General features: G+C 70.2%; 46 protein-coding genes and 2 pseudogenes (1 of these 48 running past the window's edge). 25 read left to right on the top strand and 23 right to left on the bottom strand.

All coding sequences use genetic code 11. From position 1 onward, the window contains the following. The coding region (locus ACIGXO_RS04335) for an aldehyde dehydrogenase family protein (RefSeq protein WP_399779863.1) at positions 1 to 402 on the bottom strand (402 nt) is incomplete at its 3' end. A gap of 716 nt (positions 403 to 1,118) precedes the next feature. On the opposite strand from ACIGXO_RS04335, the gene ACIGXO_RS04330 reads away from it, so the two are divergent. The 5 genes from ACIGXO_RS04330 to ACIGXO_RS04310 all read left to right on the top strand — a co-directional run bounded on the left by ACIGXO_RS04330 (position 1,119) and on the right by ACIGXO_RS04310 (position 5,311). Continuing rightward, positions 1,119 to 1,598, top strand: coding sequence for a hypothetical protein (locus tag ACIGXO_RS04330; RefSeq protein ID WP_399779860.1), 480 nt, complete (start codon positions 1,119 to 1,121; stop codon positions 1,596 to 1,598). A 15-nt stretch (positions 1,599 to 1,613) separates the two neighbouring features. Then, on the top strand, positions 1,614 to 2,033 hold the full coding sequence (locus ACIGXO_RS04325) for a hypothetical protein (protein WP_399779856.1): 420 nt from the start codon (positions 1,614 to 1,616) through the stop codon (positions 2,031 to 2,033). Positions 2,034 to 2,734: 701 nt separating this feature from the next. Beyond that, complete coding sequence (locus ACIGXO_RS04320; RefSeq protein WP_399779854.1) at positions 2,735 to 3,322, top strand: LuxR C-terminal-related transcriptional regulator; 588 nt, start codon at positions 2,735 to 2,737, stop codon at positions 3,320 to 3,322. A 596-nt stretch (positions 3,323 to 3,918) separates the two neighbouring features. Further along, positions 3,919 to 5,001 carry a ParB N-terminal domain-containing protein gene (locus ACIGXO_RS04315; RefSeq protein WP_399779851.1) on the top strand — a complete coding sequence of 361 codons (1,083 nt, stop codon included), beginning with the start codon at positions 3,919 to 3,921 and terminating at the stop codon, positions 4,999 to 5,001. A 124-nt stretch (positions 5,002 to 5,125) separates the two neighbouring features. Further along, the gene (locus tag ACIGXO_RS04310) at positions 5,126 to 5,311 is read left to right on the top strand and encodes a 4-oxalocrotonate tautomerase family protein (RefSeq protein WP_399779848.1); all 186 of its coding nucleotides are present in this window, start codon (positions 5,126 to 5,128) and stop codon (positions 5,309 to 5,311) included. A gap of 207 nt (positions 5,312 to 5,518) precedes the next feature. Here the strand turns inward: ACIGXO_RS04310 and ACIGXO_RS04305 are convergent, their stop codons facing one another. The 3 genes from ACIGXO_RS04305 to ACIGXO_RS04295 form a co-directional block, all read right to left on the bottom strand. Beyond that, the gene (locus tag ACIGXO_RS04305) at positions 5,519 to 6,550 is read right to left on the bottom strand and encodes a methyltransferase (RefSeq protein WP_399779845.1); all 1,032 of its coding nucleotides are present in this window, start codon (positions 6,548 to 6,550) and stop codon (positions 5,519 to 5,521) included. A 179-nt stretch (positions 6,551 to 6,729) separates the two neighbouring features. Further along, complete coding sequence (locus ACIGXO_RS04300) at positions 6,730 to 7,950, bottom strand: MFS transporter (protein ID WP_399779842.1); 1,221 nt, start codon at positions 7,948 to 7,950, stop codon at positions 6,730 to 6,732. A gap of 314 nt (positions 7,951 to 8,264) precedes the next feature. Continuing rightward, positions 8,265 to 9,410, bottom strand: coding sequence for a cytochrome P450 (locus tag ACIGXO_RS04295; protein WP_399779839.1), 1,146 nt, complete (start codon positions 9,408 to 9,410; stop codon positions 8,265 to 8,267). Between the two features lie 209 nt (positions 9,411 to 9,619). Here ACIGXO_RS04295 and ACIGXO_RS04290 point away from each other — a divergent pair, with 209 nt between their 5' ends. Continuing rightward, the gene (locus tag ACIGXO_RS04290) at positions 9,620 to 9,805 is read left to right on the top strand and encodes a hypothetical protein (RefSeq protein WP_399779836.1); all 186 of its coding nucleotides are present in this window, start codon (positions 9,620 to 9,622) and stop codon (positions 9,803 to 9,805) included. A gap of 24 nt (positions 9,806 to 9,829) precedes the next feature. On the opposite strand, the gene ACIGXO_RS04285 is transcribed toward ACIGXO_RS04290, so the two are convergent. Then, positions 9,830 to 10,471, bottom strand: a complete 642-nt coding sequence (locus ACIGXO_RS04285; protein WP_399779833.1) for an RNA polymerase sigma factor — start codon at positions 10,469 to 10,471, stop codon at positions 9,830 to 9,832. A gap of 180 nt (positions 10,472 to 10,651) precedes the next feature. On the opposite strand from ACIGXO_RS04285, the gene ACIGXO_RS04280 reads away from it, so the two are divergent. The 7 genes from ACIGXO_RS04280 to ACIGXO_RS04250 all read left to right on the top strand — a co-directional run bounded on the left by ACIGXO_RS04280 (position 10,652) and on the right by ACIGXO_RS04250 (position 16,495). Next, on the top strand, positions 10,652 to 10,825 hold the full coding sequence (locus ACIGXO_RS04280; RefSeq protein ID WP_399779830.1) for a CopG family transcriptional regulator: 174 nt from the start codon (positions 10,652 to 10,654) through the stop codon (positions 10,823 to 10,825). A gap of 12 nt (positions 10,826 to 10,837) precedes the next feature. Next, on the top strand, positions 10,838 to 11,182 hold the full coding sequence (locus tag ACIGXO_RS04275; RefSeq protein WP_399779827.1) for a VOC family protein: 345 nt from the start codon (positions 10,838 to 10,840) through the stop codon (positions 11,180 to 11,182). Between the two features lie 339 nt (positions 11,183 to 11,521). After that, on the top strand, positions 11,522 to 12,901 hold the full coding sequence (locus ACIGXO_RS04270) for an MFS transporter (protein ID WP_399779824.1): 1,380 nt from the start codon (positions 11,522 to 11,524) through the stop codon (positions 12,899 to 12,901). A 129-nt stretch (positions 12,902 to 13,030) separates the two neighbouring features. Then, positions 13,031 to 13,630, top strand: coding sequence for a response regulator transcription factor (locus ACIGXO_RS04265; RefSeq protein WP_399779821.1), 600 nt, complete (start codon positions 13,031 to 13,033; stop codon positions 13,628 to 13,630). Between the two features lie 305 nt (positions 13,631 to 13,935). After that, positions 13,936 to 14,733, top strand: a complete 798-nt coding sequence (locus tag ACIGXO_RS04260) for an FAD-binding oxidoreductase (protein ID WP_399779819.1) — start codon at positions 13,936 to 13,938, stop codon at positions 14,731 to 14,733. A 108-nt stretch (positions 14,734 to 14,841) separates the two neighbouring features. After that, positions 14,842 to 15,582 (top strand): O-methyltransferase, encoded by a 741-nt coding sequence (locus ACIGXO_RS04255; RefSeq protein ID WP_399779816.1) that lies wholly within the window; start codon positions 14,842 to 14,844, stop codon positions 15,580 to 15,582. 67 nt (positions 15,583 to 15,649) lie between these two features. After that, a complete protein-coding gene (locus tag ACIGXO_RS04250) occupies positions 15,650 to 16,495 on the top strand; it encodes a class I SAM-dependent methyltransferase (protein ID WP_399779813.1) in 846 nt (281 codons plus the stop codon). Between the two features lie 100 nt (positions 16,496 to 16,595). On the opposite strand, the gene ACIGXO_RS04245 is transcribed toward ACIGXO_RS04250, so the two are convergent. The 8 genes from ACIGXO_RS04245 to ACIGXO_RS04210 all read right to left on the bottom strand — a co-directional run bounded on the left by ACIGXO_RS04245 (position 16,596) and on the right by ACIGXO_RS04210 (position 24,904). After that, a complete protein-coding gene (locus ACIGXO_RS04245) occupies positions 16,596 to 17,060 on the bottom strand; it encodes a VOC family protein (protein ID WP_399779810.1) in 465 nt (154 codons plus the stop codon). A 36-nt stretch (positions 17,061 to 17,096) separates the two neighbouring features. Beyond that, positions 17,097 to 18,164 carry a pyridoxal phosphate-dependent aminotransferase gene (locus tag ACIGXO_RS04240; RefSeq protein ID WP_399779808.1) on the bottom strand — a complete coding sequence of 356 codons (1,068 nt, stop codon included), beginning with the start codon at positions 18,162 to 18,164 and terminating at the stop codon, positions 17,097 to 17,099. After that, positions 18,161 to 18,556, bottom strand: coding sequence for a cupin domain-containing protein (locus ACIGXO_RS04235; protein WP_399779805.1), 396 nt, complete (start codon positions 18,554 to 18,556; stop codon positions 18,161 to 18,163). Before ACIGXO_RS04235 ends, ACIGXO_RS04240 begins: the two co-directional genes overlap by 4 nt. Further along, positions 18,553 to 19,596, bottom strand: coding sequence for a class I SAM-dependent methyltransferase (locus ACIGXO_RS04230; RefSeq protein WP_399779802.1), 1,044 nt, complete (start codon positions 19,594 to 19,596; stop codon positions 18,553 to 18,555). The genes ACIGXO_RS04235 and ACIGXO_RS04230 overlap by 4 nt, the downstream gene beginning before the upstream one ends. A gap of 63 nt (positions 19,597 to 19,659) precedes the next feature. After that, positions 19,660 to 20,778 carry an NAD(P)/FAD-dependent oxidoreductase gene (locus ACIGXO_RS04225; protein ID WP_399779799.1) on the bottom strand — a complete coding sequence of 373 codons (1,119 nt, stop codon included), beginning with the start codon at positions 20,776 to 20,778 and terminating at the stop codon, positions 19,660 to 19,662. Then, entirely contained in the window at positions 20,771 to 21,730 is a 960-nt protein-coding gene (locus ACIGXO_RS04220) for a hypothetical protein (protein WP_399779796.1), read from the bottom strand. The genes ACIGXO_RS04225 and ACIGXO_RS04220 overlap by 8 nt, the downstream gene beginning before the upstream one ends. 260 nt (positions 21,731 to 21,990) lie before the next feature. After that, positions 21,991 to 23,100 carry an NAD(P)/FAD-dependent oxidoreductase gene (locus ACIGXO_RS04215; protein WP_399779793.1) on the bottom strand — a complete coding sequence of 370 codons (1,110 nt, stop codon included), beginning with the start codon at positions 23,098 to 23,100 and terminating at the stop codon, positions 21,991 to 21,993. Positions 23,101 to 23,152: 52 nt separating this feature from the next. Further along, the gene (locus tag ACIGXO_RS04210; protein ID WP_399779791.1) at positions 23,153 to 24,904 is read right to left on the bottom strand and encodes a transposase; all 1,752 of its coding nucleotides are present in this window, start codon (positions 24,902 to 24,904) and stop codon (positions 23,153 to 23,155) included. A 492-nt stretch (positions 24,905 to 25,396) separates the two neighbouring features. Here ACIGXO_RS04210 and ACIGXO_RS04205 point away from each other — a divergent pair, with 492 nt between their 5' ends. From ACIGXO_RS04205 to ACIGXO_RS04190, 4 genes are all read left to right on the top strand, one after another. Beyond that, positions 25,397 to 26,599: a 3-deoxy-7-phosphoheptulonate synthase gene (locus ACIGXO_RS04205; protein ID WP_399779789.1), complete on the top strand. Its 1,203-nt coding sequence runs from the start codon at positions 25,397 to 25,399 to the stop codon at positions 26,597 to 26,599. Positions 26,600 to 26,672: 73 nt separating this feature from the next. After that, entirely contained in the window at positions 26,673 to 27,443 is a 771-nt protein-coding gene (locus tag ACIGXO_RS04200) for a 2,3-dihydro-2,3-dihydroxybenzoate dehydrogenase (protein ID WP_399779788.1), read from the top strand. A 26-nt stretch (positions 27,444 to 27,469) separates the two neighbouring features. Further along, on the top strand, positions 27,470 to 28,093 hold the full coding sequence (locus ACIGXO_RS04195) for an isochorismatase family protein (RefSeq protein WP_399779786.1): 624 nt from the start codon (positions 27,470 to 27,472) through the stop codon (positions 28,091 to 28,093). Then, the gene (locus tag ACIGXO_RS04190) at positions 28,090 to 29,976 is read left to right on the top strand and encodes an anthranilate synthase family protein (protein WP_399779785.1); all 1,887 of its coding nucleotides are present in this window, start codon (positions 28,090 to 28,092) and stop codon (positions 29,974 to 29,976) included. The genes ACIGXO_RS04195 and ACIGXO_RS04190 overlap by 4 nt, the downstream gene beginning before the upstream one ends. Positions 29,977 to 30,056: 80 nt before the next feature. Here the strand turns inward: ACIGXO_RS04190 and ACIGXO_RS04185 are convergent, their stop codons facing one another. The 3 genes from ACIGXO_RS04185 to ACIGXO_RS04175 are packed head-to-tail and all read right to left on the bottom strand — an operon-like array spanning position 30,057 to position 33,404. Beyond that, the gene (locus tag ACIGXO_RS04185; protein ID WP_399779782.1) at positions 30,057 to 31,271 is read right to left on the bottom strand and encodes an FAD-dependent monooxygenase; all 1,215 of its coding nucleotides are present in this window, start codon (positions 31,269 to 31,271) and stop codon (positions 30,057 to 30,059) included. Positions 31,272 to 31,273: 2 nt separating this feature from the next. Further along, positions 31,274 to 32,842 (bottom strand): class I adenylate-forming enzyme family protein, encoded by a 1,569-nt coding sequence (locus ACIGXO_RS04180; RefSeq protein WP_399779780.1) that lies wholly within the window; start codon positions 32,840 to 32,842, stop codon positions 31,274 to 31,276. A gap of 19 nt (positions 32,843 to 32,861) precedes the next feature. After that, positions 32,862 to 33,404 (bottom strand): SRPBCC family protein, encoded by a 543-nt coding sequence (locus ACIGXO_RS04175; RefSeq protein ID WP_399779778.1) that lies wholly within the window; start codon positions 33,402 to 33,404, stop codon positions 32,862 to 32,864. A gap of 137 nt (positions 33,405 to 33,541) precedes the next feature. Here ACIGXO_RS04175 and ACIGXO_RS04170 point away from each other — a divergent pair. Together ACIGXO_RS04170 and ACIGXO_RS04165 are read left to right on the top strand one after the other, a co-directional pair. Continuing rightward, positions 33,542 to 33,871 (top strand): annotated as a pseudogene (locus ACIGXO_RS04170) (alcohol dehydrogenase catalytic domain-containing protein); the annotation flags it as partial. A gap of 93 nt (positions 33,872 to 33,964) precedes the next feature. Continuing rightward, positions 33,965 to 34,552 (top strand): annotated as a pseudogene (locus ACIGXO_RS04165) (zinc-binding dehydrogenase); the annotation flags it as partial. A 22-nt stretch (positions 34,553 to 34,574) separates the two neighbouring features. Here ACIGXO_RS04165 and ACIGXO_RS04160 read toward each other — a convergent pair. Continuing rightward, positions 34,575 to 35,405: a class I SAM-dependent methyltransferase gene (locus ACIGXO_RS04160; RefSeq protein ID WP_399779777.1), complete on the bottom strand. Its 831-nt coding sequence runs from the start codon at positions 35,403 to 35,405 to the stop codon at positions 34,575 to 34,577. Positions 35,406 to 35,639: 234 nt separating this feature from the next. Then, positions 35,640 to 37,202, bottom strand: a complete 1,563-nt coding sequence (locus ACIGXO_RS04155) for a 4-hydroxyphenylacetate 3-hydroxylase family protein (protein WP_399779775.1) — start codon at positions 37,200 to 37,202, stop codon at positions 35,640 to 35,642. Between the two features lie 226 nt (positions 37,203 to 37,428). On the opposite strand from ACIGXO_RS04155, the gene ACIGXO_RS04150 reads away from it, so the two are divergent. From ACIGXO_RS04150 to ACIGXO_RS04140, 3 genes are read left to right on the top strand one after another with little or no spacing between them, the layout of a single operon-like run. Next, a complete protein-coding gene (locus ACIGXO_RS04150) occupies positions 37,429 to 38,703 on the top strand; it encodes a Rieske 2Fe-2S domain-containing protein (RefSeq protein WP_399779773.1) in 1,275 nt (424 codons plus the stop codon). Between the two features lie 50 nt (positions 38,704 to 38,753). Further along, positions 38,754 to 39,224: an aromatic-ring-hydroxylating dioxygenase subunit beta gene (locus ACIGXO_RS04145; protein WP_399779772.1), complete on the top strand. Its 471-nt coding sequence runs from the start codon at positions 38,754 to 38,756 to the stop codon at positions 39,222 to 39,224. Continuing rightward, positions 39,224 to 39,487: a ferredoxin gene (locus tag ACIGXO_RS04140; RefSeq protein ID WP_399779771.1), complete on the top strand. Its 264-nt coding sequence runs from the start codon at positions 39,224 to 39,226 to the stop codon at positions 39,485 to 39,487. The genes ACIGXO_RS04145 and ACIGXO_RS04140 overlap by 1 nt, the downstream gene beginning before the upstream one ends. Positions 39,488 to 39,583: 96 nt before the next feature. Here the strand turns inward: ACIGXO_RS04140 and ACIGXO_RS04135 are convergent, their stop codons facing one another. The 4 genes from ACIGXO_RS04135 to ACIGXO_RS04120 form a co-directional block, all read right to left on the bottom strand. After that, entirely contained in the window at positions 39,584 to 40,642 is a 1,059-nt protein-coding gene (locus ACIGXO_RS04135; protein WP_399779769.1) for an alpha/beta hydrolase, read from the bottom strand. Between the two features lie 425 nt (positions 40,643 to 41,067). Then, positions 41,068 to 42,009, bottom strand: a complete 942-nt coding sequence (locus ACIGXO_RS04130) for a hypothetical protein (protein ID WP_399779766.1) — start codon at positions 42,007 to 42,009, stop codon at positions 41,068 to 41,070. 252 nt (positions 42,010 to 42,261) lie between these two features. Continuing rightward, positions 42,262 to 43,389, bottom strand: a complete 1,128-nt coding sequence (locus ACIGXO_RS04125; protein ID WP_399779765.1) for a substrate-binding domain-containing protein — start codon at positions 43,387 to 43,389, stop codon at positions 42,262 to 42,264. Further along, positions 43,386 to 44,486 (bottom strand): substrate-binding domain-containing protein, encoded by a 1,101-nt coding sequence (locus tag ACIGXO_RS04120; protein WP_399779763.1) that lies wholly within the window; start codon positions 44,484 to 44,486, stop codon positions 43,386 to 43,388. Before ACIGXO_RS04120 ends, ACIGXO_RS04125 begins: the two co-directional genes overlap by 4 nt. Before the next feature lie 485 nt (positions 44,487 to 44,971). Here ACIGXO_RS04120 and ACIGXO_RS04115 point away from each other — a divergent pair, with 485 nt between their 5' ends. Genes ACIGXO_RS04115 through ACIGXO_RS04105 form a run of 3 tightly spaced genes read left to right on the top strand, consistent with a single transcriptional unit; the run spans position 44,972 to position 49,540 of the window. Further along, on the top strand, positions 44,972 to 47,428 hold the full coding sequence (locus tag ACIGXO_RS04115) for a SpoIIE family protein phosphatase (RefSeq protein WP_399779761.1): 2,457 nt from the start codon (positions 44,972 to 44,974) through the stop codon (positions 47,426 to 47,428). Positions 47,429 to 47,468: 40 nt separating this feature from the next. Further along, the gene (locus ACIGXO_RS04110) at positions 47,469 to 48,251 is read left to right on the top strand and encodes an ATP-binding cassette domain-containing protein (RefSeq protein ID WP_399779758.1); all 783 of its coding nucleotides are present in this window, start codon (positions 47,469 to 47,471) and stop codon (positions 48,249 to 48,251) included. After that, positions 48,248 to 49,540, top strand: a complete 1,293-nt coding sequence (locus ACIGXO_RS04105; RefSeq protein WP_399779756.1) for a sugar ABC transporter permease — start codon at positions 48,248 to 48,250, stop codon at positions 49,538 to 49,540. Before ACIGXO_RS04110 ends, ACIGXO_RS04105 begins: the two co-directional genes overlap by 4 nt. Positions 49,541 to 49,640: 100 nt before the next feature. Here ACIGXO_RS04105 and katG read toward each other — a convergent pair whose 3' ends face one another. After that, positions 49,641 to 49,893, bottom strand: partial view of a catalase/peroxidase HPI gene (gene katG, locus ACIGXO_RS04100; RefSeq protein ID WP_399779755.1) — the final stretch only. It continues 1,937 nt past the right edge of the window; 253 of the gene's 2,190 nt are visible here — the last part of the coding sequence; the start codon falls outside the window, past its right edge; it ends in the stop codon at positions 49,641 to 49,643.

Here is a 49,893-nt window from a genome sequence, read left to right as displayed (position 1 = left end):
GGCGCGGGTCACCCCGGCGAAGTAGCGGAAGTGGTCCACGACCAGCGGCAGGTCGGCGGCCAGGGTCTCGCGCACCGGCTTGCCGTTGTCCCAGGCATCGGTGACAGCCAGCTTTTCGAGGTTTTCCTCGATACGGTCGGCGATCTTGTTCAGAATGTTGCTGCGCTCAGTGGTGGAGGTGCGGCCCCAACGATCCGCCGCGGCGTGCGCGGCATCCAGGGCGAGTTCGATGTCCTCCGCGGAGGAGCGGGCGACCTGGCAGAAGGTCTGCCCGGTGACCGGTGAGGGGTTGTCGAAGTACTGCCCTGCGACCGGCTTGACCCAGTCGCCACCGATGAAGTTGTCATACCGCTGGGCGAAGTTGACGATACTGCCCTCGGTGCCTGGCTGTGCGTAGACCATGTCGGCTCTCCTGGGATGCTGCTGGATGACGGCGCCCCGGCCGTCGTGTTGCGATTCACTGTGGCCGCCCACGGTTGGCAAAAGGTTGGCGAAGCAAGCAACTTGATGGGTAGTCAGCCAGCTGCCCGTCGGGGTGGTGCGCAGTGTGACCGCGTTTGAAGGTCGCCGAGTGCCGGACGTAGCCGACTTCCTGCAACGGGGCTGATGCACGATCGGGCGACATCTGAACTGGCTCGCCCTGTAGGGCGGGTGGTAAGAAATGTCGCTGTGCCGACGGCCGTATCCGGAAGAGTTCCGCGAGGATGTCGCGCGGGTCGCGAGGAACCGCGGTCCGGGGGGGGGACGCTGGAGCGGTGGCCGCCGACTTCGGCGTCCATGCGATGACACTGTCGCAGTGGATGCGCCGTGCGGACCTCGACGTCGGGGCGAAACCCGGAACGACCACGCGGAAGAACACCTGCGGTCCGCGCGTCGGCGGATCGAGCTGCTGGAGCACTGGAGCAGGAGAACGAGGTCCTGCGCCGGGCCGCGGCCTATCTGTCGCAGGCGAATCTGCCGGGAGAAGGATCTACCTGTTCAGACAGGCCCCAGGAGGCCGTTTTGGCACGGTGAGGGCAGTCTTCCGTGCGCCCGTCGGAGACTTGACTGTACGACCGGAGGAATGGGAAACGGCACCCGGACATGGCATCTCGGGGGCGCGCCGGGAACCCACCCCCGTGCGTGAGGCCGAATTCAGGAGCGAGAACCAGTATGCCGAACAGTTGAACATGGTCGCGAAGGATCAGTACAACCAGTTCGTCAAGCACGTCCATGAGCGCCGCGAGAGTTTCCTGCGTGAGATTGCCGGCGCACGCACCCGTGCACGCTGGATCATCACCGCAGGCATGGTCACCTTCCTGGTTGGCCTGGGGATCGGCATCGGGGTATTCCGGCAATACATGGTCGACTTCATCGACGAGTGGGAGTGCTTGGCGGGCGGGGGAAACTGCTCGTTCGACGACTCGTCGTCCCCGTTCGGCCCGATCGTGTCCGGCATGCCCCTGATCCTGATCGCCATGGCGCTGACGGCCGGCGGGCTCATCTGCATGCTCGTCGGGTTCGTCCTGCACATCGTGGCGGCATCGCGCCGCCGATATGTCGAGTCTTCCTTGGGGCAGCCGCCGGCCATCCTGCCTCCGTGGCCGCCCAGGGCTTGACGACGGGAGTCCGTGATGAGTTTTCACATCAAGCACCAGCAGGGTGGTGTCGTCAACAACGTGGACGGCAGCCAGACCGTGATCGGTGGCCAGTACGTGGGTGCCGGAGCGGAACAGTACGGCTCTGCTGCACTCGCCGTGCTGCTGCAGCGACTCGAAGAAGCGCTCGCCGGAACACCGCTGCCACTCACCGTGGTTCACGCCGTGGACACGGACTTGGCGCCGTTGCGCGAGGAACTCCAGCAGTCCCCGGTCGATCTCGACAGGGTGGGTGGACGTCTTGCCCGCATCACCGAGGCCCTGGCCGCTGCCGGGGCGCTGGCCGCCGCGGGGAACACCCTCATCGCTCCGCTGTACGACTTCGCCGTGTGGCTGGGTGCCCACGGGGAGCCACTTCGCCATGTACTGGCAACCCTCGGCGTGTCCGGCCTGTGACGCTGTACGCCGACGTACCGCACCTTGGAGCGGGACACGCAGAGGCGGGAGGAGCCGGACACCGACGCGGCCGCCCCGACCAGACGTTGCGCCGGAGAGCGCCCCGCGGGGGAAGTGCTGCGCTCCTTGCGCGTCCGTACGATCAAGGGCTGATGGCCGCCTGGCGGGAGGGACCATGACTGAGCTGCCGAGCGTCCGCATGGGACGGTGCGATCCTCTGGCCCGCTGGGCGCGGTGCTGTCGCAGCTGTCCGCAGCAGCCCGCGGTACAGCGCTCGCCCGGGCTGTGAGTAGCCGGACAAGCATCCGTCCGGCGCGAACCAACGTCGTAGCCGCTGCTCAAGCGGTTCCGGGCCTGGACATGGCAGGCATCGGCCCGCTGTCATCCGCGCGGCATCAGCTAATCACCAACAAAGTCACGACATCGGGTCTCAGGCCATGTTTTGAGAGCCCGTGCGGGCGTGGCGCCACTACTTAAAGTGGATGCATGGCGACTGAATGTGAGTGGAATCCGGCGTTCGATTCTGTTGAAAATATGTGCGGTGTCGGGCGTTCCGATTTGGTACTGTGATCGCCGCAAATTGGGCTGTGCTCGGCACTCGGGGGAGGAGCAGCGTGCTCGGTCAAGTTGCCATGGAGTCTGACCAAACAGATTCTGTCACCGTGCTAATCGCAGGAGACCGGCCGGTATACAGGTCGAGTTTGCGCATCCTGCTCAATGGTGTGGAGGCACTGGAAGTTGTCGGGGACGTCGGCACGGGCCCCGATGCTGTGACCGCGATTCACCGGCAGCGCCCCGACGTGGTGTTGCTGCACGTGGACCCGGCGAGTGCACCCGTCGTCGAAGTGATCGGCTTCATCGCGGAACGTTGTCCCGGAACGGCGGTGCTGATCGTGAGCATCGCCCATGACCGGGAGGTCTTTCTCGCCGCCATGCGTGCCGGTGCCCGCGGTTACCTGTCCGGGGGCGCCCCCTCTCAGGACCTTGTGCTGGCGATCAGGATCGTCCAGTCCGGCGGCCTGGTCTTCGACTCCACCACATCGGCCTGGGTCACAGATCACCTGACCAAGCCCGCGGGTACGACCAAACCCTTCCCGGAGTTGACCGACCGGGAGTTGGAAGTGCTGGAACTCGTCGCGGACGGATTGGGTACCGCGGCGATCGCCCATCAGCTCGGGCTGTCCATCAAGACCGTACGCAACTATTTATCGCGTATTTTCTCCAAGTTAGACCTGGTCGACCGCGCGCAGGCCGCAGTCCGAGCCAGGCAGGCCGGTCTCGGCCACTGAACCGGACGGCGACGCTGATAGACCCCTCGGCGGTGTTCGCCGACAGCCCCCTCGGTGGCGTCCGCCGGCAGTACTACCGCGGAGTGCCGCCGGTGGGCGGCATCAGCCGCGGTTCAGCGCACAGGCGTTGCAGAGCTCGCCGTTGAGGGTGATGTGTGCGGTCCCGCGCGCGGAGCGGTAGGGCCCTAAATGCGGCCCATTCCGTTGCCTCTTGTCCCCTCAGGCACGGTGACCATCGAATGCCTGTAGTCCCCGTAGGCGCGGTGGTCATCGAACCAGGTGCGCGCCGCCTTGTCATGAGCCATATGTCCCGAGCGGCATGGGAACTCCGGGCCGGCCCTCGAATCCCATCGTGGTTGGGAAGGGTAGGGATATCTGACTCATGGCATTAGGACAGCACACCTGGCAGCGTGAGCGAACCTCGGCGACGATCAGACCGCTCGTCGCCCCACGGGGACCGTCGCCCGGTGCACCCGGCTCCAACATGAGGATGCAACGGGCGAATCGTTAGGGGAGGTAAGACGATTCAGCCGGCGCAGCACCGCTCATCGAGCCAGGAAGTCCGCGGGAACAGCCGCATCAGCAGCGACGACCGCTTGAAGCAGGAAGGCCGCATTGTGATCGCTCAGTCCGTTGTCGGCGTAGTCGAGAACAGCGACGGTGGGAGGTCGGCGCCCTCGGCGGTCTTGCCCCGGCTGCCGCTCGCCGACATCGTGCAGCCTGATTCTCCGCGCCTGTCCGGACTCAGCGACGAGCACGCCCGGCTGCTGGCGAACTCCGATGCCGAGCTGCCGCCCATTCTGGTCAATCGTCGCACGATGCGCGTCGTGGACGGCGCGCATCGCCTCCTGGCGGCGAAGCTGCGCGGCCAGGAAGCCATCGACGTGGACTTCTGCGACTGCGACAACGACGAGGCGTTCGTGCTCGCCGTCGAGAAGAACGTGATGCACGGGCTGCCGCTGTCGCGGGCCGAACGGACGGCGGCCGCCGATCGGATTCTGGGCGCCTACCCGGAGTGGTCCGACCGGGCGATCGCCGCGGTAGTGGGACTCTCGCACAAGACGGTGGGGTCGATCCGTCGGCGCTTCGCCAAGAACACCGAGCCGGTCACCCATCGCCGGGGCAGAGACGGCAGGCTGCGGCCGGTCAACGGGGCCGCGGCCCGGGCCAAGGTGAGCAGCCTGCTCGCGGACCGGCAGGGCGCGTCGCTGCGCGAGATCGCCCGGGAGGCCGGGGTCAGTCCGGATACTGTGCGGAGCGTGCGCAACGTGCGGGACGTGCGCAACGTGCGGGACGCGCGGGATGAATCGCGCCGTGCCGAGGCTCCCACGGCGGCTGCACCCCGGGCCGTCCCGAGCCCGGAGCACGAGGGGCCCCAGGCTGCTCCCAGGCGGGCCAGTGCCTGCGTCCGGATCCAGGAGACCGGACCGGCCGGCCGGTCCGCGCTGATGCGCAGCCTGCGCAGCGATCCCTCACTACGGTTGTCCGAATCGGGTCGGGCCCTGTTGCGCCTACTGGACGTGTACGCGATGGGCCCGGACGACTGGGCCCGGATCGGCGGAGACGTGCCGGCCCACAGGCTCGGCGAAATCGCGCAGTTGGCCCGGGAGTGCGGCCGGATATGGCATAACTTCGCGGCCGCGTTGGAGCAGCGGCAGCGGGACGCGGTGGAGGCGTAGGGACTGCCGGACTGCCCCCGGCGCCGGCAGGCGCGGCGGTTCGGTAACGACGCCCACCGCCGCGAGGACAGCGGATCAGGCAGAAGCGGATCAGACATCCGGATCGGACAGAGAGGAACCGGCAATGCCCCTGGTACAGGTGAACTGGTGGAAGGGCGTGGGGGAGACCGAGCGCCGCCAGCTCGTCGAAGAGGTGACGGAAACGGTCGCGCGGATCGCGAAGTGCCCCGAGGCCGCCGTCACTGTGATTGTCACCGATGTCGAGACGGACCACTGGGGACGCGGCGGGACGCTGGCCTCGGAACTCTGAGCGGGCGGCCGGGCGGCGTTGGCGTTTGCCGCCGGTCGACTGGGGACGTTCCCCACTCGGACAGCTGGGTGTTGTGGGTTCGAGGGGGTGGCAGGCACCAGTTCGCAGCGGGCTCACGAGCCGGTGCCGTGTGCGACGCGCGCCGCACAGGGCATGTCCCTGGCCGGTTCTCCGTACGGCAGGAGAACCGGCCAGGGACGTGGTATGTCACCGGGGTTTGTGGCCCGACTGGAGGTTGAGTCCGCCGCCGGCGGCCAGCCGGACCGGCTTGGCGGGCCGGAGGCCGGCGGCGCGCTGCCAGGAGGCCATCTGCGACGGCGCCCAGGTGCCGGATTCGCTGGCCAGCGCGAAGTAGAAGTCCCGCAGCGCGGCCAGCTGCTGGGTCCTGCCCTCGCCGGCGGCAGCGGGGAACTCGGCGATGGTGTAGACCCCGCCGGGGCGCAGCGCCCGGGCCACCCTGGCGGTGAGATCACGGTTCTGCTCGTCGCTGAAGTGGTGCGCGACGCCGATGATCACCACCGCGTCGTAGCACTCCTCGCCGAAGTCATCGGTCAGTGCGTTGCCGGCCTGGTGGCGTACCCGGTCGCCCATTCCCTCCTCGGCCAGCAGCGGCGCCGCGTGCCGTACGGCGTCGGGCAGGTCGAGGACGACGGCGCGGAGCGATGGGTGGCGGCGGCACAGCCCGACCGAGTAGGCCCCGTGCGAGCCGCCGATGTCGAGCAGGTCGGTGGCGCCCTCGGGCACCGGAATGGCCTTGGCCACCGCGTTCGTCTGGCCGGTCGTCAGGCACTTCATGCCGCGCTGGTAGGAGTCCCACACGTCATCGCTCATGCCGGTGTGGAATTCGAGTGGCTTTCCGCTGCGCAGGTACTCGTCGGCCCGCTGCATCAGCCCCAGCTCGTAGAACTGGAGCAGCAGCTTGTCGTTCACCGCGTGCGGGCTGGTGGTGACCAGCCATTTCCGGGACAGCGGGCTCAGCGCGTACTGGTCGCCGCTGGCACGCAGATATCCCGACGCCGCCAGCGCGGGCAGGAGTTTCGCGGTACTGGCGGGGTGGGTGCCGCAGTCGGCCGCGATCTTTTCGGCGGTGGCGGGGCCTGCGGCCAGCGCGTCGAACAGGCCGACCTTGACGGCCGCCATGATGACGTGGACGTAAGTGCCCGCTACCTGGGTGTCGAGGACGGGCCGCGCGATCAAATTGAACTTGACCAGCAGCCATTCAAGTGGATTGCTTGCCATTAAGCCGAATCGCATTGGCCGAGCATAACGTGGGACGCTCGGTCGGGGTAACTCATCGGCATTACTGGGAATTCTGTCCGAGTGGGGAATTCTGCCCGAGTGGAAAATTCTTACCGCCTGGTAATTACCGACTCGTCCTGCTTGTGTTTACGCGCGATGCGGGGAAAGTCGTCCGCCCGTTATTCGGTCACCGGGCTGCGCAGTGCCAGCCAGAGGACGGTGGCCGCGCCGGCCACGCCGAAGGCGGCGATGACGAGTCCCGGGCGGGCGTGCGATCCCAGCGCCCCGGACGCCGCGATGACCACCCCCTGCACGGTCATCAGCCCACTGGTCTGAACGGTGAACAGTCGTCCGCGCATGGCCGGTTCGCTCGTCCGCAGGATCAGGAGGTCGATGCCCTGGTTGCACGCGAAACCCGCGCCGGAGAGCAGCAGAAGGGCCGCGGCGAGAGGCAGCGGCGGGCCGAACGCAAAGAGGGCGAGGGGGAGTTGGGAGAGGAGTACCAGGGGGAGTACGAGGCTGCCGCGGGTCTCGGGGCGGAATCGGGCGACCATGAGTTCGCCGAGGACCGTGCCGGCCGCGTAGCCGGTGAAGAGGACGCCGGCCGCGGTGACCGGCGCGCCCGCCTGGGCGGTGTAGGCGACGGCGAGTCCGTCGCCTACCGCGGCGAAGCCGGGTACGGCCCAGGTCAGCAGGATGAGGCGGCGCAGTGGCGGGTTGTCGCGCAGGTGGCGCAGCCCGTCGGCGGAGGCGCGGACGACGGAGCGGACGGTGCGTTCGCCGTCGGGGTCGGCGGCCGGTGTGGCCCGGGTGCCCCAGCCGATGAGCGCGGCGGACAGCAGGAAGCTGGCCGCGTCGCCGGCGAGCAGCCAGAGCGGGCCGACGGCAGCGACCAGGACGCTGCCGAGGGCGAAGCCGGAGACGACGGCGGTCTGGCTGATGGTGCGCAGCAGCGAACGGCCGACCGGGAAGAGGTCGGCGTCGAGCAGATGGGTGAGGCTGGCCGCGCGGGCCCCTTGGAAGAGCGGGGCGATGACCCCGGTGACCAGGAGCAGCCCGAGCAGCGCGAGGACCGGCAGGCCCGGGACGAGCATGGCGGCGATGCAGGCGGCGCTCAGCAGGTCGCAGCAGACCAGCACGCGACGGGGCGGGAACCGGTCGGCCAGGGAGGACAGTACGGTGCCGCCGACCGCGTAGGGCAGGAAGGAGCAGACGAGCACCAGGGCGGAGAGGAACGCGGAGCTGGTGCGCTGGAAGATGAGGATCGACAGGGCGACTTCGGCGGCCAGGGTGCCGGCCATGGACACCGCATGGGCGGCGAAGACCGCGGGCATGCCGGGGACGCGCAGCACCGCGCCCATTCCGGTGGTGCTTCGGGTGGGCGGTAGCGTCCGGGCCACGTGTTCGTCCCTCGTTGTTCGTCCCTCGTGGTGGTGCGTGGGGTGACCTCGTGGGGCCCGGCTCACCGGGCCCCACGAGGTGTTTCCCCGGGCTGTACTCGGGGTGGGCGCATGGTGCCTGCGCTCGGTGCGTTGAGCGGTGCTCAGTCGCTTCCGCTCGGGGCCGGCTTCGGAGCCGCCCCGGCATCAGTGGGTTCAGTGGGCGTGACGCATGATGGTCTCCTCTCCGTGTGGGTGGCTGGGACAGCGCCGCAGAGCGCGCTCCATGGGAAGAGCGCGTCCCACGACGGGACTTGGGGTGGTGCGGCCGGGGCTCACAGCGCCACCCGGAGCTCGAACATCCCGTGCTCGGTGACGTTGGGCCGGGGGCGCGGCTCGGCGATGAGGCGCGCGGTGGGGTAGCGGTGGCCGAGGGTGCCGAACACGGTCCGGGCGATCACGGTGGCCACCTGGGCCCCCAGGCAGGCGTGCGGTCCGCGGCCAAAGGCGAGATGGCGGTTGGGGGTGCGGTCCCAGCGCACCGCGTCGGGGTCGTCGAACCTCCTCGGGTCGCGGTTGGCGGCGCCGAGGAACATGGACACGATCTGGCCCTTGCGGATCTCCTGGCCGCCTAGCACGGTGTCCTCGACGCAGGCACGGCTCTCGACGTGCACGGGCCCGGCGTAGCGGACGAGTTCGTTCACGGCCAGGTCGTTGTCGACCGGCCCGCGCTGCTTCGGAGGCAGGCGCAGCAGCGCGTGCAGCCCGGTGGTGAGGAAGCGGCTCGCGGTCTGGAAGCCGGCCTGGAGCACCACGCGCAGCGAGTTGTGCAGCACCTCCCGTTCGACGCCGGCCTCCTTGGCGCGGCGCACCACGTGGGCGGTGAACCCCTCGGGCAGCGGCGCGTCGATCCATTCGCCGACCAGCGCGGAGAGTTCGGCGCGGGCGGCGACCCCGGGCTCGTAGCACTCGGGCCGCAGGCTGGAGTCCATGCCGTCGACGATGGTGTGCGAGCGGGGGACGAACCAGGCGGGGTCGACGTGCGGGACGCCGAGGAGACCGGTGACGGCCTCCAGGGTGAGGGGTTCGGCGATCTTCGTGACGAAGTCGAAGCCGTCGGCGGCCTCGACCTCGGCGAGCAGTGCGTCGAACTTGGCCCGGGTGCGGCGTTCGACGTCTTCGAGGCCCGCGATCCTGAACCCCTCCAGCATCACGTGCCGGATGCGGGTGTGCTCGGGCGGGTCGAGCGTCTGGAGGCTGAGCAGGGAGGGCGGGGTGTCCACCCCGACCCGGCGCCAGTCCTGGCAGAACCGTTCGGCGTCGCGCAGTGCGGTGAACGCCTCGTCGTAGCCGGTGATGAGCCAGGCTTCGATGTCGGGGTCCCAGAGCACCGGTGAACGTCCGTACCACTCGCGGTAGATGGGGTGGGGGTTCAGCAGCGCACTCGGTTCGAGCAGACTCCAGATGGTGGCGCCGGCCATGTGGTGTGACTCCCTTCTTGCGCCGCTCCCCGCAGCCGCTCGTGGTGGCGCTGCGTTCTTGCTTTAACAGAGAGGCGGAAGTGGCCCTGGATACACCAGGGGCGGATTTTTTCCGCGTTCTCCTCCTGCACCGCCATGCGGTGACCTCGTCTGCGGTCTCGTCTGCGGTCTCGCCTGTGGCTGAGCGCCGAGGAGTACAGTCGACCGCGATGAACGAGAACGACTGGGCCGGCGAACTGGCCGCCCTCCGCGAGGAAGAAGAGCTCTGCGAACGGCTCCGCTCGGAGGTCGGTCTGCCCTCGGACGCCACGGTGAACCGGGCCGTCGCGACGGCTCTGGCGGCCCTTCGCCCCTCTCGCCCGGAGCCGGGCCAGAACCCCGGCATCGTCAGCTAGCCGTGGCCGCGGCGCTCGCCCACGTCACTGATCCGGCTGCGCTTTCACGGCGGCGCGGATGCTCGCCAGAATGCGGCTGCGCGTCGGGCCGACGGAGCCGCGGGCCATGCCGGATGCCGCGGCGATCGCGTCATAACTGAGCGGGGGCTCCGCGAAGAGCAGTCCCAGCAGGACCTGGTGCTCGTCCGGCAGGCTCCGGATGGCGGCCCGCAGCCGGGCGCTGTCGACCCGGGCGAGCGCTTGCTCCTCCGGTGACGCGGAGGTCAGGGCGGCGGCCACGGTCAGTTCGGCCGGGTCCGACACGCTCAGGGTGCGGCGGCTCTGCCGGGAGCGCTGGATGGCTTCCCGCTTGGCCACGGTCACCAGCCAGGAGGCCAGCCGGCCGGGTTGCTTGAGGCTGCCGATGTGCTCGACCAGGCGCTGCCAGGTGAACTGGTAGACGTCCTCGGCGTCCGCTCGGCTGAGGCCGTGCGAGCGCGCCACGGTCCACACGACCGGGCTGTAGAGGCGGACGAGGCGCTCCCAAGCGGCGGCGTCGCGTGCGCGGCAACGGCCCACCAGCGCATCCAGGTCTGTCGTCGTGCCGGGCTGCTCAGGGAGCCGTGCGCCGGTGCTCTCCACGTTCTCGACCTGGCTCTCGACCTGACCAGTCTTGCCGCCTCGCATGGAAGCCCCCCTTGGGCCTGTGGGCCGGAAGTCGGTTCAGCTAAGCACTCTCGAACGCGCCTATCAATGACGGCAGTTGACGACACCTCACGTACCGAACGGGCGCTACGGAGGACCCAGCCGGAGCTGTGGCGGCGCGCCAGGGTTGGCAAGCTGTCCGATCCACGCTAGGATGCTAGCATGACTGCTGATAACGTCAGGCAGTTCAACGTCTACCTGCCAGTGGAACTGATCAAGCAGGTGAAGCATCACGCCATTGACCGCGAACTGTCGCTGTCGGCGCTGGTTACCGAGGCGCTGCGTTCCTACCTGGCCGAGCGCCAGGGGCAAGACCAAGACGAAACCGCTTCCTGAAAGGAAACAGACATGACGACCCAGGGTGTCGAAGGCGTTTACGTCGAGACCCACAGCTGGGGGAAGACGGCCAAGTTCCTTGGGTCGTTGGGCTTCAACGTCGAGTTCGCCACCGAGCACGGCTCCGGAATGCTCAAGCACGACGCGGGGCCGTATTTCGTCGTCAGCGAGGTCCCCGAGGACCGTGAGACGCAGATGCAGCTCGTGCTCCGCGTCGCGGACGCGGAGACCTTCAAGCCCGACCCGATCGTCGAGGTGGTCTCCCCGTTCGAGGAGACCCACTACGGCACCCAGCGGATGGTGGTGCGCGACCCGGACGGGCGAGACTGGACCATCGAGGCGCCGCTCAAGGGCTGAGCGGTTTCCCCAGGGTGGAAGCGCGCCGCCGGCCACTGGATTCCGGTGGCATCCCCCGTCGTGCGGCGCGCCGCCACCGCCGAACGCCCCCGATTCCTCTCCGGATCGGGGGCGTTCCCTATTGGTGCATCGCTGGAATGGCGGGAGAGCGGCCTGTGCGAAACGGTCGGCTTCCTTGCCTTGTTCTGCCTGACTCGGCCAGGGCGAGGATGCTAGCATCCTCGCATGGTAGTGGATGACGACACGGAAAAGGATGCGAGGTTAGCGATGGTCAGCGAAGACACCGCAACAAGGGCAGCGGAGGCTCCGGCGTCCGCATCGCCGCGGCGCGGTCTCGGCATGCTCGTCGTGATGATCGGCGTGCTCATCTCCGCGGTCGACGGCACGATCGTGGTGCTCGCACTGCCGGTGATCGAAGAAGACCTGAACATGTCCTTGTCGGCCGTCACGTGGGTGGTCGTCGGCTACCTCCTCGTGGTCACGGTGCTCTGCACGCAGCTGGGCCGGTTCGGTGACATGTTCGGCCGGGTGCGCATGTACAAAGCCGGCTTCTTGGTGTTCACGCTCGGATCGGTGCTGTGCGCGGCTGCTTGGAACGCACCGAGCATCATCGGGTTCCGCCTGCTCCAGGGCGTCGGCGCCGCACTGATCGCGGCCAACAGCGGCGCGATCATCGCAGAGCTGTACCCGCCGCAAGAACGGGGCCGCGCATACGGCTTCAACGCCTTCGGCTTCTCGTTCGGCTCGGTTCTCGGTGTCCTGCTCGGCGGCGTCATGGTGACCTATGTGTCCTGGCAGTGGATCTTCTGGATCAACCTGCCGATCGGCATCGTCGCGCTGGTACTGGCGCAGCGGGTGCTGCGCGACCGCAGCGAGCGCCAGCGCCGGAAGTTCGACTTCGCCGGCATGATCACGCTGGGCCTGGGGCTCTTCGGTGTGCTGTGGGCGATGACCGGACTGGCGGCCCGTCCGCTCGACGGGACCATGATCGGATTCCTGGCGGGCGGCATCGCGCTCCTGGTCGCCTTCGTCTTCATCGAGCTGAAGCAGAAGGAGCCGACCCTCGACCTGTCCCTGTTCCGCATCCCCACCATGGCGCCCTCGCTGCTGGCCTCGATGCTCCAGGGCGTCGGCAGCTTCGCCGTGCTCTTCCTGGTCATCATGTACCTCCAGGGCACGCGCGGGATGGACCCGATCGATGCTTCGATGCTGCTGGTGCCGGGCTATGTGGTCGGCGCGGTGGTGGGGCCCTACGCCGGGCGGCTCACCGACCGGTTCGGTCCGGTCATCCCTGCGACCATGGGGCTCGGCATCTCCGTCGTCGCGATGGTGATCTTCGCCCAGATGACCGCGACGAGCAGCCTGTGGCTGACCGCGGTCGGCAACCTCGTGATCATGGTCGGCGGCAGCTTCTTCTTCCCGGCCAACAGCACCGCGGTGATGAAGGCGTCCCCGCCCGACCGGCTGGGCATCGCCTCCGGTGTGCTGCGCACCTTCTCCAGCATCGGCATGGTGTTCTCGTTCACCACCGCCATGCTCGTGGCCTCGCACTCGATCCCGCGGGACATGGCGTTCGCCATCTTCGTCGGCACCAGCAAGCTGGACGGCCGGCTCGCGATCGCCTTCGCCGAGGGCCTGACGTCGGCCTTCTACACCATGATGGCAATCATGATCCTCGCGGCGATCTTCTCCGCTGTGCGCGCCAAGAGCCGCGCGTAGCGGGACCATCGCGCCGCGGGCGGAGCGCTCCCGCTCCTGACCACCGGGCCTCGCGCGCCCGCGGCGACGGGCAGCAAGGCAACTGTCGACCGACTAGTTCGCGGGAGAAGTGTGATCAGGACAGCAACGTTGGAGTCGCCTCGGGCCGAACGCACCACCGTGCTGATCGCAGGCGACCACCCGATATACCGATCCGGGTTACGCATCCTGCTCGACGAGGTGGAGTCGTTCCACGTCGTCGGAGAGTCCGGAACGGGTTCGGACGCGGTGGCCATGGCGCACACCCTGCGCCCCCAGGTCGTGGTGATGGACATCGTCCAGCAGGGCCAGAGCATCGCCGAAGTGATCAGCCTGATCACCGGCTGCTGCCCGGGCATGGCCGTGCTCATCATCAGTCCGCTCGACGACCGGGAGGCACTTCTGTCCGCGCTGCGCGCAGGGGCCCGCGGCTACCTGCTGAACGGCGCCAGCTGGCAGGACCTGGTGCTCGCGGTGGAGATGGTGCGCTCGGGCGGGCTGGTCTTCGATTCCTGCGCTTCGGAATGGGTGCTGGAACACCTCAGCCGGCCGCTGCCGCCCGGAGCGCGCCACACCGAGGCGGAGAACGGTCGGTGCGACCTGCTCCGACTGGTCCGGCACGACGGTTCGGCCGGGTCCGCGGGGCCCCGGCTCCCCGCCGTGCGCCGCGCACCCACGCCGGTCGGGGCGCGGCCCGTCACCCGCCTCTGACGGACCGGACGGAAAGAAAGCACCGAGCGGGAACTCCGGGTGTCCGACTGGGGAAAATCCCCAGTCGGGCACCCGTACGCGATCGGGGCGCGCACGGTAGCGTGGGAAAGGAATTTCCGCGGTGTTCGTCCGAAACTCCTGCGGTCCTTATTGACCGGCGACGGTCGCCCGGGCGCGCCTTGCCGCCTCACTTCAGGCTTGTGATTGCGCCGGGAGCTGCCGCATTCACGATGGCTTTCGTCGGCTTGCGCGGTGGCGCGGAGCACTGCCGGCGGCTCGTCGCACTTCACGAAGCGAGGACGGCGATGAACGAGAGTTTCCACGCATTACGGGTGGCCGAGGTGATCGTCGAGACCGAGGACGCCCGCTCGTTGGTGTTCGATGTCCCCGACGACTTGGCGGAGGAATTCCGGTACCGGCCGGGGCAATTTGTTACCCTGCGCATCCCCGGCGCCGAGCACGGCCCCGTCACCCGCTGCTATTCGCTGTCGAGTTCACCGCACACCGCGGACCCCTTGATGGTGACGGTGAAGCGCATGCCGGCCGGGCGCGGCTCCAACTGGCTGCTGGACAGCGTACGGGTCGGCAGCACGGTGTACGTCCAGCCGCCGACCGGCCGGTTCACCCCCGCCTCGCTCGACGGCGACTTCCTCTTCCTGGCAGCCGGAAGCGGCATCACACCGGTGATGTCGATCGTCAAGTCGGCGCTGGCCGCCGGTTCGGGCCGGCTCACCCTGCTCTACGCCAACCGCGACGAGCGTTCGGTGATCTTCAGTGAGCAGCTGGCCGGTTTGGCCGCCGCCCACCCGGACCGCTTCACCGTCCGGCACTGGCTGGAGTCCCGGCAGGGGCTGCCGGACGCGGCCGGGCTGCGCACCCTGGCCGCGCCGTTCCGCGACCGCGACGCGTTTGTGTGCGGCCCGGAGCCGTTCGTGGCCGGCGTGGTCGACGCCCTGGCCGCGCTCGGGGTTCCGAGCGAGCGCACCCACCTGGAACACTTCCGGCCGCCGAACGGCACCGCGGGGCCGGAGCCGTCGCCCGGCGGAGATCCGTCGGCGCGGACGCCGCGGCCTGACCGGCGCCTCCAGCTCTTGCTGCCGTGACGCCGGCCGCTGTCCGGCGGCGCGGTACGGATTCGACGGTATTTCCCTCTATGAGCGGACCTGGATCGGAGATGGGCGATGGCGAAACGCCTGCGCATGCTGATGCGAATGGGGAACCTGACCCGGACGGGCCAGGTCGGTGACGGCCGGGAGGAGGCGCTCGCCGCGTACGTGGTATCGCACGCGGCCCCCGGGGACGTCGACGACGTGATCCGTGTGATCGACAAGTACGCCTACCAGCAGGCCACCCTCATCAACGTCGGTGATGAAAAAGGTTTGTTGCTGGATGCCGCGGTGCGGCGGGCCAAGCCACGGCTGCTGCTGGAACTCGGTACGTACTGCGGTTACGGCGCGCTGCGGATGGCCCGGGCGATGCCGCCCGAAGCCCGGCTCTGCTCGATCGAGTTCAGCGCGGCCAACGCCTCGGTGGCACAGCGCATCTGGGACCACGCCGGGCTCGGGGACCGGGTCACTGTGCTGCACGGCACGCTGGGCGACGGCGGCCGCACCATCGAGCGCCTCACCACTGAGCACGGCTTCGGCCCCGGCCGGCTCGACTTCGTCTTCGTCGATCACATCGCCCGCGCCTACCTGCCGGACCTGCAACGCATCCTCGACCAGCGGTGGCTGCGCCCGGGCTCGATCGTGCTGGCCGACAACATGAAGGTGCCGGGCGCGCCGCGCTACCGCGCGTATCTGCGCGAGCGGGAGGGCACGGAGTGGCGCACCCGCGAGCATCACACGCACGTCGAATACCAGTCGTGGGTCAGGGATCTGGTGCTGGAGTCGGAGTACCTGCCCTCCGCGGTCGCCGCCGGGTCCGGCGGCACCGGCACCGCGCCTGCATGAGAACGGACCGCTCCCGGCCGGGACCGGGATTCCATGGCCACAAGGCCCCAACGGAGAGGAACCACCAGTGACGGCGACGGCGGACAAGACAGCCATCCGGACCGCGTTGTGGCGGGCCCTGCACGTCCAGGTCGATCCCGGGCCGCACGTCTTCGACGACGAACTCGGTGCGCGGCTGGCAGCGCCGGACGGTGACTGGCGGTCCCGGCCGGACATGGATCCGGTGCGCAGCGCCCCGGCACGGGCGTCCATCGTGGCCCGGGCCCGGTTCACCGAGGACTTGGTCGTCGAGCAAGCCGCCCGGGGCGTCGACCAGTACGTCATCCTCGGCGCCGGGCTCGACACCTTCGCGCAGCGGCGGCCGGAGGTCGCCGGGAGAGTGCGGGTCTTCGAGGTGGACCAGCCGGAGACGCAGGCATGGAAACGTGCACGGCTGGGCGAGCTGGGCTACGGGATCCCCGAGTGGCTGCGGCTGGTCCCCGTCGACTTCGAGGCGGACGACGACTGGTGGCAGCGCCTGACGGAGGACGGCTTCGACCCCGCCCGGCCTGCCGTGCTGGCCTGCTCCGGCGTCACCATGTACCTCACCAGGGACGCGGTCGCCGCCACCCTCCGTCGGGCCGCGGCCCTCGCCGAGGGCTCCAGCCTGGCCCTGACGTTCATGCAGCCGGTCGACCTCGTCGCACCGGAGGAGCGGGCCGCCCGGGAAGGGGTGGAGCACGCCGCGCGCGCCGACGGGACACCCTTCCGCAGCTTCTTCGGGCCGGACGACATCCTGACGCTGGCGAAGGAAGCCGGGTTCCGGCACGCCGAGCACGTCTCCGCGGGTGATCTCGCCGCGCGCTACTTCGCCGGCCGGACCGATGGACTCCGCCCGTCGACCATCGAGGAACTTCTGCTTGCCACCACCTGAGACGGATGCCCGCCGGATGCCGGTACGCCGGCGGAGCGCACATGATTCCGGGCCTGCCGCGGGTGCGCGGCAGGCCCGGAGTCCGCCGGTGGGTGTCCGGTCAGCCCTTGCTCCGGAGGTAGGCGTTCCCGCGGCGCTGGACCTCCTCCGGGCTCAGGTCCTCGATGCGGCTGGCGAGCGTCCAGCGGTGGCCGAACGGGTCGATGACCTGCCCGGCCCGCTCGCCGAAGAACTTGTCCTGGACGGGGCGCGTCTCCTCGGCGCCGGCCGCCACGGCCCGGGCGAAGGCGGCGTCCACGTCCGCCACGAACAGGTACAGGGTGACCGGCGTGCCGCCGAGGGCCTTGGGGCCGAGCAGACCGGCCGCGGGGGACTCGTCGGACAGCATCACAACGGTCCCGCCGATCCGGATCTGTGCGTGCGGCACGCTGCCGTCGGGCGCCGTGTACCGCTCCAGCTCCTTCGCCCCGAACGCCCGGGTGTAGAAGGCGATTGCCTCGTCCGCGTTGGCCACGAAGAGATACGCCGTCAGCTCGGCATAGCCGTCCGGAATCGGGTTGACCATGATTGACCTCCAAAAATGTGGGGATGCGGGGCGCGGCTACCGCGCGCCGGCGGTGATCCGGTCGAGCGCGTCGAGGAACGTCAGCAGTTCCTCCTGGGTGCCGAGGGAGACCCGCAGATGAGCGGGGAAGCCGAACAGGCCGGTGTCGCGCACGAGGATGCCGTGCTCCTTGGCCAGGACGGACTGGGCGGTGCCGGAGTCGGGGACCGCGACCGTCACGAAGTTGGTGACCGAGGGCAGATAACGGTAGCCGCGGCGGTCGAGTTCGGCGCAGAACCACCGGCGCCGCTCCTCGCTGTCCTGCCGGACGCGGCCCAGGAACTCCTGGTCCCCGAGGGCCGCCACCGCCGCGGCCTGGGCGGCCCGGTTCACGCTGAACGGCAGTACGGCCAGCGTCCGGCGCACTTCGGCGATCAGCTCGGCGGGACCGAGCGCGTAACCGATCCGCAGAGCCGCCAGTCCGTATGCCTTGGAGAAGGTGCGCAGCGCGAGCACCGGGGTACCGTCGCGTAGCTGGGACCTGGCCTGCGGCTGACCCGGGGGACCGAACTCGTGGTACGCCTCGTCGAAGACGAGGGGAGTGCCGCTGTCGCGCGCCGCCGCGACCAGCGTGTCGAGCGCCGGCGCCGGCAGCGTGGTACCGCACGGGTTGTGCGGGTTGCACACATAACCGATGCCGCACTCGGGGAGCCGCTCAGCGAACGCCACCGGGTCGATCCGGGCGCCGTCGAGCGGCACCTGGACGGCGCCCCGGCCGATGCGTTCGAGCGCCGCCGGGTAGCCGGGGAAGGTGCCGGCGGTGACGAGGCCGGGGCGGTCCAGGTCGCCGAGAGTGAGCGCGGTGGCCAGCACCAGCTCGTCGCTGCCGTTGGCCACCGCGATCTGCTCCTCGGGCACCTCCCAGTGCCGGCTGAGGCGCTGGACGAGCTCCTCGCGTTCGGGCGCCGGGTAGCGGTTGATCCGGTCCAGTTCCCCGGTCACCGCCGCGACCGCCGCGGGGCTCGCGCCGAACGGGCTCTCGCTGAGGTGCAGCCGCACCAGCGAATCCCCCGACGGCACACTGGTGTTGTAGGTCCGGGGTGCCTGCTGGGCGGGAGCACTCACAGGTGATCTCCCACCAGGATCCCGAAACAGTAACTCCCCATCGCCGCCTCCAGGGTGAGGAAACAGTGCTCGCTGCCGGCCGGTATCCGCATCACCGCGGGCGACACCAACTCGTGGCGGGCGCCGTCGAGTTGTACCTCGATCCGGGCCTGGCCGGGTTCGGGGGAGACCAGGAAGTAAATCTCGTCGACGTCATGGGTGTGCGGAGCGGCGACGGGCTTGCCCACGAGCGTGCTGAGCTCGCCGCCGGCGAGCTGCACCGGCAGCCCGCCGAACATTTCCGCGGTCAGGTAGAAGGGCGCAGGCTGGTGATGCCCGGCGACCGCGAGCGGGACGGGCAGGGCGGTGATGATCTCCGCGTCCGCTCCGGTCGCCGGGTCCTGCACTGTCACGACGCCTCCAGGACGAACAGGTAGGTGTGCGGAGCGCCGAACGGCACCGTGCGGCGCAGCTGCATCCCGCCTTGCTCGAAGAGCTGCTCGTACTGCTCGCGGGTGTAGATGGGCACACCCATGAGCGCGTGGGCGAGTTCGAAACCGCTGGAGAAGACCGGCAGGCGGGAGCCGTCGCCCTTGCCGCGCGGCCGGATCGTGGTGTCTGCCAGCAGGAAGGTGCGGGCCTGCGGGAAGGACTTGCGCAGCCGGGGGATCACCTCATCGCGGCGCTCCGGGGCGGCAAGCAGATCGTGCAGGAACATGAAGCTCATCACGACGTCGGCCTCGTCGCTGCCGTCGACGCGATGGTCCTTGAAGAGGATGTCGAGCACGTCCGCGCAGACCGGCTGCACGGTGCCGCGCAGGCCGTACTTGGCGACCGTCTCGTCCGCGAGCTCGGTGGCGGGCCGGCTGATGTCGATGCCGATCCCGCGGCTGCCGGGGCGCTCCTTGACCAGCCGGGAGACCCGCTCGCTGACGCCCGCGCCGAGGTCGACCAGGGTGCGGAAGTCGATGCCCGCGATCTCTTCGTCGAGGATGTGCCGCATCAAAGCGGTGTCCGCCTGGGCGGAGCCGAGTGCGACCATCGCCTCGTCGCGGTGCAGGTCGACGCCGAACCGGCGGTCGCCGCGGGCGAGCGGCGCCGCGTTGGCGAAGACGTCGTGATAGCCGCCGACGCCCCAGGTGAAGAAGCCCAGGGAACGGGTGACGTCCTCGCTGACGGTGGTCGCCCGGACGCGGTCGCCGTGGACGTCGAGGTATCCGAATGCTTCCGCGGACCGGACGAGCGCCCGGAAGACCGCCGGATTCAGCGCGTTCTTCTCGCAGAACGCCGGAATGTCGAGCGTGCGTTTTTCTTGCAACTTCCGGAATACGCCGAGGCGTTCCAGCGCGTGCAACACGTGCGCGCAGAGGTAGCCGTTGAATGCGGTGTCCGGATTCAGGGGGGTCAGCGCCTGGCCCTGCCATTCCGCAGGGAGTGCGTATGCCGACGACAATTCACACCTCTCAGATGAGAGCGGCGGGCGGCGTGCTGGGGCCGCCCGCCGCGGGGAACGTGCTCAGGCCGGCTTCTGCGCCAGGTGGGTGGCGAGGGAGAAGGCGGTGAGGTCGACCTCGGGCTTGACGCCGCGGTGCAGGTCGCGGACGATCCGGCCGGCGGTCGGCGCGTGCGCCAGGCCATGTCCGGTGAAGCCGGCCGCGAAGAGGATCCGCTCGTGCTCGCCCTCGCCCCGGCCGATCAGCGCCGACTTGGTCGGTGTGACGTCCAGCGTCCCGGTCCAGGCGCTGTGCAGCTTGGCGCCCTTCGCCTCCGGGTACCACTTCGGCAGCTCTTCGACGGCCGCCTCGAACCAGATGTCGCGCATGCCCTCCTGCTTGGAGATGCGCTCCAGGCCGACCAGGAAGCCCCTGCCCCGGCCCATCGTCTTCAGGCCGGAAACCGGGTGGAAGGTGAAGGGCGTGTCGGTGTCCCGGTCGGAGATCGGGTCGGTGTAGAGCAGCTCGGCGAACTGGCCCCACACCGGCAGCTCCATGCCGGCCAGCTTGGCCACGTCGCCGCCCCACGGGCCGGCCGCGATGACGATCGCGTCCGCGGTGAACTCACCTGCGGTGGTGGACACCTGGCCGGCACCGGCGTCGATGCCGGTCACCTCGGTGCCGGTCAGCAGTCGGGCGCCGAGCTTGGCGGCCGCGTCCGCGTATCCCTTGACCAGCGCTTCCGGCTTGACTCGGTAGCACTCCGGGGACCAGACCGCGGCCTCCATGGTGGCGGGGTCCAGCCAGGGGTTGTACTCGACGGCCTGGGCGGGGGTGAGCAGTTGGACGTCGGCACCGACCTCGCGGTGGGCCGGCAGCAGCGCCTCGATCTCGGCCGCCTGCTCGGTGCTGGTCAGCACCGTGAGCAGGCCGAGGTGCTTCAGCTCGAGGTCGCTGCCCGTCGTCGTGGCGAAGGAATGGAACTCGGACAGGCTCCGGACCGCGAGTTCGGTGTCGTGCGGCTTCTTCGGGAAGTAGGTGCGGAACGCTCGCGCGGTCTGCGAAGTGGTGGCCGTGCCGAACTGGTCCTTCTCCAGCAGGAGCACGTCGATGCCGGCCTTGGCGCAGTGGTAGGCGATGGACACGCCGATCACACCGCCGCCGATGATCAGCAGTTCGGTGGAGTTCTTCCGGTCAGGCATGCGCACTCCTCGTGGTGGTCGGTTGGAACGTCCAGGTGTCGCCCCCCAGTTCCCACGGGAACAGCTGCAGGTTCCAGGCACCGAGGGCGTTGGTATAGGTGGCCATGTGGGAGAGCAGCGCGATGAAGTCCTCCTTGGAGGTGGTCTCCTCGATGACGGCGACCACCTCCTGGGTGAGGTCCCACAGCGTGTTCAGCCCGCAGTAGCCGAGGAATTCGGTGGGCTTGACGAGCAGGATTCTGGCCATCTCGACCAGCGCGGAGAGCGGCACATCGGTCAGCCGGGCGGCCCGCACCAGTCCGGTGTGGGACACATAGCCCAGCGGCCGGGTCTCGCCGTTGATGCAGACGAGCGTGGTCAGCACCGAGTCCTTGGTGCCGGCCCCAGTGGTGAAGCGGCCCTCGTGCGCGGCGATCAGCTCGTCGGTCGGCTCGATCAGCACCCGCTCGGTCTCCGCGGCGATCCGCTCGACCAGGTCGCGCGCCCGGGCGGACTCCGCCGGCATGCGTCGCACGCCGTGGCCGGTCTCGCCGTCCACCCGCCGCACCTGCGCGAGGATCGGGGCGCCATTGCCGTGCACGGCGTCCCAGACCATCTGGCCGATCTTCGGCAGTGTGTCGAGGTCCTCCGGGACGACGGAACCGATCGGCGCGGTGGGCATCGGTTCGGTCAGTTCGCCGTACTTGATGGTGAGGTGCTGCACCGCGGAACAGAACACGGTGCCGTTGGGCTGGATCTTGCGGTCGACCTTGTGGTCCGGGACGGCGTGGAGGAGGTCGTGCGCCGGTGGCACGTGATAAATGCAGTCACCGGCGACGAGCGCGTGTCCCTGCAAAGTCTGATACGGCAGTGACGCCCAGAGCGGCTCGACGAGTTGGGCATTGCGGCCTTCATCGAGAGTGATGCGTAGCTTGGCGCCGATCGACTGCCAGGAGATCTCAATTTGGCGCATTATTCCTACCCCGTTCTACTCGGTTCTGCGAATAGCGCGCATGCGTCCAACAGGTTTGGAGGGGCGGTTGGATGGTGACGCTGGGACGCTAGCAGCGGCCAGAATGCGAGGGTAGGGATAACCGCCTCAGGTCTTCGACAAGCTACGGACTTTGTCACGTCGATATCCCGGAGAAAAACCCGGTGTTTGTCAGTCTGCCGGGCCCGGCCGCACCATTGCCGGTATTTCTGGGGCCGACCTGACACAGCCGGACCGGTTTTTCAGGCCGGCGCGGACGGCGTGAGCGCGAAAGGCGTCAGGTCGACGCCGGGGGAGCGGTCGAAGTACAGGTCGCGAATGATCCGGCCGGTGGCGGGCGCCTGGCCCAGGTCCTGACCGGTGTATCCGGCCGCCACGAAGATGCGTTCGTGCGGGCCGCTCGCCCGGCCGATGCATGCCGTCCGGGCCGGGGTGACGTCCACCGTCCCGGTCCACACGCTGTGCAGCCCGGTCCCCCTGAGCTTCGGATACCACCTGCCCAGCTCCTCGGACGCCTCCTTGAACCACGCGTCGCGCATGCCCTCCTGCCGGGAGACGCGTTCCAGGCCGACCAGGAAGGACCGGCCGGCGCCCAGCGTCTTCAGGCCCGATGCCGGATGCACGGTGAAGGGGGCGTCGAGAGTGCCGTCGGCGAGGACCGGGTCGGTGCGGAACAGCTCGGCGGACTGCGCCCACAGCGGGAGCTGCAGGCCGACCGAGGCTGCGAGTTCGCCGCTGCCGGCCTCGGCCGCGAGGACGATGGCCTCCGCGGAGAACTCGTCGCGGGCGGTGACGACTCGACCGCTCCTGGGGCCGAGTCCCGTCACGGTCCGGCCGGTCAGCAGCCGGGCGCCGTGCTCCCGGGCGCCGGCGGCGTAGCACCGTACCACCTTGTCCACGTCGAGCAGGTAGGACTGCGGGCACCAGATCGCGGGCTCGGCGCCGGCCGGGGCCAGCCACGGGTTGTGCGCGCGGGCCCGCTCCGGGGTCAGAAGTTCCAGTTCCACGCCGGCGGCGCGCTGAGCCGCCAACTCCCGCTCCAGCTCGGCCGCTTCAGCCCGGCCGGCCGGCACCACCAGCCACCCGACGTCCGAGAGGACCAGGTCGGCGCCCCCGGCCGGGGCGAACGCCCGGTAGTCCGCGAGGCTGCGCACCGTCAGCTCGGAGTTGTGCACCTTTCCCGGCTGGTACGTACGCACCGGACGGGCGGCCGGCGCGACGGCGGCCTCGGCGGGATCGGGATCGAGCAAGATGACATCGATGTCTGCCCGTGCGCAGTGATAGGCGATCGACAGTGCTGTCACTCCGCCGCCGACTATCAGCATGTCGGCGGTGTTCTTCTGGTCAGGCATGCGGGCCCCTGGTGAGGAGATGTCCGGTGTCGGAATGTCCGGTGGGCCGGCGTCACGCAAGCGCCGGCCGGTAATCGGTCCGGGAGAGCAATCGCACGAGATGCGCAATGGATGCGAGCGTGACGTGCCGGTGCCAGCCCGGAAAGGACCGGCCGCTGAAATCCCAGATCCCGACGTGCTGGGACACCGATTCCAGGTCCCGGTCCACCCGGCGCACGAGCCTCGCCAATTTCAGAACGGTCGCGGCCGGCACCGTCGTCAAGGTCGTCAGCCACAGCTCCTCGCAGACGCTCTCGCCCACCGGGCTGACCGCGATCAGCCGCAGCGGCGCCGCCCTCTCCGGGTGCGGCTGCTCGGCGCCTGCGGGCCACTGGACGTCGACGGTGGTGAGCAAGTGGCCCGCCTCGGCCGCGGGGTCGGAGCAGCCGACCGGCCGGCGGCGGAACCGGGCCGCCTCCACGATCCGGCGCGCGGCGAGCGGTCCGCGCGTCCGGTGCCCGGCCAGCGCCGGATCCTTGATCTGCAACGGCAGGGTCGCCGAGATCCGCACGAGCAGGGGCACGTCAGCCGTGTGCAGCGGCCGGATGAGCTGGCCTCGCTCCATGTCGCGGCCGTCCAGCACCACTGGCCGGCCGGGGCCACCGGTGCGGGCCAGGACGTCCAGCAGCGCCTGGGCCGTGCACTCGCCGAGGGACTCGGCGCGGAGGTCGGCGGGTATGCCCGCCCGCCCGCGCCGGTGCGGGTCCTCGACCCATTCCTTCGGCACCTGGAGGCGCCAGCTCACCGGCGTGCCGGCCGTCTCGGACACCGCGAGGACGCCGACGGCCTGCTGGCCGTTGACGGCCTTCCCCCGGGACGCGCAGAACCGCCGGCTCACCGCCACCGCCTGCTGTCCGGCCTTGGCGATCAGCACCGGGCGGATCACCCATGCCTCGGGCTCCATGGTGCGCGCCACGTACCGGGTGAGCGCGGTGCGGACGGGCTCCCAGTCCCAGGTGGAGTCGCTGATGAAGTGGTGCAGCCGCTGGTCGAGCCCCGGTCCGTCGACGAAGGCCGCGATGTTCCGGATGGTTTTCCGGCCGGGCGTGTCCAGCAGTCCCCGAAGGTACTGACGGGCCCTCAGCCGCTGGTCCCGCCGGGTGAGCGTGGCGAACAACTCGTCGCAGACCCGGTCGAGGACCAGGTCCGTCGCGTCGGATGATGCGGTCTGTGGCAGGCCCCGGCGGAGCCGGCTCAGCACGTCGACGACGGTGCACGGCTCCAGCTCGAACTCCTGCGCCACCTGGTGGACCGGCGTGCTGAGCCGCGGCGCCGGCGCCCTCCCGGGGAGTTCGGCGTACCGTGGCGGCGCGGCCGCGCGGGGGCGTTCCAGCGGTACCAGGTTGGAGGGCTGCGGGTCGGGGACGCCCGTACGGCCGCGGAGCGCATGCACGGTTCTCGGGTCGAGACCGGTCACCGAGGCGATGGTGCGATCCGGCCAGTGCGGGCGGGCATGGAGGATCCGGGTGGCCGCCGCGGTGCGGTCGTCGAAGGACAGGGGCATGCCGTGCTGGGCATTGGACGACACCGCGGCGACGAACGCGTCCTCCTCGTCCCCGTCGAAGAAGACCACCTCGATGGACTGGTCACCGCGCAGTTCAGCGGCCTTCAGCCGGTGCATTCCGTCCAGGATCCGCATGGTCCCGCGGTGCACGAAGATAGGCGGGAGTTTCATCGGGGACTGGGCGAGCGTGGTGATGTATTCCTGGTTTTCCCCATGCGTTCTGATGTTTTCTCCGGGCCGCAGAATACGAAGGGGAATCATGCAGGTCTGGAGGGCCGCTGACGGCTCCGGTAATGAGTGGAGCGCGCCCGCGCTGTCGACTTGAGTGACCGCAGCTTGTTCCCAGCGCATCGGTGTCCCCTCATCCAGTGAGTCCGTGTCGGTTTGCCTGTGGAACGCGAATTGGTGGGGTGGCCGGCCGCCGTTGGACGCTACGTCGCCCCGGCACCGCCCGCAACCAGGTTCCGCGGCGGTCCGGGACGCCGCTTGACAGCGTTCCCGGAACGGAGATAAAGGCGGCCCGGCACAGCCCCGGATTCCTTGTCAGGGCAACCCCGAACTCGCAGGACCACGGCAACCTGATGAGGAAGCAATTGACCTGACACAGTTCCCCCACGGGCATTGGCCACGCCGCGCGCGAGCCATAAGACTTGGGGCGCGGTTCAGCCGCCCCCTCCACGCCGCCGATTCCCATCAGACCGTGTGTGCACCTGCCGCGGCCGGACATCCGTCGAGCAAGTCCGGGAGATCACTGTGCTTACTCGTTCCTCACCCAAGGACGCATCGGCCGCCGGCGCACCCGACCCGGAGCCGGGTCCGGCGAGACAGCAGCCCCAGTGGCCCGACGCCGCACTGGTCCAGCGGGTCCGCGGCCAACTGGCCACCCTCCCGGGGCTGCTCGAAGCCGAGGAGGTACTCGCGCTGCGCACCCGGCTCGCCGCGGTCGCCACCGGCGCGGCCCGAGTGGTGCAGGCCGGCGACTGCGCGGAGGACCCCGCCGACTGCACCCCGGGCGACGTCGCCCGCAAGACCGAGCTGCTGGAGCTCCTCGCCCACCGGATGCAGCGGAGCACCGGCGGGCCGGTGCTCCGGGTCGGCCGGCTGGCCGGCCAGTTCGCCAAGCCTCGCTCCGCGCGGACCGAACAGGTCGGTGACCTAGAACTCCCCGCCTACCGCGGGTACATGGTCAACGACCCCGTGCCCGATCCGGAGCGCCGACGGCCCGACCCGACCCGGATACTCTCCGGCTACCGGCTCGCCGGCCAGGTCATGCGGTACCTGGGCTGGGCCGACCGGAGCGCGCACCCGCGCCCCGCCCCCGAGGTGTGGACCAGCCACGAGGCATTGCTGCTCGACTACGAGCTGCCGATGGTGCGCCGTACGGAAGCGGGCCGGACCTGGCTGTCGTCCACGCACTGGCCGTGGATCGGCGAGCGCACCCGGCAGGTCGACGGGGCCCATGTCGCACTGCTCGCACGGGTCGTGAACCCGGTGGCCTGCAAGGTCGGCCCCACCATGGTGGCCGGTGAGCTGCTGGCCCTGTGCGAACGGCTCGACCCGCGCCGGGAACCGGGCCGGCTCACGCTGATCACCCGGATGGGAGCCGACGGGGTCGGCGGCCGGCTGCCCGCCCTCGTCGCGGCGGTGCGGGCAGCGGGGCACCCCGTGATCTGGCTGTGCGACCCGATGCACGGCAACACCTTCACCACTCCGGACGGTTTCAAGACCCGGCTCGTGAACCGGATCGTGCGGGAGGTGACCGACTTCCAGGACGCGGTCGGTGCCGGCGGCGGCGCGGCCGGCGGCCTGCACCTGGAGACCACCCCGGACGACGTCACCGAATGCGCCCGCACCTGGGCGGACGTCCCGCACGTCGGGGACAAGTACACCAGCCTCTGCGACCCGCGCCTCAACCCGGACCAAGCCCTCGAGGTGGTCTCGGCGTGGCGGGCGTGAACACCGGCCGGTCCGCAACCGGCCCGCACGAAACACAACGTCGTCGCGCACACCCAGCAATGGAGGTCGAACTATGGAGGACTCAGTCGCCCTGGTCACCGGGGCAGCGGGTGGGATCGGCGCGGCCGTCGTCCGCGCGCTGAGCCGCCGCGGCGTACGGGTGGCCGCGGTGGACCGGGACTCCGGACGGCTCACCGAGGTGGTGGAGAAGATGGTCGCCGACGGCCTGCCCGTCGAGGCGTTCCCCGCCGACGTCACCCGCGCCGCCGAGGTGGAAGAGCTGGTGGACGGGGTCGAAAGCGCGCTGGGGCCGGTGGACTTCCTGGTCAACGCCGCCGGTGTACTGCGCCTGGGACCGGTGCGCCGGCAGTCCGACGAGGACTGGGCCGCGACCTTCGCGGTCAATACCACCGGCGTGATGCAGGTGTCGCGCGCGGTGGTCAACCGCATGGTGCCGCGCTCCCGCGGCGCCCTCGTCACCGTGGCGTCCAACGCGGCCGGTACACCCCGCATGGAGATGGCGGCCTACGCCGCGTCGAAGGCCGCGGCGACGATGTTCACCAAGTGCCTGGCCCTCGAGGTCGCCGGCCACGGCATCCGTTGCAACGTCGTCGCGCCGGGCTCCACCGACACCGCCATGCTCCGGTCCATGTGGCACGACGAGACCGGCCCGCAGGCGACGATCGACGGCCGGCCCGAGGTCTACAAGGCGGGCATCCCGCTGGGCAAGCTGGCCCGCCCGGCGGACATCGCGGACGCCGTGCTCTTCCTGCTCTCGGACCGGGCCGGGCACATCACCATGCACGAGCTGACCGTCGATGGCGGCGCCACCTTGGGCGTGTGAGGAACCTTGGAGTGAAGGAGATGGCCATGGCGGGGATACCCCTCATCGAGCCCTACCCGATGCCGGCCGCGGGTGACCTGCCCGAGAACGTCGCGCGGTGGGAAGCCGACCCGGACCGGGCGGTGCTGCTCGTCCACGACATGCAGAGCTACTTCCTGCGCCCGTTCCCGGACACCCTCCGCCGGCACCTGGTGCGCAACGCGGCGCAGCTCCGGGAACGCTGCGCGAGCCTCGGTATCCCGGTCGCCTACACCGCCCAGCCGGGCGGGATGACCGACGAGGACCGGGGCCTGCTCAAGGACTTCTGGGGCCCCGGCATGCAGGTCGACCCCGCGGACCGCAGGATCGTCGACGAGCTGGCGCCGGCCGCGGACGACTGGCTGTTCACCAAGTGGCGGTACAGCGCGTTCTTCCGGTCGGACCTGCGGGAACGCATGGCACGGCACGGCCGCGACCAGCTCGTCATCTGCGGTGTCTACGGTCACGTCGGAGTGCTGATGACCGCGGTCGAGGCGTTCTCCCACGACCTCCAGACGTTCCTCGCCGCCGACGCGATCGCGGACTTCTCCGCGGACCACCACCGGCTGACCCTCACCTACGCGGCCCAGCGCTGCGCGGTGGTCACCACGGTCAAGGAGTTCTGCGCATGACCGAGTCCACGAAGCCCGCAGCGGCGGACCTGCTCGACCTGGTCCTGTCGCCGCGGCCACCGGCGTTCGCGCTGATCCACCGCCCGGAACGGACCGGCGGCGCGGTCCTGGACGTCCTGGTCGGCGAGGTGTCCGCGGTGGCGACCCTGGCCGACGTCCCGCTGCCCGAACGGGCCGGCGGCGCTGGGCACGACGTGCTGGTGCTGGTGCCGTTCCGGCAGCTCGCCGAGCGCGGCTTCGCCTGCACGGACGACGGAGAGCCGCTGCTGGCGATGACCGTCACCGCGCAGGCCGCGATGGCCTGCCACGAGGCGCTGGCGACCCTGCCCGACCTGCCGACCCCGCTCACGGGCCAGCACTTCGACCTCCCCGACGACGCCTACGCCGACCTGGTGCGGACCGTCGTCAGCGAGGAGATCGGCCGGGGCGAGGGCGGCAATTTCGTCCTCAAGCGCTCCTACGTCGCGGAGATCACGGACTACACGCCCCGGCACGGGCTGTCGTTGTTCCGCCGGCTGCTCCAGCAGGAGTCCGGTGCGTACTGGACGTTCATCGTGCACACCGGCGACCGGACGTTCGTCGGCGCCACCCCGGAGCGGCACATCAGCGTGCACGACGGCACCGCCGTGATGAACCCGATCAGCGGCACCTACCGCTACCCGCCTAGCGGACCGGTCCTCCCGGACGTACTGGCATTCCTGGACGACCGCAAGGAGACCGACGAGCTCTACATGGTCCTCGACGAAGAGCTCAAGATGATGGCCGGGATCTGTGACGGCGGGGGTCGCGTCGTCGGCCCCTACCTCAAGGAGATGGCCCGGCTGGCGCACACCGAGTACTTCATCGAGGGGCACACCGCTCGCGACCCGCGCGAGATCCTCCGGCGGACGATGTTCGCTCCCACCGTGACCGGGAGCCCGCTGGAGAACGCCTGCCGGATCATCAGCCGGCACGAGCCGGGGGGCCGCGGCTACTACAGCGGGGCGGTCGCGCTCATCGGCCGGGACGGCGAAGGCGGCCGTACCCTGGACTCCGCCATCCTGATCCGCACCGCCGACATCGACCGGGGCGGCCGGCTCCGGATCGGCGTCGGGGCGACACTGGTACGCCACTCCGACCCGGCGTCGGAGGTCGCCGAGACGCGCGCCAAGGCCGCGGGGCTCCTCGCCGCGTTGCAGGCCGACCGGCCCGCGCGCCTCGCCGAAGATCCGCGCGTCCGGGCCGCGCTGGCCCGCCGCAACACCGGCATCGCCGACTTCTGGCTGACCCACGCGGACCGGCGGACGAGCCTCCGGCGCGCGATGCACGGCCGCCGGGTGCTGGTCGTCGACGCCGAGGACACCTTCACCGCCATGCTGTACCACCAACTCGGTTCTCTGGGACTGGAAGTGACGGTACGTCGGTTCGACGAGCAGTACGCCTGCGACGGATACGATCTCCTCGTCATGGGCCCGGGGCCGGGCGACCCGCTGGACGTCGGACACCCCAAGATCGCCCATTTGCACGTCACGATCGGCCGCCTGCTGGCGGAGCGGCGGCCCTTCCTCGCGGTCTGCCTCAGCCACCAGGTGCTCAGCACCCGGCTCGGGCTGGAGGTGATCCGCAAAGAGGTGCCGAACCAGGGCCTCCAGCAGGAGATCGATCTGTTCGGCCGCCCGGAACGGGTCGGCTTCTACAACTCCTTCGCCGCCCGCAGCGACGACGACAAGACCGAGTGCCCGGGGACCGGCGTGGTGGAGATCAGCCGCGATCCGGCGACAGGGGAAGTGCACGCGCTACGCGGGCCCCGGTTCGCCTCGGTGCAGTTCCACGCGGAGTCGGTACTCACCGTCGACGGCGTCCGCATCCTCGCCGACCGGATCGATGAAGCCCTGGGCCGGTGAAGGAGGACGACGGACGACGACGGACGACAACGGAGCAGAAGACGGACGAAGGGGCCCGCCGGTGACGGCGGGCCCCGGTGTCATCGGGCCGCTCCCTGGTACGGGAGGCCGGGCGGGGCGCCGGCGGTGAAGTCCCGCGCGCCGTGCATCCACGCGAGGTGGTCGTGCAGATCGGTCGGCGACATCCTGGACAGCGCCGCGTTCCGGGCCGCGGCCGCCGCCCCGGCCGGGTGCCACAGCCCGATGCTCTCCCGCGAGATCCGCTGCACCGCCGCGGTGCGGTCCCGCCGCAGCCGGTTGTACTCCACGAAGCAGCGGGCGAAGTCCGCGCCGCCGCCGTCCAGCAGGTCGCCCAGCACCACCGCGTCCTCCAGCGCCTGGCAAGCCCCCTGGGCCGCGTAGTGCAGCATCGGATGGGCGGCGTCCCCGAGCAGGGCGACCGGGCCGTCGGTCCAGCCGTCGACCGGTGCCCGGTCGATCAGTACCCAGGACTTCCATTGCTCGCCGAGTTCCAGGAGCTGCCGCGGAGCCGCGTCGAGCACCGAGAACAGGTCGCGGACGGTGTCCTTGGCCACCGGGACGCCGGCGAGTGCGCGAGTGGCCCCGCCGTCGAAACTGGCGGCCAGATTGAGGTACTTGCCCCCGGCGATCGCATAGTGCACGAAGTGGCACTTGGGGCCGGCCCACCACGTCACGGCGTTCCACCGCAGGTGTTCCGGCACCTGGTCCATCGGGATGATCGTGCGGTGGACGGTGATGCCCGAGATGCGCGGCGGACCGTCGCCGACGAGCTGCCGGCGGACCGCGGAGTGGATGCCGTCCGCCCCGATCAGCGCGTCACTGCTGATCCGCTCGCCGCTGTCGAGGACCGCCGTCGCGCGCGTGCCGTCCTGCTCGTACCCGGCGACCGGCCGGCCCGGGCACAGCTCGATCCGCGCCGCGTCACGGCAGGCCGCGAGCAGCAGCCCGTGCAACTCGCCGCGGTGCACGACGACGTACGGATTGCCGAACCGCTGCTGGTAGCCCTCGGTGAGCGGCACGCTGGTGACGTGCGCACCGGTGACCCCGTCCATGAACCGCAGCTCGTCGACGTGCACCGCATGGGCCCGGACCTCGGCACCCGGCCCGAGGCGCGTGAGGGCGTGCATGGCGTTGGGCGCCAGCTGGAGCCCGGCGCCGAGTTCGGCGAAGCGCTCGCTGCGTTCGAGGACCACCACGTGGTGGCCCCGTTTCGCGATACTCAGCGCGGCGGCCAGCCCCCCGATGCCACCGCCGGCGACGACTACCCGCGCCATCCCTATCGGCCCCGATTCCCATTGCTCAGGGTCTCGGCCAGCTCCAGCCGCTTGATCTTGGTGGTGGCGGTCTGCGGCAGGTCCGTCCGGCGCCATTGGACCGGCTCCGCCATCGCCGGCAGGCCGGCCGAGGCGCGGGCCCAGGCGGCCTTGTCGAGCGGCTTGTTGCCCTGGGTGCACACCACCGGCACCGGCTTGCCGTCCGGGCCCGGCACGATGATGACCTCGACCAGTTCGTCCAGCGCGGAGAAGAGTGCGTCCTCGGCGGCCAGCGTGGAACCGAAGCCGGGGATGACGTCCACCTCACGGTCGAGCAGATGCAGACAGCCCCACCGGGTGCGGTACCCCACGTCGCCCATCCGCCACCACTGGTCGTGCTCCTGCTCGGCGTACCGCTCGGACTCGCCCAGAAACGTCAGGACCCGGCCGTTGGTGCGGACCTCGATGTACCCGGGGGACGCCGCGGACACCGGCCGCCCGTCCCGGCTGACCACCCGGACCGAGGTCATGCCGGGGAACGCGTGGCCGACGCAGCGGCCGTCGGCATCCTCGCCGCGCCAGCGGGTGAAGATCCGCCCGACGACCGGGCCCGCCTCGCTCTGGCCGTAGAGCTGGGCGAAGAGCGGCACCCGGTGCCGGGAGGCCCGCAGCATCCGTTGCACGGTCCGGGGGTGGATGGCGTCGAAGGTGCTGCTGAAGTACTTCACCTGCGCCAGCGGCCGCCGCGGGTCGTCCACCAGCTCTTCCCACCGCATGAACGTGTTGGGGTGGGCCTCCACCACACCCGGACGCATCTGTACGAACAGATCGGCGGCGTGCCGCGGGTCGTCGTCGGCCAGCATGACGAGCGGGAAGCCGCGCAGCATCGCGATGGCCATGGCGGTGAACAGCCGGGAGTGGACGAACGACACATGCACCGCCACCGGGCGCCGCTTGCGGACGAGGGCGGCCGCGGTGGCCTGCGGCCGGTACCGGGCCTGCAACGTCCATCCGGTGTGCACGGCCAACTTCGGGACCCCGGTGGTTCCGGAGGTGTGCGTGATCAGCGTCGGATGGTGGGCGGACATGGTGACCGGCGCCACCCGCCGCACACCTGCCAGGTCGTGCAGCCGCTGGGCGTCCGGGTGGTCGCCCGCGGCGAGCAGTACCCGGCACGCGTGGTCGAAGACCGCGGCGGGCAGTTCGCCGCCCAGCTTGGCCTGGTCCGTGATGAGAAACGGCCGGTCCACCCGGCGCACCAGCTCGGCGACGGTCGCGCCGTCGAGCTTCGGCGACAGCAGCACCGGCACCGCGCCGATCCGGGCGGCCACGCACGCCAGCAGGGTGATGTCGAAGCTGGTCGTCTTGTAGACGACCACACGGTCCCCGGGGCGTACCCCGGCCGCCCACAGCCGGGACGCGAAGTCGCCCACCAGATCCGCGATTTCCGCGACGGTCAGCCGGCGGCCCAGATCGGGTGCCAGGTCCAGGTCGTGGTCGAGGACCACGACGTTGGCCGGATGCCGGGCGGCCGCCCGGTCGAAGAGCGTACCCAGCCGGATCCCGCGATTTCCCACCCGTTGCAGCAGCATGTCCCGCTCCTCCTCCCGATCACGCCTTCTCGGCGATCGCCTTGATGCGGTGCAGCGTGTCGCGTAGATCCCCGGCCAGCTTCTCGGTCCAGTCGGCGAAGAACTTCTCCTTGGTGGCCTCGTCCATCTCCGAGGTGATCCCCCGGATCCCCTCGGTCGCGGTGCCCATGCGCAGGCCGTGTACCAGGACGCAGCCGTCGCCGTCCGGTGTGATCTCGTACGACCAGACGCTGTCCTGCGCGTTCCCGGCGCTGTCCCGCATGGCCCAGCGGAAGACCCGCCCGGGCTCGGCGGCGACCACCTGCGACTCGGTGCGCCAGGTGCCTCGGACCACCGGTGCCCACGCGACGACGTCATCGGCACGCAGGTTCTCGCCGCGGAAGACGGCGCCCACCGTCGCCGGGCGGCCGGACACCCACGCCCCGCCCGTGCATTCCGGACTCCACTCGGAACTCCGCGGCAGGTCACTGACCACCGCGTACACCTCGGCCGGCGGCGCGGCGACATACGTCTGCGCCCGGACATCGAACAACGGCGTGCTCTCGGTATGTGTTGGGGTCATGGTGTCGAATTTCGTAGCGGGGGCTCCGGCAGTCAAAGAAAGGCCCTCGGGTGCATCAAGTCGGCGTCATTTATGTGAGTTGACGAAGGCTCAGGGGTTTTTCCCACGCGCGGTGCGCCGGTGCCAGAATCAGCGGCGTGCTGGCTGCCTATGTAGACCGACTCGGGTCACCTGAAGAGATTTCTTGCGGCGTACTCCCGGCCCCGCGGCCCCGGCGGAACGAGGTGCTGGTCGACGTCCTCGCCACCACGGTCAACCCGGTGGACACCTTCGTGCGGTCCGGGCAGTACCCGACCGCGCTGAGTTTCCCGTTCGTGATCGGCCGGGACCTGGTCGGCGTGGTCGCCGAGACGGGCGCCGAGGTGTCCGGCTTCGCCCCCGGCGACAGGGTGTGGTGCAACAGCCTGGGCCACGACGGGCGGCAGGGGGCCGCGGCGGAGCAGGCGGTGGTGGCGGCCGACCGGCTCTACCACCTGCCGGCAGGAGTGGACCCGGCCGCCGCGGTCGCCGTGGTGCACCCCGGGGCCACCGCCTGGCTCGCCCTGTTCCGGCACGGCCGCGTCCGGCCGGGGGAGACCGTCTTCGTCGCCGGCGCCGCGGGCAATGTCGGCAGCGCGCTCGTCGTGCTGGCCGTGCGGGCGGGCGCCCGGGTGATCGCCACCGCCGCCCGCCGCGACCTGGCGTACTGCCGCGGCCTCGGGGCGGCCGAAACGCTCGACTACGCCGAACCGCGCCTGGCCGAACACCTCAACGCACTGTGCCCGCAGGGCATTGACGTGCACCTGGACACGTCGGGCCGGAACGACCTGGGCACCGCGGTCGGACTCCTCGCGCCCCGGGGCCGGATCGTGCTGCTCGCCGGCGCGCGGGCGCGCCCGGTCCTGCCGGCCGGAGCGCTCTACATGAAGGACGGCTCCATCCGGGGCTTCGTCATCTCCCGCGCCACGACGGCCGAACTGGCCGAGGCGGCCGACGCCCTCAACCGGCTACTTCCCACCGGCCGCCTGAGCGCCCGCACGACAGAGATTCTGCCGCTGCACGCCGCCGCCGAGGCCCACCGGCGCATGGAGGCCGGCGAACTGCACGGCAAGCGGCTGATCCTGGACATCACCGGCACCACGGCGCCCCGCCGGCTGCCGTACCGATGAGGGACGGCCGAGACAGAGGCTCTCAGGTGGTCGCCAGCAGGAACGACTCGCCGACCGCCGGCCGCAGCCCGTCCGGGCGCCCGGCGAAGTACCGCTCGGTGAGGTCCGCCGTCGACAGGTGCCGCGCCTCGCGGAACCCGGAATCGCGCGCCAACCGGAGCATCTCCTCGGCCGTGAAGCAGCTGCGGAACCGGATCGGGTGCTGCGGTTTCTCGCCGGCGGCGGCGACGGTCTCGGGCGGCAGCAGGAACGTCATGGCGAGGGTGGAGCCCGGCGCCGTCTTCGCCGTCTTGGCCAGGGCGTCCGCCACCGCGTCCTTGGTGAGGTACATGCTGACCCCGGTACTGGCCACCACCGCCGGCCGGTCCGGGTCGAAACCGGCGTCGACCAGCCGTGCCCACCAGTCCTCGTCCGCCTCGAAGTCGACCGGCACCATCCGCAGCCACTCGGACACGCCGTAGCCGAGCTCGCCCAGCCGGTGCCGCTTCCACTCCTGCGGGCCGTACTGGTCGATCTCGAACACCCGCATCCCGGCGGCGAGGTCCGGGCGCCGCTGGGCGAAGGTGTCGAGCCCGGCACCGAGGATCACGTACTGCCGCACGCCGTCGGCGAAGCGCTCGGCGACCAGGTCCTCCACGAACCGCGCCCGGGCGACGACACCCGCGCGGAACCCGCTGGTGGCGTTCCTGCCCATGTCGGGACGGCGACGCCAGTTCTCACCCGGAGCGACGAGCTCCAGGCCGACCTCGTCCTCGAGCACGTGCGGGGCTTCGTCGACCTCGAGGTGCAGGGCCCGCCACAGGGCCACTCGCACTGCTGTCGACTCCGGCGCGACACTTCGCTGAGCAGGCATGACGTTCTCGCTCCCGGTTCGTGGACCACCGATCACGGTACGGCGGGCACTGCGTCCCCGCCGTACCCGTGCCGTTCGTGAAGACACTGGTCCACTCTGCCCGGGCCGGTGCTCCGGCCGCCCGCCCCAACTCGCCCCCTTCACCCGATAGGGCGCGTTCTCAGCCGTGCGCTCGCGGCCGGATCCACCGGTGTGCGAGTGGGGAATCTCCCCACTCGCACACCGTCCCGGCCGCTACGAGGACGGCTGGCTCTTCGCCGGGTACATGCCCGTGAGCGGCTTGGTCGGCGGGGGAGGGGGCGCCATCCCCAGCACCTCGGGCGAGAGCGGGATGTCCAGGCTCCGGTCCGAACCGGCCAGCGCCCGGTCGACCGCCCGGTGAATCTCCGTCTTGTCCGCGCCCAGGTAGAGCCCGGCGGTCAGCCGCACCGGGTCGCCGCTGTAGTAGTTCACGTACTGCATGAGCCGCTGGCCGAATCCGTCGCCGGCCACGTCCCAGGCGAGCTTGAACAGCCGGACCCGCTCCTCCGCCGAGACCCCCGGGCGGCCCCGTACGAACCGGTCGAGGAACGGCCGCAGTTCCTCGTTGGCGAAGTCCCCGCCGGACGGCGCGTAGAAGAAGTTGCCCGCCGCCAGGGTCTGGATGACCTCGACCATCCGGCGGTGCGTCGGCGCGGTCTGCATGAGGAACGCCATCATCCCCGGCAGGTAGGGCACCCACGTCCCGTCCGGCAGCGGCGCGGCCAGCGCCTCGGCGCCGTAGAACAGCGTCTTCAGGGTGTCGAGCCGGGAGATCAGGTCGCCGAGCTTCTCCTGGACGTGCAGGAAGTTGTCGATCCCGGTCGCGTCGGCGATCTTCGTCGCGATGCCGCACAGCAGCTCCAGCGAGGCCAGGCCCCGGGCTCCGTTGACCACCAGGACGCTCGGGTCGTTGCCGAGCACCCGGTTGACCAGATCTCGGCTGCCGGGCCGGCCGTCGACGACCACCCGGTCCCACGGGACCAGCACGTCGTCGAAGACAGCGATGCAGTCCATCTCCTCGAACCGGCTGCTGAGGGGATGGTCGAACTCCGCCCGTCCGGCCGGCGCCACCGGCTCGCGGCAGATGAACTTCAGCCCCGGCGTGTCGATGGGGACCGCGAACACCACCGCGTAGTCGTCATCGCCCGGGGCGATGCCCCCGAAGGGGACGACCACGAGCTCCTCCGCGAACGGCGCCATGGTGCTGAGCATCTTCGCACCGCGGACGACGATCCCCTCGTCGGTCTCCCGCACCTTTCCCAGGTGCAGAAACGGCTCCTCCTGCTGGGACGAGGTCTTCGACCGGTCGATCGCCGGGTTGATCAGCACATGGGTCAGGAACAGGTCGTTGCCCCGTACATGCTCGTAGTACCGGCGCGCGTTCTCGCCGAACCGCTCGTCCAGCTCGCGGAAGACCGGGGCGTTGGTGTTCCAGCCCAGCACGAACGCGTTCATGAAGTCCGGCGACCGGCCCATCATGCCGAAGGTGTGGTCGGCGCGGAGCTTGAAGTGCCGCCGCTTGGCGACCAGGTCCTCCTTGCTCCGGCACGGCTGGAACGAGCGCGACAGCCGCTCACCCGTCGTGGGGGAGACATAGGTGCAGACGTCGACGTACCGCGGGTCCAGCTGGAGGTCGTACTGCTCCGCGATGGTCCGCAGCGGGCCGGCGAAGACCGGCTCCTCGGTGACGTGTGCGATGCGCCGGCCGTTGAGATAGATCTCCGGATTGAGCGACTTCAGGTTGTCGAGGTACTGCTTCCCCGTGCGTGCGGGCACGACGTCCTCCTTGTCGGCGGTGGCCCGTCCGAGAGTTCTTGGGAATCCGCCGGCTGTCAATGAAGGCGGGATTTCTGCCGGTGGTTGTCCGACTGGGGAATTTCCCCGGTCGGACGGGGGCGTCGGCCCTTCGCTGATCGTTGACGATGAACTCGCGCGGTTGCCACAATCGTCGCGAATCTTGTGTGAGCATGCTGGCGTTTGCGTGCCTGATGGAGGTTGCAACATGACGTTGAGCCCGGATTTTCGCACCGATCTCGCCACGGGGGAGGTGGACCGGGAAATCTACACCAGCGAGAAGATCTTCGCGCTGGAGAAAGAACGAATATTCTCCCGCACATGGCATTACGCATGCATGACCCGTGATCTGAAAAAGCCCGGGGATTACTTCACGGTTTCCATCGCCGACCAGCCGGTGCTCGTGGTACGGGACAATGACGGGGAGATCCGCGCGTTCCACAACGCCTGTACCCACCGCGGCGCGATCCTGACCGGTGAGCGGTGCGGCAACCAGGGGCAGGTCCTCAAGTGCATGTACCACGCCTGGGCGTTCAACCTCAGGGGCGACCTCATCGGCGTGCCCTACGAGGAGGGCTACGGACCGGACTTCGACCGCGGTGCGCTCGGCCTGAAACCGGTGCACTGCGACACCTTCCACGACCTGGTCTTCGTCGCGCTGCGGCCGACCGTGCCGTCCCTCACCGACTTCCTCGGCGAGATGACCGACCACCTCGCGCCGTATGTGCAGGGGATCGAGCCGATCGGCCGCAACAGCTGGATCTATCACGGCAACTGGAAGTTCTGGCACGAGAACTTCCGGGACGACTACCACGCGGAGTTCACTCACCGCAGCATCCGTGACCTGCTGGTCGGCACCACCGCACGCGGCTGGAACTGGGGAGCGGCGCCGGGCCACTCGGTTCTCCAGTGGGCCTTTCCGCCCATCGACCCGCCGAAGTACGCCCGTGCCCTCCAGCGGTTCAGCGGTGTGGACTTCTCGGACGGCACCATGCCCGTGGGCTGGAACAGCATGCTCGCGCAGGGGCCGCCCGGCCCGCCGGAGGGATTCGAGGGCGGCGAACCGCCGGAGATCCGGCAGGAAGTGCTCGCGCTCTTCCCCAACCTCGACATCCAGCCCGGTCCCAAGGACACCCCGCGCGGCATGAAGGCCGGCTACATCCAGACGGTCACCCCGCTCGGCGTCGACCGGGCCCGGGTCGACATCACCGTCTATTCGGACATCGAGGACGACGAGGCGGCCCGGCAGGAGGCGCTGGAGAACCTCGCCGACACCCAGGGCTCCTGGGGCAAGCTCAGCTGTGACGACACCGAGGCGGCCGCCCGCTGCCAGGTCGGAGTGCGCGGTGACGGCGGCCGGTACAGCCTTTTCACCCGCGGGGTCGCACCCGGCCGGGGCGGCGAGGGCGCCGACGTCCGGGACGAGTACTCGCAGCGCGAGTTCTTCCGGGTCTACCAGCAGTACCTCCAGGACGAGTCGTGAGCAGCCCGACGACGGAAGGAAGGCGCGACACCGCCATGTCCACAGTGGTCATGACTCCACCCGGCCTGCGCAGCGAGGTCGAGGACCATTACGTCTCCTGCGCGCTGACGATGGACGACAAGCGGCCCAACGAATGGGTCGGCCTGTTCCTCGACACCGGGCTGTACGCCGTCGGCACGCACAACAACGTCTCGACGACCGGCATGTGGTGGTACACCGATCGGGGCCTGGGCGCGCTCAAGGAACGTGCCGCCTACATGAACGGCTATCTGCGCCACAACCCAACCCGGACCCTGCACACCGTCACCAACGTGCGCGCCCAGGAAACCGCGGACGGCCGGATCAAGGCCGAGGCGTATGTCGTCCTGTACGTCACCGACCGCGTCGAGCCGTCCCGCTTCCACGTCTGCGGCCGCTACGACGACCTCCTCACGCGCACGGACGACGGACTCCGCTTCGTCGAGCACCGCGTCGTCCTCGACGCCGAGACCCTGCCCGGCAACATGGGTGTGCTGCTCTGATGCCGCTGCACCGGGAGCACGAACGGATGAGCCGGGTGGCGCGCGTCGAGGTGGATCTGACCCGTTGCGCGGGGTACGGCCACTGCGTCGACGCCGCCCCCGAGGTCTTCCGGATGAGCGAGGCGGCGGAGGTCGCCGAGGTGCTGCGGCCCGAGCCCGGGCCCGAACTCACCGACTCCGTACGAGAGGCGGCGCGGGTCTGCCCGGCCCACGCGGTGCATCTGTTCAAGGAGCGGCCGCCCGGCCCGGAGCCGGCCGCCTGAGCCGGGCCCGGCGTGAACGGGCCACCTGCCCGATGGCACCCGCACCGAGTGCCATCGGGCAGTTCTGCGTGTGTGCGCCCGCGCTCCGGACGCCCGTCAGCCGTGGCCGACGACCCGGTCCAGCCAGGATCTGGCCGCGGCCTGGTAGACGCCGGTGTTCGGCGTGAGGTTCAGGCCGTGCCCGGCGTTCGGGAGCAGGAGCACGTCGAAGCTGGGGGCGGCGCTCCAGAACGGCGCCTCCTGGGCACGCAGGGCTTCCGTCGACGAGCAGTCCTCGTAGCCGACGCCGCACATCAGCGGGTCGTGGTCGCCGAGGGCGAAGAAGACCGGGACGTCGATCGCCTTGCTGACGGCGGGATCGTTGACGAGCGGGTCACTCGCCTCCGCGAAGACATTGGCGTCCTTGGTGAGTTCGTCCGTGGCCAGCACGCCCGGGTCCATCGGCTGGTCCGCGTAGAAGATGGTCTTGCGGCTGCCGGGCTTGGTGGTGGCGTAGCCGGCGTCGTACTGGTGGCGGCCGCCGAGAACCGGGTCGGTGTTGGGGTCCTGTCCGGCTTCGATGATCGCCTGGGTGCCCGCCGGGTTGTTGTAGTGGCCCAGGGCGGTGACCAGCACCGCGTCCACGTCGCGGTACTTCGACGCCTCGATCTCCGACACCGCGGAGCCGAGGGAGTAACCGGCCAGCACCACCTTGGTGAAGGGGGTGCCGCCTATTCGGCCGGCCCGCAGGTCCTGGACGACCTTGTGCAGGTGGCCGGCCTCGGCAGTCAGGTTCAGCTGGGAGCTCGGCGGGATGGTGCTGTTGCCGGTGCCCAGTCGGTCGACGACGAAGGTGGCGTACCCGGCGCGGTTCAGCATCTGACTGAACGAGTAGGTACCCGACTCATAGGGAAAGTCCCAGTAGTTGTGGTTATAGGTGGCGCCGTGCACCATCGTCACGACGGTGCTCGGGGATGCCCCGGCCGGACGGCACAGCTTGCCCCACATCTGCCCGGTGCCCGAGCCCAGCGGGACGTCCACCGTGGTGGTCCTGCAGTCCGGCGCGGTGCCGGCTTCGGCGGCGGGAGCCGATCCCGTGACGCCGACCGAGAGGAGCGTTACCGCGGCGCACACCGCCGCGACGCGCTGCATTGCGGAGACGGTCCGCTTCTTCATCACATTCGTCCTCGATTCGTCAATTCGGTCGTGACTGACGGAAGGTGTTGATCGAGCCGATCGGATGATGGCCGCACATTCCGCTCGACTTTCGCAGAACGGGAGGAGACGGCAGTGCGCTCAGCGGCGGCGCGAAATCCCCGTGACGCTACGCGTATCCGCGCGCGAGCAGGAACGGGGAAAGGAACAGCGCACGCGTTGATTCCCCCCGGTTCGGCCGCTATCGGGCCGTTGATACTGCGCGAGCATAACCTCCGGCGTCGCGGCCGGGATACCCCTTCCCGGCGGTCGGATTACCGCCCAACGGGTTTCCCCGCACAAGAAAGTCCCGGTCAGCCGTCGGGGGCTGACCGGGACTTTGCGCTCGGGATCAGGTGAGCGGAACGAGGTATCGAGCCCCGGTGGTTGCCTGTCGGGGCGACGAGTCAGCCGAGGCACACGCCGATCAGGCACACCTCGAGCGGGGACGGCGCCGTGGGGGTGGGGGTGGGGTCCGGGGTATCCGTGTCGCCGGTGCTCGTGCCGGTGCCCGTATCCGTCGTGCCGCCGTTTTCCGGGCTTGTGGCCGATGTGCCGCCGGAGCGGTCCGTCGGTGCGGCGCTGGGTGTGGGGGCGGCCGTCGGGGTGGTGGTCCGCGGGGCCGTGGTGTCCTTGGAGCCGGCGTCCGTGCCGGAGGAGGTGGCGGGCGTCCGCCGGGGCGCCGGGGCCGAGGTGTGCGGCGCCGGACTCGACGGCGCGGCGGCCGGGGTGTGGCGCGGCGCGCTCGTGGCTGTGGTGGAGGGCGCGGCGTCAGCGGTCTTCTCCCGCGGGCTGCCGGTTTCCGCCGAGCGCGGCTCGCCATGCCGCGACGTGTGCTCGCCGGGCTCCGCCGGAGCGGATTCGAGGTCGTTCGGCCCGGTGGTGTCCCGGTGGGTGTCCGACGACGCGGCGGCGTCCGAGTGCGGCTTGGCCGATCCGTTCGACATCGCGCTGAGGGCCAGACCGCCGCCCACGAGTGCGAGCGCCGTCACGGCCGCTGCCCGGCGGCGGCTCTTCTTCCAGCGCGCCAGCTGCCGGCGCCGGGCCGCACGACCCTGCCCGGCGGCAGCGACCTGCCCCGCACTGCCGGCGGGGTCCGCGTCCGCGTCCGATGCGTTCGCCGCTTCCGCGGACACGGTGTCGGCCGCCGCGGTCTCCGGCCGTATCCGGCCGGAGCGGGGCTCCCAGGGCGAGAACTCCTCGTCGTAGGCCGCCACTGCCGCCGCGGCCGTGGCGGCCGAGTCGCGGGAGCGCTGAGCGGACGGGGCGATGTCCGGCGCGTAGTCGCCGCACCCCGGGCATATCAAGGCCCCGTTGAGGTGCCGACGGCACGAGGAGCAGTAATCCATCTGGGAACTTTCTGTGCGGACGCCGGAAGGGACTCGGTGATGACCGATGACCTTGCCTTCGTGCGTCGGATCGAGCGGGCAGTAACACTATCGGCGCACATTGAAGAGCAGGTGTGAATGTCGTGAAGGTCCCATGGTGCTGCTGTCCGGGCGGTGGGATCCTACTTGCCGGTATTCGTTGCCGGTATTCGGCGCGGCCCGGCTGTACGGCCTTCGGGGTCTCCTGGCCCGCGTGGTGGCCATGCGGCTCGGCTAGCGCGTGAGCCCGGCCCGGTCGCAAGCGGCCTTGTACTTGTCGGTGCAGATCTGCTCGACTGTGTACATTCCGCCCTTGACGACCGTGTCCTTGATGTCGGCGAGGGTCGCGGAGACCGGGGTGAGCAGGACAGCCGGAATGTCCTCGCCCGAGGGGCCGCTGACCTTGCTCGTGGCGATGTGGTCGAGCTTTTCGCCGCGGCCCAGGGCGACGGCCATTTCGGCGGCGGCGTCCGCCTCGGGCCGGAAAGGCTTGTAGACGGTCATGTACTGCTCGCCGCTGACGATGCGCTGTACGGCAGCCAGTTCGGCGTCCTGGCCCGTCACGGGAGGCAGCGGTTTGATCTTGGCGGCCTTGAGAGCGGAGATGACGCCCCGGGCCAGGCCGTCGTTGGCGGCGTAGACGCCGTCGATACTGTCCGCCCCCAGAGCGGCGATCGCGCCGGACATATTGGTGTTCGCGTTCTCCGGCCGCCACCCGACGGTGTCGTACGCCTTGCCGATCCGCACCGCGCCCTTGAGGACGGACAGTGCGCCCCTCTTGAACTGGATCGTGTTCGGGTCGGCGGGGTCGCCGTTCATCATGACGATCTGTCCGCCGTTGGCCGCCTCGCGGCCCATGGCTTCGAGGAGTGCGTGCGCCTGGAGCCGGCCGACCTGCCTGGCGTCGAAGGAGATGTAGCCGGAGACCGGGCCCCGGGCAAGGTGGTCGTAGGAGACGACGGGGATGTGCGCATCGTTCGCCTCCTTGACCGAGGAGGCGGACGATGTCGCGTCGACGGCGCTGAGGATCAGGACGTTGACGCCCCTGCTGATCACGGCGTCCACCTGGTGCTGCTGCGTGGCCACGTCGCCCTCGGCGTTGGCGTACTCCACCGTGCAGTTGCCGCACAGCTCCTTGATCTTCTTCTCGATCAGCGGCCGGTCGAACGTCTCCCAGCGCGGGGTGTGATTGTCCGGGAGCAGCAGGCCGATCTTCATGCCGCCCTTGCCGGTGGCGGGCCCGCTCGGCCCGCTGGGCTGCCCGGTCTTCCCGCAGCCGGCAAGACCGAAGGCCAGGGAGACCGCCGTCATGGCGACGGCGGTGACCCGCAGACGGATCTTCGGGGCATCCGGCCGGCTCATCCGGTGAGGCCGGCCCTGTCGCACGCGGCCCGGTACTTGGGGGTGCAGATCTGTTTGATCGTGTACACGCCGTCCCTGACGACCGTGTCCTTGATGTCGGCCCTGGTCATGGGGGTCGAAGGCAGCAGCGCGGCCGGGACGTCCTTGGTGGTGGGCGTGTCGACCTTGTCCTTGGTGAGATGGTCGATCCGTTCGCCGCGGCCGAGGGCGACGGCGATCCGGGCCGCCGTGTCCGCTTCGGGCTTGTACGGCTTGTAGACGGTCATGTACTGCTCGCCGCTGACGATGCGCTGTACGGCCGCCAGTTCGGCGTCCTGGCCGACGACGGGCGGCAACGGCGTGATGTGCGCCTGCTTGAGGGCGGCGATGGCGCCACCGGCGAGGACGTCGTTTCCGGTCCAGACGCCGTTGATGCGGTCGACGCCTTCGGCGGCGATGGCGCCGGACATCGCGATCTGCGCGCTGCCGGCGTCCCATTCCGCGGCGCGGTACATCCTGCTGGTTTTCACCTTGCCCTCGAGGACGGACTTCGCGCCCTGGGTGAACGGGCTGCGCAGTCTGGACGACTTCGAGGGACCCTCCAGCCTGACGACCAGGCCACCGTGCCGCTTGGCGGGCATGGCCTCGAGCAGTGCCTCGCCCTGCAGAGTGCCGATGGCCTCGACGTCATGAGTGACGTACGCCGAAATGGGGCCATGGGCATCCCGGTCGTAGGCCACGACCGGAACGCCCGCCTTCTTCGCCTCCGTGACCGAGGAGCGGATCCCCTGGACGTCGACGGCGTCGAGAATCAGGACGTCGACCCCTTGGGTGAGCATGGAGTCCACCTGCTGCCGCTGGATGGCCGCATCATCGCGAGCGTTGGCGTACTCCACTGTGCACGTGCGGCACAGCTCCTTGATCTTCTTCTCGATCAGGGGCCGGTCGAACCGCTCGTACCGGGCGGTCTGGTTCTCCACGAGCAGCAGGCCGATCCGCAATCCGCCCTTACCGGGGCCGCCGCCGTTCGACTCGCCCGTCTGCCCGCAGGCGCCGAGGCCGAGGGCCAGGCACACCGCGCCGGTGACGACGGCGGCTCCGCATCGGGACGAGGTCACTGGCTGGGGCTCCTTCCGCGTCGGCAGGCGTTTGCTCGGAGCGGCATCGGCGGTATCGGCGGTATCGGCGGCATCGGCGGCGCCGCGAAGGTAGACGTTCATTGACGTGACCCTCTATGCCCATTTTGCCGGTATTTGCGCGGCAAGGCGACGCGCCACGGGGCGTGCCATCCTGATGTTGTGCGTGCCCTTCCGCTTCGCGGCAGCCGGCCCCGTGGCATGGCCGTACGCGCACGTCGCCCCCACTCCGCGCTCGCCACGGCAGCGGCATCCTGTCCGCCTGTGGCCGGCCGGCTCCACGGGCACGTTTGGCCTACAGCGGGAACGCGCCCAGGTGTCGGCACGCCGCGGCAGGACCAGGATGTGAAGCGATGACGAATCGGCCGGCGCAGAACACTCCGGGGCTCGGTGGCCCACGCCCACAGGGGACCACCGAGGGTGTGGCGCGCCAGGCCGGGTTCCGGCACGCGGGGGCGTTGCCGTCCGTGTCGGAGTGGGGTCTGGTCTTCGCCGGGGCGGTGGCCGCGGCCGTCCATGTCGTGGACGAGGTGGCCGAAGAGCTGCGGCTCATCGAGACGGCCGGGAGCACCGGTGCCCTGCACGGACTGCCTCGCAGCCTCCCGCTGACCAGCGACTTCCCGCTCGCCAACGCCGTCCGGGCGGGCCGGCCCGTGTGGTGCGACGCCGCGGAGCTCGCCGCCCACCGGAAGGGCGGCCCGGGGATGCTGTCGGCGGAGAACGTCTCACTCGGTGTGCTGCCGCTGAGCGTGCGCGGCCGGCGGCTGGGCTGTCTGCTCGTCGTGGAGGACGCCGAGGACGCCTTCGACACCGAACGGCGGCAGTTCCTGGAGCTGTACGCCGACCAGGTCGCCGTACAACTGGAGGCGAACGAAGCGCCGGGCGCCGCCGGTACGGAAACGGGCGGTGCGGCGCAGCGGTTCGCACCGGACCCGGCCCTCGGCCGACTCGGTGTCGGGGCCTTCACCCTGGTCCCGAGTACCGGGCGGATCGACGCGGACACCCAGGCGCTGGAACTCCTGGACATTCCTCCCGACACCTTCGACGGCCAGTGGGAGACCCTGCTCGCGCACACCCTCCCGGACGACCTCCCCGCGCTGATGTCGCTGGCCGCACCGGGCCAAATGGTCTTCGGAGGCCGGGAGCTCGAGTTCCGCGTCCGGCGGCCCGGCGGTGAGCTGCGCTGGCTGCGGCTGCGCTGCCGGGCGCCGGTGGACGCGGCCGGCGGACCGAAGCGGGTGCTGGGGGCGGTCGCCGAGGTCTCCTATCTGCGGCCCGGCGCGGACGAGGCATCCGATGTGCACCGGCTGTCGGCGACCCTGGAGGGCACCACGACCATCCGGGACGTGAGCCGGGCGGTGGTGACGGCCCTGCGGCATCCGCTGCGGGCCGACAGGCTCGCGCTGGCCGTGCTGGAGGCGGACCGGCTGGTGGTCAGCACCCTGGACCCGGCGGATTCCGCTGCCTGGCCGCACGCCTGGCGGTCCGAAGGGCGTGCGGAATGGTCCGACGCCCCGGTCGCGGCGCTCCCGACGCTGCGGGCCGCGCTGCGCGAAGGGCACGTCACCCTGCGATCCGCGGGCAGCTCCGTGGAGCCGGGCCTGGCGGAGATCGGGCCCGGCGGCCTGGCCATTCTGCCGCTGCCCGCCGACGGACGGGTGGTGGGCGTGTGCCTGATCGGCTGGGACGAGCCGCACACGTTCGGCCCCGAGGAGCGCACTCTGCTGACCGCCGCCGCGTGCCTGGTCGGGAAGGCCCTGGTACGCGCCCACGCTCTCGACGCCGAGCACGAGCTGGCCACGATGCTCCAGCGCAGTCTGCTGCCGCGGACGCTCCCCGCGCTGGTCGGTGGTGTGGCCGAAGCCCGCTATCTCCCGGCCACGGTCGGCCTGGAGGTAGGGGGCGACTGGTACGACGTCATCCCGCTGGGGGAGGGCCACGTGGCGCTCGTCATCGGGGACGTACAGGGACACAGCGCCGCAGCGGCGACGATCATGGGTCAGATCCGTACGGCGATCAAGGCGTACGCGGTGGAGGGCCACCCGCCCGACGTGGTGATCTCCCACGCCAACCGGCTCCTCGCCGGAATGGAGACCGACCTCTTCGCCACCTGCACCTATATCGAGCTGGACATGGAGGAGGGCAACGGCTGGTGCGTCCGGGCCGGGCATCTGCCGCCGGTCGTGCGCCACCCGGACGGCAGCAGCGAGCAGATCGAGATCGAGGGCGGACTTCCCCTGGGCGTGCTGGCGGACGCCGAGTTCCCCATGGTCATGGTCGGTCTGGCTCCCGGCTCGGTCCTCACCCTGGTGACGGACGGGCTCGTGGAATCGTCCGGCCTCGACGTGGCGGACGGCATGCGCCGGGTGTGCGACGTCCTCTCGGCAGCCGACCCCTCCCACGCCGGCCGGCTGGCCGACGAACTGCTCGGCAGCGCTGAACGGCGAACGGACGACGTGGCGCTGCTGCTCCTGCGTTACGACGGCATGGAGGTCCGGCCGATCCGGGCGAGCTGGGCGGTGTGGCGGCTGCCCGACGCGGTCATGCACGCACGCCGCTTCACCGCGCGCACGTTGCGTTCCTGGAAGGCCGAGGACGAACTGGACGTGGTCCTGCTGGTCGTGTCCGAACTGGTCACCAACGCCGTCGTGCACACCCAGGGAGAGGTGCGCCTGGACCTGACGCTCACCGCGGAGCGCCTGCGGGTGGCGGTCACCGACGCGTCCGCGCGGGCCCCGGCCAAACCGGTGACGGTCGGCTGGGAGTCGACCGGCGGCCGCGGCCTTCTCCTCGTCGAGGCGATGACCGAGTCCTGGGGCTCGGTACCGGTCAGCGGCGGCAAGCAGGTGTGGGGTGAGATCGCTCTGCCATCCCGGCAGGAGGCCACCGACGGGGGCGGCGGTGCCTTGGAAGCCACGGGCTGAGAGGGCCGGACTCACCGCGGAAGGAACGGAGAGGGACCAGATGGCAGCTCCTCTGCTGAGGTTGCGCGGAATCTCCAAGCGGTTCGGCGCCGTCCAGGCGCTCACGCGCGTCGATCTCGACATCCGTGCCGGCGAGGTGGTCGCCCTGGTCGGCGACAACGGCGCCGGGAAGTCGACGCTCGTCAAGGTGATAGCGGGAGTCGGAGCGGCCGACGAGGGCCAGATCGAGTGGCAGGGCCGGGCAGTGCACATCAAGAAGCCGCACCAGGCACAGGACCTGGGAATCGCGACCGTCTATCAGGACCTCGCGCTGTGCGACAACCTCGACGTCGTCGCCAATGTCTTCCTCGGCCGGGAGATCAGCAGGGTCGGCGTCCTCGACGAGGTGGAGATGGAACGCCGTACGCGGACGTTGCTGGGCACGCTCTCCATCCGTCTGCCCAGCCTGCGCGCCCCCGTCGCCTCGCTGTCCGGGGGCCAGCGGCAGACCGTCGCGATCGCCCGCTCGCTCCTCGGCGACCCCAGCGTCGTCCTGCTCGACGAGCCCACGGCGTCGCTGGCCGTCAAGCAGACCATCGAGGTCCTCGACATCATCGAGCGGCTTCGGGAACGAGGTCTCGGCGTCCTGCTCATCAGCCACAACATGGGCGACATCAAGGCCGTCGCGGACCAGGTCACGGTGTTGCGCCTGGGCCGTAACAACGGCGTCTTCGACGTGCGGACCACATCCCAGGAACAGATCATCTCCTCCATCACCGGCACCACGGAGCATGCCGTGAGCCAGCGGAAGAGTGAGGCGGAGGAGGACGAGCTGTGGCAGTGAGAGGGACATCGAAGAACCGGCGCGCGCCCACGGGCACCGACGGCGAGAAGCCCACTGACGGCGAGAAGCCCACCGCCCGCGGACCGCGCCCGGCCGACCTCGCGCAGGGCTGCAGGAACTTCCTCGAGAACGTCAGGGACCGGCTGACCGCCGGCGAACTCGGCGCCGTCCCGGTCGTCCTGGGGCTCGTCGTCATCTGGATCGTCTTCCAGGGCCTCAACAGCGCCTTTCTCTCGCCGCGCAATCTCTCCAATCTCAGCCTGGACATCGTCGGTACGGGCCTGATGGCGGTGGGCATCGTCTTCGTGCTGCTGATCGCGGAGCTCGATCTGGCGGTCGGTTCGGTCAGCGGACTCGCGGCGGCGGTGTTCGCCGTGCTGAGCGTGCGTAACGGCATGCCCGAATGGCTGGCACTCGTCATCGCGGTGCTCACGGGGGCGGCCATCGGGGCGGTCCATGGATTCTTCGTCGCCAGGGTGGGGGTGCCGTCGTTCGTCGTCACCCTCGCGGGACTGCTCGGCTGGAACGGACTGATGCTCTACGTCCTGGGCGCGAGCGGCACCGTCAACCTCGACGACCAGGGCCTCGTTGCCACGCTGACCAGTTACTACTTCCATCATTCGGCCGCCGCGTACGGCCTGGCGGCGGTCGGCTCGATCGTGTTCTTCCTGGCCTCCTACCAAGAGGCGCGGCGCCGTAAGGCCGCCGGAGTACCGTCCCGGCAGCTCAGGGAGATCGCCGTGCGCACGGCGCTGCTCGCGGTGATCACATTCGCCGCGGCCGCTGTGCTGAACCACTTCCAGGGCCTGCCGCTCGCCCTCCTGATCTTCCTGCTGACCATCATCTGCCTGGACTTCGTCCTGCGCCGGACACGGTACGGGCGGCAGGTCTTCTCCCTCGGCGGCGGCCTCGAGGCGGCGCGCCGCGCCGGGATCAACGTGGTGTGGGTGCGGATCTCGGTCTTCATGGTGTCCGGGACGATGGCCGCGATCGGCGGTCTCTTCCTCGCCTCGCGGATCACCTCGGCGAGCCAGACCTCCGGCTCCGGCAACCTGCTGCTGAACGCCATCGCCGCGGCCGTGATCGGCGGCACCAGCCTCTACGGCGGGCGGGGCAGGACCTGGTCCGCCTTGCTGGGCATCCTGGTCATCCAGTCGATCGCCTCCGGCATGGCCCTCCTGGGCATCCAGGCAGCAGTCCAGTTCATGATCACCGGTGGCGTGCTGCTAGCGGCCGTGGTCCTCGACTCACTGACCCGACGCTCCCAGAAGGCACGCGGCTGGGCCTGACCTTCGTCCGGGCGCGGTCAGGGAAGGGAACGTCCCGGTCGGCCGATGGTTGGCCGACCGGGACACCGCGCTCAGGCGAGGCTCAGGCGAGATCGAACACTCAGGCGAGGTCGAACCGATCGAGGTTCATCACCTTGTCCCACGCCGCCACGAAGTCACGCACGAACTTCTCGCCCGCGTCCTGAGACGCGTAGACCTCCGAGAGGGCCCGGAGCTGGGAGTGCGAACCGAAGATGAGGTCGACGGCGGTGGCGGTCCACTTGACCTTGCCCGTGGCGCGATCCCGGCCTTCGTACACGTTCTCGTCCGAGGCCGACGCCTTCCACTCCGTGCTCATGTCGAGCAGGTTGACG

This window comes from Streptomyces sp. NPDC053542 (assembly GCF_044544685.1).
Taxonomy (GTDB): Bacteria; Actinomycetota; Actinomycetes; order Streptomycetales; family Streptomycetaceae; genus Streptomyces.
Note: the sequence above shows the minus strand (reverse complement) of the source record. Positions and strands in the feature narration are given on the sequence as shown.

Excerpts from the sequence above, each read along its gene's own strand:
- ACIGXO_RS04160 (WP_399779777.1), bottom strand. The coding sequence starts at position 35,405 with ATGCCTGCTCAGCGAAGTGTCGCGCCGGAGTCGACAGCAGTGCGAGTG.
- ACIGXO_RS04260 (WP_399779819.1), top strand. The coding sequence starts at position 13,936 with ATGAACGAGAGTTTCCACGCATTACGGGTGGCCGAGGTGATCGTCGAG.
- ACIGXO_RS04150 (WP_399779773.1), top strand. The coding sequence starts at position 37,429 with ATGACGTTGAGCCCGGATTTTCGCACCGATCTCGCCACGGGGGAGGTG.
- ACIGXO_RS04325 (WP_399779856.1), top strand. The coding sequence starts at position 1,614 with ATGAGTTTTCACATCAAGCACCAGCAGGGTGGTGTCGTCAACAACGTG.
- ACIGXO_RS04110 (WP_399779758.1), top strand. The coding sequence starts at position 47,469 with ATGGCAGCTCCTCTGCTGAGGTTGCGCGGAATCTCCAAGCGGTTCGGC.
- ACIGXO_RS04255 (WP_399779816.1), top strand. The coding sequence starts at position 14,842 with ATGGGGAACCTGACCCGGACGGGCCAGGTCGGTGACGGCCGGGAGGAG.
- ACIGXO_RS04220 (WP_399779796.1), bottom strand. The coding sequence starts at position 21,730 with ATGCGCCAAATTGAGATCTCCTGGCAGTCGATCGGCGCCAAGCTACGC.
- ACIGXO_RS04140 (WP_399779771.1), top strand. The coding sequence starts at position 39,224 with ATGCCGCTGCACCGGGAGCACGAACGGATGAGCCGGGTGGCGCGCGTC.
- ACIGXO_RS04145 (WP_399779772.1), top strand. The coding sequence starts at position 38,754 with ATGACTCCACCCGGCCTGCGCAGCGAGGTCGAGGACCATTACGTCTCC.
- ACIGXO_RS04195 (WP_399779786.1), top strand. The coding sequence starts at position 27,470 with ATGGCGGGGATACCCCTCATCGAGCCCTACCCGATGCCGGCCGCGGGT.
- ACIGXO_RS04215 (WP_399779793.1), bottom strand. The coding sequence starts at position 23,100 with ATGCCTGACCAGAAGAACACCGCCGACATGCTGATAGTCGGCGGCGGA.
- ACIGXO_RS04280 (WP_399779830.1), top strand. The coding sequence starts at position 10,652 with ATGACTGCTGATAACGTCAGGCAGTTCAACGTCTACCTGCCAGTGGAA.
- ACIGXO_RS04310 (WP_399779848.1), top strand. The coding sequence starts at position 5,126 with ATGCCCCTGGTACAGGTGAACTGGTGGAAGGGCGTGGGGGAGACCGAG.
- ACIGXO_RS04245 (WP_399779810.1), bottom strand. The coding sequence starts at position 17,060 with ATGGTCAACCCGATTCCGGACGGCTATGCCGAGCTGACGGCGTATCTC.
- ACIGXO_RS04125 (WP_399779765.1), bottom strand. The coding sequence starts at position 43,389 with ATGAGCCGGCCGGATGCCCCGAAGATCCGTCTGCGGGTCACCGCCGTC.
- ACIGXO_RS04190 (WP_399779785.1), top strand. The coding sequence starts at position 28,090 with ATGACCGAGTCCACGAAGCCCGCAGCGGCGGACCTGCTCGACCTGGTC.
- ACIGXO_RS04285 (WP_399779833.1), bottom strand. The coding sequence starts at position 10,471 with ATGCGAGGCGGCAAGACTGGTCAGGTCGAGAGCCAGGTCGAGAACGTG.
- ACIGXO_RS04175 (WP_399779778.1), bottom strand. The coding sequence starts at position 33,404 with ATGACCCCAACACATACCGAGAGCACGCCGTTGTTCGATGTCCGGGCG.
- ACIGXO_RS04305 (WP_399779845.1), bottom strand. The coding sequence starts at position 6,550 with ATGGCAAGCAATCCACTTGAATGGCTGCTGGTCAAGTTCAATTTGATC.
- ACIGXO_RS04225 (WP_399779799.1), bottom strand. The coding sequence starts at position 20,778 with ATGCCTGACCGGAAGAACTCCACCGAACTGCTGATCATCGGCGGCGGT.
- ACIGXO_RS04180 (WP_399779780.1), bottom strand. The coding sequence starts at position 32,842 with ATGCTGCTGCAACGGGTGGGAAATCGCGGGATCCGGCTGGGTACGCTC.
- ACIGXO_RS04295 (WP_399779839.1), bottom strand. The coding sequence starts at position 9,410 with ATGGCCGGCGCCACCATCTGGAGTCTGCTCGAACCGAGTGCGCTGCTG.
- ACIGXO_RS04210 (WP_399779791.1), bottom strand. The coding sequence starts at position 24,904 with ATGATTCCCCTTCGTATTCTGCGGCCCGGAGAAAACATCAGAACGCAT.
- ACIGXO_RS04275 (WP_399779827.1), top strand. The coding sequence starts at position 10,838 with ATGACGACCCAGGGTGTCGAAGGCGTTTACGTCGAGACCCACAGCTGG.
- ACIGXO_RS04200 (WP_399779788.1), top strand. The coding sequence starts at position 26,673 with ATGGAGGACTCAGTCGCCCTGGTCACCGGGGCAGCGGGTGGGATCGGC.
- ACIGXO_RS04130 (WP_399779766.1), bottom strand. The coding sequence starts at position 42,009 with ATGGATTACTGCTCCTCGTGCCGTCGGCACCTCAACGGGGCCTTGATA.
- ACIGXO_RS04290 (WP_399779836.1), top strand. The coding sequence starts at position 9,620 with ATGAACGAGAACGACTGGGCCGGCGAACTGGCCGCCCTCCGCGAGGAA.
- ACIGXO_RS04185 (WP_399779782.1), bottom strand. The coding sequence starts at position 31,271 with ATGGCGCGGGTAGTCGTCGCCGGCGGTGGCATCGGGGGGCTGGCCGCC.
- ACIGXO_RS04135 (WP_399779769.1), bottom strand. The coding sequence starts at position 40,642 with ATGAAGAAGCGGACCGTCTCCGCAATGCAGCGCGTCGCGGCGGTGTGC.
- ACIGXO_RS04270 (WP_399779824.1), top strand. The coding sequence starts at position 11,522 with ATGCTCGTCGTGATGATCGGCGTGCTCATCTCCGCGGTCGACGGCACG.